This window comes from Curtobacterium sp. PhB146, assembly GCF_004342995.1.
Lineage (GTDB): Bacteria > Actinomycetota > Actinomycetes > Actinomycetales > Microbacteriaceae > Curtobacterium.
The window spans coordinates 111,301-168,971 of sequence record NZ_SMBN01000001.1; the positions used below are offsets into that span (position 1 = coordinate 111,301).

Annotated in this window: 51 protein-coding genes, 1 tRNA gene and 1 riboswitch (2 of these 53 only partly in view); of the genes, 27 read left to right on the plus strand and 25 right to left on the minus strand. The window is 70.2% G+C overall.

Annotated elements, in window-relative coordinates:
- Together ugpC and EDF33_RS00560 are read left to right on the plus strand one after the other, a co-directional pair.
- Positions 1-241, plus strand: partial view of a sn-glycerol-3-phosphate ABC transporter ATP-binding protein UgpC gene (gene ugpC / locus EDF33_RS00555; protein ID WP_123293301.1) — the 3' end only. The gene continues 860 nt to the left of window position 1, outside the view; only the last 241 of its 1,101 coding nucleotides appear in the window; its start codon lies beyond the left edge, outside the window; it ends in the stop codon at positions 239-241.
- An 88-nt stretch (positions 242-329) separates the two neighbouring features.
- Positions 330-1,640 carry a DUF4032 domain-containing protein gene (locus tag EDF33_RS00560; protein WP_132099060.1) on the plus strand — a complete coding sequence of 437 codons (1,311 nt, stop codon included), beginning with the start codon at positions 330-332 and terminating at the stop codon, positions 1,638-1,640.
- 439 nt (positions 1,641-2,079) lie between these two features.
- Here EDF33_RS00560 and rlmB read toward each other — a convergent pair whose 3' ends face one another.
- From rlmB to EDF33_RS00580, 4 genes are read right to left on the minus strand one after another with little or no spacing between them, the layout of a single operon-like run.
- Positions 2,080-3,090, minus strand: coding sequence for a 23S rRNA (guanosine(2251)-2'-O)-methyltransferase RlmB (gene rlmB, locus EDF33_RS00565; protein ID WP_123936859.1), 1,011 nt, complete (start codon positions 3,088-3,090; stop codon positions 2,080-2,082).
- 28 nt (positions 3,091-3,118) lie between these two features.
- Positions 3,119-4,528, minus strand: a complete 1,410-nt coding sequence (gene cysS / locus EDF33_RS00570) for a cysteine--tRNA ligase (protein WP_132099061.1) — start codon at positions 4,526-4,528, stop codon at positions 3,119-3,121.
- An 18-nt stretch (positions 4,529-4,546) separates the two neighbouring features.
- Complete coding sequence (gene ispD / locus EDF33_RS00575; protein WP_132099062.1) at positions 4,547-5,737, minus strand: 2-C-methyl-D-erythritol 4-phosphate cytidylyltransferase; 1,191 nt, start codon at positions 5,735-5,737, stop codon at positions 4,547-4,549.
- Positions 5,738-5,778: 41 nt separating this feature from the next.
- Positions 5,779-6,261 carry a CarD family transcriptional regulator gene (locus EDF33_RS00580; RefSeq protein WP_017888066.1) on the minus strand — a complete coding sequence of 161 codons (483 nt, stop codon included), beginning with the start codon at positions 6,259-6,261 and terminating at the stop codon, positions 5,779-5,781.
- Positions 6,262-6,416: 155 nt separating this feature from the next.
- On the opposite strand from EDF33_RS00580, the gene EDF33_RS00585 reads away from it, so the two are divergent.
- Positions 6,417-6,935: a DNA modification methylase gene (locus EDF33_RS00585; RefSeq protein ID WP_123293297.1), complete on the plus strand. Its 519-nt coding sequence runs from the start codon at positions 6,417-6,419 to the stop codon at positions 6,933-6,935.
- A gap of 84 nt (positions 6,936-7,019) precedes the next feature.
- Here the strand turns inward: EDF33_RS00585 and EDF33_RS00590 are convergent, their stop codons facing one another.
- Together EDF33_RS00590 and EDF33_RS00595 are read right to left on the minus strand one after the other, a co-directional pair.
- Positions 7,020-7,700, minus strand: a complete 681-nt coding sequence (locus EDF33_RS00590; RefSeq protein ID WP_111085241.1) for a response regulator transcription factor — start codon at positions 7,698-7,700, stop codon at positions 7,020-7,022.
- The gene (locus tag EDF33_RS00595; protein ID WP_111085243.1) at positions 7,697-8,863 is read right to left on the minus strand and encodes an ATP-binding protein; all 1,167 of its coding nucleotides are present in this window, start codon (positions 8,861-8,863) and stop codon (positions 7,697-7,699) included. The genes EDF33_RS00590 and EDF33_RS00595 overlap by 4 nt, the downstream gene beginning before the upstream one ends.
- Before the next feature lie 146 nt (positions 8,864-9,009).
- Between EDF33_RS00595 and phoU the strand changes: the two genes are divergently transcribed.
- Complete coding sequence (gene phoU, locus EDF33_RS00600; RefSeq protein ID WP_123293296.1) at positions 9,010-9,678, plus strand: phosphate signaling complex protein PhoU; 669 nt, start codon at positions 9,010-9,012, stop codon at positions 9,676-9,678.
- 45 nt (positions 9,679-9,723) lie between these two features.
- Positions 9,724-10,272, plus strand: a complete 549-nt coding sequence (locus EDF33_RS00605) for an AAA family ATPase (protein ID WP_131921923.1) — start codon at positions 9,724-9,726, stop codon at positions 10,270-10,272.
- A 188-nt stretch (positions 10,273-10,460) separates the two neighbouring features.
- Here the strand turns inward: EDF33_RS00605 and EDF33_RS00610 are convergent, their stop codons facing one another.
- On the minus strand, positions 10,461-11,207 hold the full coding sequence (locus tag EDF33_RS00610) for a phosphoglyceromutase (RefSeq protein ID WP_132099063.1): 747 nt from the start codon (positions 11,205-11,207) through the stop codon (positions 10,461-10,463).
- Between the two features lie 45 nt (positions 11,208-11,252).
- Between EDF33_RS00610 and EDF33_RS00615 the strand changes: the two genes are divergently transcribed.
- On the plus strand, positions 11,253-12,026 hold the full coding sequence (locus EDF33_RS00615; RefSeq protein WP_132099064.1) for a class I SAM-dependent methyltransferase: 774 nt from the start codon (positions 11,253-11,255) through the stop codon (positions 12,024-12,026).
- A gap of 205 nt (positions 12,027-12,231) precedes the next feature.
- Here the strand turns inward: EDF33_RS00615 and EDF33_RS00620 are convergent, their stop codons facing one another.
- The 3 genes from EDF33_RS00620 to EDF33_RS00630 all read right to left on the minus strand — a co-directional run bounded on the left by EDF33_RS00620 (position 12,232) and on the right by EDF33_RS00630 (position 14,347).
- Positions 12,232-13,326 carry a folate-binding protein YgfZ gene (locus EDF33_RS00620; protein WP_132099065.1) on the minus strand — a complete coding sequence of 365 codons (1,095 nt, stop codon included), beginning with the start codon at positions 13,324-13,326 and terminating at the stop codon, positions 12,232-12,234.
- A complete protein-coding gene (locus tag EDF33_RS00625; RefSeq protein ID WP_123293291.1) occupies positions 13,326-13,928 on the minus strand; it encodes an FABP family protein in 603 nt (200 codons plus the stop codon). The genes EDF33_RS00620 and EDF33_RS00625 overlap by 1 nt, the downstream gene beginning before the upstream one ends.
- Before the next feature lie 137 nt (positions 13,929-14,065).
- Positions 14,066-14,347 (minus strand): hypothetical protein, encoded by a 282-nt coding sequence (locus EDF33_RS00630; RefSeq protein ID WP_123936868.1) that lies wholly within the window; start codon positions 14,345-14,347, stop codon positions 14,066-14,068.
- A gap of 178 nt (positions 14,348-14,525) precedes the next feature.
- Between EDF33_RS00630 and EDF33_RS00635 the strand changes: the two genes are divergently transcribed.
- The 3 genes from EDF33_RS00635 to EDF33_RS00645 are packed head-to-tail and all read left to right on the plus strand — an operon-like array spanning position 14,526 to position 18,096.
- Positions 14,526-15,209, plus strand: coding sequence for a response regulator transcription factor (locus EDF33_RS00635; RefSeq protein ID WP_123293289.1), 684 nt, complete (start codon positions 14,526-14,528; stop codon positions 15,207-15,209).
- Complete coding sequence (gene mshD, locus EDF33_RS00640) at positions 15,209-16,036, plus strand: mycothiol synthase (RefSeq protein ID WP_132099066.1); 828 nt, start codon at positions 15,209-15,211, stop codon at positions 16,034-16,036. Before EDF33_RS00635 ends, mshD begins: the two co-directional genes overlap by 1 nt.
- A 56-nt stretch (positions 16,037-16,092) precedes the next feature.
- Positions 16,093-18,096 carry a serine/threonine-protein kinase gene (locus tag EDF33_RS00645; protein ID WP_132099067.1) on the plus strand — a complete coding sequence of 668 codons (2,004 nt, stop codon included), beginning with the start codon at positions 16,093-16,095 and terminating at the stop codon, positions 18,094-18,096.
- An 88-nt stretch (positions 18,097-18,184) separates the two neighbouring features.
- Here EDF33_RS00645 and EDF33_RS00650 read toward each other — a convergent pair whose 3' ends face one another.
- The 3 genes from EDF33_RS00650 to EDF33_RS00660 are packed head-to-tail and all read right to left on the minus strand — an operon-like array spanning position 18,185 to position 26,610.
- A complete protein-coding gene (locus EDF33_RS00650; protein ID WP_132099068.1) occupies positions 18,185-22,402 on the minus strand; it encodes an FtsK/SpoIIIE domain-containing protein in 4,218 nt (1,405 codons plus the stop codon).
- A gap of 36 nt (positions 22,403-22,438) precedes the next feature.
- Entirely contained in the window at positions 22,439-23,857 is a 1,419-nt protein-coding gene (locus tag EDF33_RS20015) for a hypothetical protein (RefSeq protein WP_165918685.1), read from the minus strand.
- Complete coding sequence (locus EDF33_RS00660) at positions 23,854-26,610, minus strand: hypothetical protein (RefSeq protein WP_132099069.1); 2,757 nt, start codon at positions 26,608-26,610, stop codon at positions 23,854-23,856. The genes EDF33_RS20015 and EDF33_RS00660 overlap by 4 nt, the downstream gene beginning before the upstream one ends.
- A gap of 252 nt (positions 26,611-26,862) precedes the next feature.
- Here EDF33_RS00660 and EDF33_RS00665 point away from each other — a divergent pair, with 252 nt between their 5' ends.
- Together EDF33_RS00665 and EDF33_RS00670 are read left to right on the plus strand one after the other, a co-directional pair.
- Positions 26,863-27,456 carry a hypothetical protein gene (locus EDF33_RS00665; protein ID WP_132099070.1) on the plus strand — a complete coding sequence of 198 codons (594 nt, stop codon included), beginning with the start codon at positions 26,863-26,865 and terminating at the stop codon, positions 27,454-27,456.
- 20 nt (positions 27,457-27,476) lie between these two features.
- Positions 27,477-27,938, plus strand: coding sequence for a hypothetical protein (locus tag EDF33_RS00670; protein WP_132099071.1), 462 nt, complete (start codon positions 27,477-27,479; stop codon positions 27,936-27,938).
- Between the two features lie 84 nt (positions 27,939-28,022).
- Here EDF33_RS00670 and EDF33_RS00675 read toward each other — a convergent pair whose 3' ends face one another.
- The gene (locus EDF33_RS00675) at positions 28,023-28,463 is read right to left on the minus strand and encodes a hypothetical protein (RefSeq protein ID WP_132099072.1); all 441 of its coding nucleotides are present in this window, start codon (positions 28,461-28,463) and stop codon (positions 28,023-28,025) included.
- A 959-nt stretch (positions 28,464-29,422) separates the two neighbouring features.
- Entirely contained in the window at positions 29,423-29,965 is a 543-nt protein-coding gene (locus EDF33_RS00680; protein ID WP_132099073.1) for an RHS repeat protein, read from the minus strand.
- A gap of 19 nt (positions 29,966-29,984) precedes the next feature.
- Here EDF33_RS00680 and EDF33_RS00685 point away from each other — a divergent pair, with 19 nt between their 5' ends.
- A complete protein-coding gene (locus EDF33_RS00685) occupies positions 29,985-30,395 on the plus strand; it encodes a hypothetical protein (RefSeq protein ID WP_132099074.1) in 411 nt (136 codons plus the stop codon).
- A 459-nt stretch (positions 30,396-30,854) separates the two neighbouring features.
- On the opposite strand, the gene EDF33_RS00690 is transcribed toward EDF33_RS00685, so the two are convergent.
- On the minus strand, positions 30,855-36,248 hold the full coding sequence (locus EDF33_RS00690; protein WP_132099075.1) for a DUF6531 domain-containing protein: 5,394 nt from the start codon (positions 36,246-36,248) through the stop codon (positions 30,855-30,857).
- Positions 36,249-36,354: 106 nt separating this feature from the next.
- Entirely contained in the window at positions 36,355-36,636 is a 282-nt protein-coding gene (locus tag EDF33_RS00695; protein ID WP_027466625.1) for a hypothetical protein, read from the minus strand.
- 207 nt (positions 36,637-36,843) lie between these two features.
- Here EDF33_RS00695 and EDF33_RS00700 point away from each other — a divergent pair, with 207 nt between their 5' ends.
- The 6 genes from EDF33_RS00700 to pstB all read left to right on the plus strand — a co-directional run bounded on the left by EDF33_RS00700 (position 36,844) and on the right by pstB (position 44,303).
- Positions 36,844-39,009, plus strand: a complete 2,166-nt coding sequence (locus tag EDF33_RS00700) for an RNA degradosome polyphosphate kinase (RefSeq protein WP_123293277.1) — start codon at positions 36,844-36,846, stop codon at positions 39,007-39,009.
- Positions 39,006-39,953, plus strand: coding sequence for an NUDIX domain-containing protein (locus tag EDF33_RS00705; RefSeq protein WP_132099076.1), 948 nt, complete (start codon positions 39,006-39,008; stop codon positions 39,951-39,953). Before EDF33_RS00700 ends, EDF33_RS00705 begins: the two co-directional genes overlap by 4 nt.
- A gap of 210 nt (positions 39,954-40,163) precedes the next feature.
- The gene (pstS, locus tag EDF33_RS00710) at positions 40,164-41,267 is read left to right on the plus strand and encodes a phosphate ABC transporter substrate-binding protein PstS (RefSeq protein ID WP_123293275.1); all 1,104 of its coding nucleotides are present in this window, start codon (positions 40,164-40,166) and stop codon (positions 41,265-41,267) included.
- A 172-nt stretch (positions 41,268-41,439) separates the two neighbouring features.
- Positions 41,440-42,390, plus strand: coding sequence for a phosphate ABC transporter permease subunit PstC (pstC, locus tag EDF33_RS00715; protein WP_111085280.1), 951 nt, complete (start codon positions 41,440-41,442; stop codon positions 42,388-42,390).
- Between the two features lie 13 nt (positions 42,391-42,403).
- On the plus strand, positions 42,404-43,489 hold the full coding sequence (gene pstA / locus EDF33_RS00720) for a phosphate ABC transporter permease PstA (RefSeq protein WP_131877513.1): 1,086 nt from the start codon (positions 42,404-42,406) through the stop codon (positions 43,487-43,489).
- Positions 43,490-43,523: 34 nt separating this feature from the next.
- A complete protein-coding gene (pstB, locus tag EDF33_RS00725; RefSeq protein WP_111085283.1) occupies positions 43,524-44,303 on the plus strand; it encodes a phosphate ABC transporter ATP-binding protein PstB in 780 nt (259 codons plus the stop codon).
- A 277-nt stretch (positions 44,304-44,580) separates the two neighbouring features.
- Here pstB and EDF33_RS00730 read toward each other — a convergent pair whose 3' ends face one another.
- The 3 genes from EDF33_RS00730 to EDF33_RS00740 all read right to left on the minus strand — a co-directional run bounded on the left by EDF33_RS00730 (position 44,581) and on the right by EDF33_RS00740 (position 47,337).
- On the minus strand, positions 44,581-45,450 hold the full coding sequence (locus EDF33_RS00730) for an anti-sigma factor (protein WP_132099077.1): 870 nt from the start codon (positions 45,448-45,450) through the stop codon (positions 44,581-44,583).
- Positions 45,447-46,046 carry an ECF RNA polymerase sigma factor SigK gene (gene sigK / locus EDF33_RS00735; protein WP_123340923.1) on the minus strand — a complete coding sequence of 200 codons (600 nt, stop codon included), beginning with the start codon at positions 46,044-46,046 and terminating at the stop codon, positions 45,447-45,449. The genes EDF33_RS00730 and sigK overlap by 4 nt, the downstream gene beginning before the upstream one ends.
- 661 nt (positions 46,047-46,707) lie before the next feature.
- Positions 46,708-47,337, minus strand: coding sequence for a DNA-directed RNA polymerase subunit beta (locus EDF33_RS00740; RefSeq protein WP_131877517.1), 630 nt, complete (start codon positions 47,335-47,337; stop codon positions 46,708-46,710).
- 126 nt (positions 47,338-47,463) lie between these two features.
- Here EDF33_RS00740 and EDF33_RS20020 point away from each other — a divergent pair, with 126 nt between their 5' ends.
- From EDF33_RS20020 to EDF33_RS00755, 4 genes are all read left to right on the plus strand, one after another.
- Positions 47,464-47,625 (plus strand): DUF2207 domain-containing protein, encoded by a 162-nt coding sequence (locus tag EDF33_RS20020; protein WP_146249745.1) that lies wholly within the window; start codon positions 47,464-47,466, stop codon positions 47,623-47,625.
- A 53-nt stretch (positions 47,626-47,678) separates the two neighbouring features.
- Positions 47,679-47,751 (plus strand) — tRNA-Lys (locus tag EDF33_RS00745).
- 29 nt (positions 47,752-47,780) lie between these two features.
- Complete coding sequence (locus EDF33_RS00750) at positions 47,781-48,530, plus strand: SGNH/GDSL hydrolase family protein (RefSeq protein ID WP_165918686.1); 750 nt, start codon at positions 47,781-47,783, stop codon at positions 48,528-48,530.
- A 170-nt stretch (positions 48,531-48,700) separates the two neighbouring features.
- Positions 48,701-49,021, plus strand: coding sequence for a hypothetical protein (locus EDF33_RS00755; protein ID WP_111085292.1), 321 nt, complete (start codon positions 48,701-48,703; stop codon positions 49,019-49,021).
- A 189-nt stretch (positions 49,022-49,210) separates the two neighbouring features.
- On the opposite strand, the gene EDF33_RS00760 is transcribed toward EDF33_RS00755, so the two are convergent.
- Together EDF33_RS00760 and EDF33_RS00765 are read right to left on the minus strand one after the other, a co-directional pair.
- A complete protein-coding gene (locus tag EDF33_RS00760; protein WP_131877521.1) occupies positions 49,211-50,143 on the minus strand; it encodes an aldose 1-epimerase family protein in 933 nt (310 codons plus the stop codon).
- Entirely contained in the window at positions 50,140-50,985 is an 846-nt protein-coding gene (locus EDF33_RS00765; protein ID WP_173168871.1) for a DeoR/GlpR family DNA-binding transcription regulator, read from the minus strand. Before EDF33_RS00765 ends, EDF33_RS00760 begins: the two co-directional genes overlap by 4 nt.
- 64 nt (positions 50,986-51,049) lie before the next feature.
- On the opposite strand from EDF33_RS00765, the gene galT reads away from it, so the two are divergent.
- Together galT and galK are read left to right on the plus strand one after the other, a co-directional pair.
- A complete protein-coding gene (gene galT / locus EDF33_RS00770; RefSeq protein WP_131877523.1) occupies positions 51,050-52,147 on the plus strand; it encodes a galactose-1-phosphate uridylyltransferase in 1,098 nt (365 codons plus the stop codon).
- Positions 52,144-53,280, plus strand: a complete 1,137-nt coding sequence (gene galK, locus EDF33_RS00775; protein ID WP_131877525.1) for a galactokinase — start codon at positions 52,144-52,146, stop codon at positions 53,278-53,280. Before galT ends, galK begins: the two co-directional genes overlap by 4 nt.
- A 105-nt stretch (positions 53,281-53,385) precedes the next feature.
- Here galK and EDF33_RS00780 read toward each other — a convergent pair whose 3' ends face one another.
- The 3 genes from EDF33_RS00780 to glyA all read right to left on the minus strand — a co-directional run bounded on the left by EDF33_RS00780 (position 53,386) and on the right by glyA (position 56,281).
- A complete protein-coding gene (locus tag EDF33_RS00780; protein ID WP_132099078.1) occupies positions 53,386-53,889 on the minus strand; it encodes a hypothetical protein in 504 nt (167 codons plus the stop codon).
- A 173-nt stretch (positions 53,890-54,062) separates the two neighbouring features.
- Positions 54,063-54,995 carry a tetrahydrofolate dehydrogenase/cyclohydrolase catalytic domain-containing protein gene (locus EDF33_RS00785; RefSeq protein WP_243692319.1) on the minus strand — a complete coding sequence of 311 codons (933 nt, stop codon included), beginning with the start codon at positions 54,993-54,995 and terminating at the stop codon, positions 54,063-54,065.
- Positions 54,992-56,281, minus strand: coding sequence for a serine hydroxymethyltransferase (gene glyA / locus EDF33_RS00790; protein WP_123937599.1), 1,290 nt, complete (start codon positions 56,279-56,281; stop codon positions 54,992-54,994). The genes EDF33_RS00785 and glyA overlap by 4 nt, the downstream gene beginning before the upstream one ends.
- A gap of 68 nt (positions 56,282-56,349) precedes the next feature.
- A riboswitch (ZMP/ZTP riboswitch) is annotated at positions 56,350-56,435 on the minus strand.
- A gap of 37 nt (positions 56,436-56,472) precedes the next feature.
- Here glyA and clpS point away from each other — a divergent pair.
- The 3 genes in view from clpS to EDF33_RS00805 are tightly spaced (each overlapping or abutting the next) and all read left to right on the plus strand, a layout consistent with a single transcriptional unit that may run on beyond the window.
- The gene (clpS, locus tag EDF33_RS00795) at positions 56,473-56,778 is read left to right on the plus strand and encodes an ATP-dependent Clp protease adapter ClpS (RefSeq protein WP_185003162.1); all 306 of its coding nucleotides are present in this window, start codon (positions 56,473-56,475) and stop codon (positions 56,776-56,778) included.
- Positions 56,775-57,251: a DUF2017 family protein gene (locus tag EDF33_RS00800; protein ID WP_132099079.1), complete on the plus strand. Its 477-nt coding sequence runs from the start codon at positions 56,775-56,777 to the stop codon at positions 57,249-57,251. The genes clpS and EDF33_RS00800 overlap by 4 nt, the downstream gene beginning before the upstream one ends.
- On the plus strand, positions 57,248-57,671 hold the beginning of the coding sequence (locus EDF33_RS00805; RefSeq protein WP_132099080.1) for a GNAT family N-acetyltransferase. 503 nt of this gene lie beyond the right edge of the window; 424 of the gene's 927 nt are visible here — the first part of the coding sequence; it begins with the start codon at positions 57,248-57,250; the stop codon falls past the right edge of the window. The genes EDF33_RS00800 and EDF33_RS00805 overlap by 4 nt, the downstream gene beginning before the upstream one ends.

Here is a 57,671-nt window from a genome sequence, read left to right on the forward strand (position 1 = left end):
GCAGTCGGGCGAGGGCCTGCCGGTCACGGTCGACGTGGTCGAGGAACTCGGCGCCGACGGCTACCTCTACGGTCACGCCGACGTCAAGGGCACGCGCGTCGACATCGTCGCCCGCGTGGACGGCCGTTCGCACCCGTCGATCGGCGACACCATCGTGGTGACGCCGAAGTCGGGCCACGTGCACGCCTTCGACACCGAGTCGGGCGAGCGCCTGGACGACAAGGCCGTCGTCAGCGCGTAACCGAAGCGCACTCCCCGAGAGCCCGCGCCGCCTCACAAGGGCGGGTCGCGGGCTCTCGGCTGTCCCCCACGACACCGAAGGATCCACCGTGCCCGACTCGATGTCCATCACCGCAGCCACCGTCGACCCCGGCCTGCTCGACCTGCCGTGGGACCTGCCGCTGGCGGACTGGCCGGACGAGACCATCGTGGCCCTGCCGAAGGGCATCTCACGGCACCTCGTGCGCTTCGTGCACCTGAGTGGGTACGTCGCCGCCGTGAAGGAGACCGGCGAGGAGATCGCGCGCTCCGAGTACGAGATGCTCCGCACGCTGCAGCGCATGGACGTGCCGTGCGTCGACCCCGTCGCCGTCATCACCGGTCGGGTCGACGCAGACGGTGAGCAGCTGCACCCCGTGCTCGTGACCCGGCACCTGCGCTTCTCGCTGCCGTACCGCGCGCTGTACTCGCAGACCCTGCGCCCGGAGACCGCGACCCGTCTCGTCGACGCCCTCGCGCTGCTGCTCGTCCGACTGCACGTCATCGGCTTCTACTGGGGCGACGTGTCGCTCTCGAACACGCTGTTCCGTCGCGACGCGGGCTCGTTCGCCGCGTACCTGGTCGACGCCGAGACCGGCAAGCTCTACCCCGGCGGGCTGTCGAACGGGCAGCGCGAGAACGACCTCGAGGTCGCGCGCGTGAACATCGCCGGCGAGCTCCTCGACCTCGAGGCCGGCGGGCGTCTCGACGAGAACGCCGACCCGGTGGACGTCTCCAACCGGATCGTGGCGCAGTACCGGATGCTCTGGACCGAGCTCACGGGCACCGAGCAGTTCGACATCAAGGAACGCTGGCGCATCAACGACCGCGTCGAGCGGCTCAACGAGCTCGGCTTCGACATCGAGGAGCTCTCGATCCACACGACCGAGGGCGGTTCGCAGGTGCGGATCCAGCCGAAGGTCGTCGACGCCGGACACCACCAGCGACGCCTGCTGCGGCTGACCGGCCTGGACGCCGGCGAGAACCAAGCCCGACGCCTGCTCAACGACCTCGACTCGTACCGGGCACGCAACGGCCGCGACGAACTCGACGAGGAGATGGTGGCGCACGAGTGGGTCTCGCGGGTCTTCGAACCCGTGGTCCGCTCGATCCCCCGTGACCTGCGCGGTCGCCTCGAACCCGCGGAGGTCTTCCACGAACTGCTCGAGCACCGCTGGTTCATGTCGCAGGAAGAGGAGCGGTCGGTCTCGCTGCCCGAGGCCACCACGGCGTACATCAACGACGTGCTGCGCCACCGCCGCGACGAGCGCCTGCTCATCAACCCGCCGACGTCGTCGATGACGCTGCCGATCCCCGTGGTCGACGACGCCGAAGCCGCAGACGACGAGTCCGACGTCCAGGACTGGCGCACCACCGTCTGACGCGGTCCCCGGTCGGTCACGACACCCCGCCGGGTGGGTGCCGACTGGTCACAGACCGTCGCCGGCGGCGTCGCGCAGCGACGACACGCGACCACCCGGAGGACACCGGCCGACATGTCGTGACCGTTCGGGGTCCGTGAACGCGACCGCCTGGAGGCCCGGCGCGCGTCCCGGAGACCGGCGCCGGCCCTCCAGACCGTCACGCCTGCACCGCCGGTGGTGCCGTTGGACGTCGAGCGGTCGCCCGACACCCCGCCAGGTGCACGTCGGCCGGTCACGGACGGTCGCCTACGGCGTCGCGCGGCGACGACTCGTGACCACACGGCGGGCATCATCCGACGTGTCCTGACCCGTCGGGCCTGACCCGGCCGGCACCGCACGCAGGAACGGCCGCCTCCCACGAGGGGAGGCGACCGTTCCTGCGGACGAAGCGCCGCGGCTACTCGGCGCGACGGCGCCGGGCGACCTCCCACAGGGTGACGCTCGCGGCGATGCCGGCGTTGAGGGACTCGGTCGCACTCGAGATCGGGATCGACACGATCGCGTCGCATGTCTCGGTGACCAGGCGCGACAGCCCCTTGCCCTCGGAACCGACGACGATCACGATCGGGCGGTCGGCGAGCGCGAGGCCGTCGAGCTCCACGTCGCCGTCGCCGTCCAGACCGAGGACGAACAGGCCCATCGACTTGAGGGACTTCAGCGTCTGGGTGAGGTTCGGGGCCATCGCGACGGGCGTGCGGGCCGCGGCGCCGGCTGAGGTCTTCCACGCCGACGCGGTGACGCCGACCGAACGACGCTGCGGCACGATGACGCCGTGTCCGCCGAACGCGGCGGTCGAGCGGATGATCGCACCGAGGTTGCGGGGGTCGGTGATGCCGTCGAGCGCGACGAGCAGCGGGACCTGGTCGCGCGAGAAGGCCTGCTCGACGATGTCCTCGGACACGGCGTACTGGTACGCGGGCACCTTGAGCGCGACGCCCTGGTGCACGCTGTCGTGGCCGGTGATGCGGTCGAGCTCGGGGCGCATGAGCTCGATGATCGGCACGCTGCGGTGGTTCGCGAGCGTCAGGATCTCCTTGACGCGGTCGTCGACCTCGATGCGCGACGCGATGTAGAGCGTCGTCGACGGGGTCTTCGTGCGCAGCGCCTCGAGCACGGAGTTGCGGCCGGTCACGAGCTCGGAGTCATCGGTCTTCCGGGCCGGCGGACGACCGGTGCGGCCCTGCGGGGTGCTCGAGGAACCGTGGCGGCCCTTGGCTGCCTCGAAGCGGTCCTTCGCCGCCTTGCGCTTGCCGGCGGGGTGGTACGGCCGGTCCTCGGCCTTCGGGGTCGGCTTGCGACCCTCGAGCGCCTGGGCACCCTGACCACCGGAACCCACCTGCTTGTTGCCCTTGCGACCGGTGCGGACGGCGCCGGGCCGACCCTTCTTGCTTCCCGAGACGTTCTTCATGCGTAGCTCCTGTTCGGCACTGCCGTGTTCAGGCGATGCTCCAGCGTGTTCCGGACGGCGTGTCCTCGATCGTGATGCCCGCGGCGGCGAGGTCGTCGCGCACGCGGTCGGCCGCAGCGAAGTCCCGTGCTGCCCTGGCGTCCGCGCGCTCCTGCACGAGGCGTTCGACGAGAGCGGCGAGCGGGCCTGCCGAGGTGTCCTGACCGCCCCCCGACCAGTGGGCGGCTCGCGGGTCGATGCCGAGGACCTCTACCATGGCGGCCACCTGATGGTACGCGACCCCGAGCGTTTCCGCATCGTCGGCGTCCAGGGCAGCGTTGCCGGTGCGCACGGTCTCGTGCAGGACGGCCAGCGCCTGGGGCACCGCGAGGTCGTCGTCCATCGCGGCGGCGAAGACGTCCGGCACGGCGGGGGCGTCGGCGAGGTGCACGCCTTCGAGCCGCACCTCGGCCCGCTGCAGGAACCCGTCGACGCGGTCGTACGCGGCCTCGGCCTCGGCCAACGAGCCGTCGTGGTGGTCGATCGAGGAGCGGTAGTGCGCGGCGCCCAGGAAGTACCGCACCACGACCGGACGGGCAGCGGCCAGGAAGTCGGCGGCGAAGATCGAGTTGCCGAGCGACTTCGACATCTTCTGGCCCTCGACCGTGACGAGCCCGTTGTGCAACCAGTACGACGCGAACGGGTCGCCCGCTGCGGTGGACTGCGCGAGCTCGTTCTCGTGGTGCGGGAACCGCAGGTCGAGTCCGCCGCCGTGGATGTCGAACGCCGGACCGAGGTACCGCCGCGACATGGCGGAGCACTCGATGTGCCAGCCCGGACGACCGGGGCCCCACGGGGAGTCCCACGACGCGGTCGACGGCTCGCCGGGCTTCGCACCTTTCCAGAGCGCGAAGTCGCGGGCGTCGCGCTTGCCACGGGGGTCGGCGTCGGCGGCCTCGACCATGTCCTCGCGACGCTGCCGGGTGAGCGCCCCGTAGGACTCCCAGCTGCCGGTGTCGAAGTAGACGTCGCCCGAGTCGTCGGCGGCGACGTAGGCGTGACCGCGGTCGACGAGCTTCGTGATGATGTCGTGCATCTGCGGCACGCTCGCTGTTGCCCGCGGCTCGTAGGTCGGGGGCAGGATGCCGAGGGCGTTGTACGCGGCGGTGAACTCGAGCTCGACGCGGTAGGCGCGGGCGAACCACGCTTCGTCGGTGCCGGCGGCCAGGTCGAGCACCTTGTCGTCGATGTCGGTGACGTTCCGCACGAGAGTGACGCGCAGACCGCGGTACGTCAGCCAGCGGCGCCAGATGTCGTACACCAGGGCCGAGCGCAGGTGTCCGATGTGCGGCGACGACTGCACCGTCGGACCGCAGACGTAGACGCTGACCTGTCCGTCGACCAGGGGGACGAGGTCGACGACGGCTGCGGCGCGGGAGTCGTAGAGGCGAACGGTCACGATCCCAAGCCTAGGACGTCAGGCCGGTCGGGTGACGGCCGTGGCGATCGCGGCGAGCCCCTCGCCCCGGCCGGTGAACCCGAGGCCGTCGGTCGTCGTGCCGGACACCGCGACGGGGGCACCGACGACGGCGGACAGGGCGTCCTGCATCTCCGCACGACGGGCCCCGATGCGCGGCCGGTTCCCGATGACCTGCACCGTGACCGACACGGGTACGAGGCCGGCGTCGGCGAGCAGCCCGACTGCACCGCGGATGAAGACGTCCCCGGCGGCTCCGGCGTAGGCGGGGTCCGCGGTGCCGAACGTCCCACCGATGTCACCGAGGCCACCCGCGGAGAGCAGGGCATCGCACACCGCGTGCGCCACGGCGTCACCGTCGCTGTGCCCGGAGAGGCCGGGTTCGCCGGGGAAGTCGAGCAGGCCGACGCGGCACGGCGACTCGACGTCGAACGCGTGCACGTCGACCCCGAGCCCGAGCCGGACCGCCGAGGCACCGGGGTCGCCCGGGACCGTGGCGCGCGACCGGACGATCGACTCTGCTCGTCCGAGGTCCCACGGCGTCGTGATCTTGAAGGCATCGGCGTCACCCGGCACGAAGCGCACCGTGCCACCGGCCGCCTGGAACACGCCGGCGTCATCGGTCTCGGACTGCGTCGACACCGCGTACGCCCGTCGGAGTGCGTCGAGCGGGAAGCCCTGCGGCGTCTGGACCCCGACGAGCGCGGACCGGTCGACGGTCTCGACGACCACGTCGCCGGACACCCGCTTGACCGTGTCGGTGACGGGGAGCGCGGGGACGACGCCGTCACCGGTGTCGGTCGCGACCGAACCCTCGACCGCGTCGAACACCCGGTCGAACTGCGCGGCCGGCGTGAGGCACCGCGCCGCATCGTGCACCAGCACCGCGGTGACGGAGTCCGGCAGCACGCCCAGGCCGGCCTGGACCGAGCCGTGGCGATCCGTGCCTCCCGGAACCACCGCCGTGTACGCGACCGCAGCGCCCGCGACCGAGGCGACCACCTGACGGCAGTCCTCGAGCAGGGTCGACGGCGCGACCACGACGACCAGCGTCGGAGCCGACAACGTGAACAGCGGCTCGAGCGCCCGCGCGAGCATGAGCTGCCCCGCGACGGGCACGAACGCCTTCGCGGTGCCGATGCCGAGCCGGGTTCCGGACCCGGCTGCAACGACGACGACCGCCCGGTCCACCCCTTCGGGGAACCGTGCGGTCGTCGTGGTGTGCAGTGCGCTCAGGACGCGAGGACTTCGTCGAGGACGGTCGATGCCTTGTCCTCGTCGGTCTTCTCGGCCAGGGCCAACTCGGAGATCAGGATCTGCCGCGCCTTGGCCAGCATCCGCTTCTCACCCGCGGACAGGCCGCGGTCCTGATCGCGTCGCCAGAGGTCGCGGACGACCTCGGAGACCTTGATGACGTCCCCGGAAGCGAGCTTCTCGAGGTTCGCCTTGTACCGGCGCGACCAGTTGGTGGGCTCTTCGGTGAACGGCGCCCGGAGGACCTCGAACACCTTGTCGAGCCCTTCCTTGCCGATCACGTCGCGGACTCCGACCAGGTCGACGTTGTCCGCCGGTACCTCGATCGTCAGGTCACCCTGCGTGACCCGCAGTTTCAGGTAGACCTTTTCCTCGCCCTTGATGACGCGCGTCTTGACTTCAGAGATGGTTGCCGCCCCGTGGTGGGGGTAGACGACGGTCTCGCCGACCTCGAATTGCATGTATCAGGCTCCGTTCCCAGACTTCCAGTTTACCACAAGGGGTGTTCGGGTAAGGGGACCCTCAGCACTGGGCCTTCCCGGTGATCGCTAAGATGGAGCGGGACCGTCTGGTCCTCATCGACTTACGGAGGAATCTCTTGCGAGCTCGGGTACTCGTGTCCGTCGCCGTTGCGGCAACCATCGCGCTGGGCGCCACCGGGTGCGAGTTCATGTCGCCCGCGCACACCGTCGACATCAAGCAGATCACCGACGGCGTCAACGTCTCGACCGGCAAGGTCGACGTGCGGAACGCCATCCTCATCTCGGACGACGGCGAGGGCGCGCGGTTCATCGGCACGCTGGTGAACAACTCCGACACCGACGGCATCACCGTTTCGGTCGAGATCGGTGGCGACACCGAGACCGTGCTGGTGCCGGCGAACTCGCACGTCGACCTGGCGAACGACTCGCAGCACGACACCCTCGACTTCGACAGCGCGGACGCGAAGCCCGGCTCGCTCGTCAAGGTGTACTTCTCGTACCCCGACGCCGAAGGCGTCTCGGCCAACGTGCCGGTGCTGACCACCTCGCAAGAGGAGTACGCCACCCTCGCGCCGACCTCGACCCCCGAGCCGTCCGGCCAGATCACGCTGCCGGTCGAGACCCCGTCGGCCACGCCGACGGACGGCGAGTAGCCGCACCGCGCAAGCGCCACCGCGTCAGACAGGAGGCCCGGTGCGAGTCCCAGGGACTCGCGCCGGGCCTCCTGTCCGTCCGTCTCAGGCCTCGATGCGGTACCCGAGACCGCGGACCGTCACCAGGATCTCCGGGGTGGACGGCACGCGCTCGATCTTCGAGCGGATGCGCTTGATGTGCACGTCGAGCGTCTTGGTGTCGCCGAAGTAGTCGGAGCCCCACACCCGGTCGATGAGCTGCCCACGGGTGAGCACCCGGCCGGCGTTCCGGAGCAGCAGCTCGAGCAGCTCGAACTCCTTGAGCGGCATCGCCGTCTCCGACCCGTCCACCGACACCGTGTGCCGCTCGACGTCCATCCGGATGCCCCCGACCTGCAGGATCCCGCTGTCCGCCGGGTCGTCCTCGGTGCGTCGGCGCAGGACCGCACGGATGCGGGCCAGCAGCTCGCGCGTCGAGTACGGCTTCGTCACGTAGTCGTCCGCGCCGAGCTCGAGCCCGACGACGATGTCGACCTCGGAGTCCTTCGCCGTCAGCATGATGATCGGCGCGTTCGACCGGGTCCGGATCTGGCGGCAGACCTCGGTGCCGGAGAGCCCCGGCAGCATGAGGTCGAGGAGCACCAGGTCCGGGTTCTCCGAGTCGAACTTCGACAGCGCGGTCACGCCGTCGGCCGCGACGGAGGTCTCGTACCCCTCACGCTGCAGCAGGAACTCCAGGGGCTCGCTCAGGGCCGGCTCGTCGTCGACGATGAGGATCTTGGTCACGATGGCTGCTCTTCCAGTTGCTCTTCGAGTGCGGTGGTCAGTTCGGTGTCCGCCTCGGGCAGGCGGATGGTGAAGGTCGAGCCCTTGCCGGGCTGCGACCAGACACGGACGTCGCCGCCATGGTTGCCGACGACGTGCTTGACGATGGCGAGCCCCAGGCCGGTGCCGCCGGTGGCCCGTGACCGTGCCGGGTCGACACGGTAGAACCGCTCGAACACGCGGTCCAGGTCGGCCTCGGGGATGCCGACGCCCTGGTCGGTGATCGCGATCTCGACGAAGCCCTTCGCGGACCGGACGCCCACGCCGACGCGGGTGCCGTCGGGCGAGTACTTCACCGCGTTGGCGATGAGGTTCGAGACGGCGACCTGCAGCAGGCCCGGGTCGCCCATCACCCGGAGCTTCGACTTCTTCGCCCGGATGATCTCGATCGAGCGGGCGCGCGCGACGACCTCGTTCGCGTCGACCGCGGCCTGCACGATCTTGTCGACACCGGTCTCCTCACTGTTCTCCAACGCGTCGACCGACTGCAGCCGGGACAGCTCGATGATGTCCTTCGTCAGGGCGCCGAGCCGCTCGGACTCGGTGATGAGCTGCGCCGCGAACTTCTTGACGTGCTCCGGGTCGTCGGCCGCGATCACGAGGGTCTCGGACAGCAGGCCGATGGCGCCGATCGGGGTCTTCAGCTCGTGCGAGATGTTGGCGACGAAGTCACGGCGGACCTCGTCGATGCGCCGGCTCTCGGTCAGGTCGTCGGCCGTGATGAGGACGTACCGGTTGCCGAGCTGCGCGGCCCGGAAGCTGAGGTAGCCGATGAGCTCCCCGTGCCGTCCGCGCGGGAGCTCGAGGTCCTCCGCCCCCATCTCGCCGCTCTTGCGCACCCGGTCGACCAGGTCGAGGAGTTCCTGGTGCACGAGCCGGCGCCGCACGACGAGCCCGACGGTCAGCGCCTGGGGCGATGCGGCCACGACCGTGTTCGACGGGTCGATGACCACCGCCGGGTTGTGCATCGTCGCGATCACCGCTGCGACACCGTCCGGCAGGGTGCGTTCCGCCACGTCTGCTGCACGAGCCGTGCGCTCGGCGGTGATGATCAGCACCACGACGCCCGCGCCGAAGACCCCGCCGAGGAGCATCGACAGTGGCACGAGCCACGCGTTGTCCATGCCGCCAGTGTAGGGATGGTCATGCGGGGTTCCGGTACCGTTCACCCGTCCCGGAAGGCCGGATCGCGAAGCGTTCAGCCCCACGTCACCGTTCGTTCACCTGGGCTGACGACACTCGTCCGGTACGCAGAGAGAGGTACTCCCCCATGCGCGAAGTCTTCCAGCAGGAACTCCAGGACGTCCAGGAGCGACTGACCGAGATCGCAGGACTCGTCGAGTCCGCCATCACCCGGGCCACCCAGGCCTTCAGCGACTCCGACGTCGCCCTCGCCGAGGAGGTGATCGCGGACGACCAGAAGATCGACGAGGCCGCCAACAGCCTCGACGAGATCGCCATCGACATCCTGGCCCGCCAGGCTCCGGTCGCCCGCGACCTGCGCGTCGTCGTCACCGCCCTGCGCGTGAGCTCCTCGCTCGAGCGCATGGGCGACATGGCCGAGCACATCGCGCAGCTCGCCCGCCAGCGCTTCCCCGAGAAGGTCGTGCCGAAGGGACTCCGCGGCACCTTCAAGGAGATGGGCAAGCACGACGTCGCGATGTCGCAGAAGCTCACGCGGCTGCTCGCGACCGAGGACATCGCGCTGGCCGCGGAGATCCGCGACGAGGACGACGCCGTCGACGAACTGCACGCGAGCGTGTTCGACTTCGTGCTCGGCGAGGCGTGGAAGGGCGGGCCGATCGACACCGTCGACGCCACCCTGGCCTCCCGCTACCACGAGCGCTTCGCGGACCACGCGGTATCGATCGCCAAGAAGGTCGAGTACCTGGCGACCGGCGACTGGACCGGCGCCTCGAGTTCGACCGCCGCGGTCTGAGCGCCGTGGTCTGACCGCGGTTGCGCGGTCTGCGAGGATCGAGGCATGGCTCAGGTCGCGATCATCGTCAACGGCATGCCCGGTTCCGGCAAGAGCACGATCGGCGCTGCGCTGGCCGAGGTGCTCGGCTGCCCGTTCCTGTCGAAGGACCGGATCAAGGAGCCCCTCGCCGACATCGTCGGGCCGATGATCGCGTCGCGTCCGCTCGGTGGCATCGCGATGGAGACCATGTGGTCGATGACGCGGGCCGTGGAGAACGGGGTCGTCCTCGACGCCGTCTGGCTCCCGTCACGCGATCGCGACCTCCTGGAGGCTGGGCTCGCGTCCGCCGGGTCGCCTCGCGCCGTCGAGGTGTGGTGCGACACGGACCGCGCCGCCGCCGAAGATCGGCTGCACGACCGGTACGACCCGGGCACCGTCCCGGTGCGGCACGAGGTGCATGGGGACCTGGCCGGCGTGCTGGCCTTCTGGGACGAGCACGGCGACGACGCGCAGCCGGTCGGGCTGCCGGGCGTCCCGGTAGTCCGCGTCGACACGACGAAGCCCTACGACGTCGGTGCCCTCGTGCAGGAGATCGCGTCGCACTTCGTCTGACCAGCCGAGGCTCGAGGAGCCGACCGCCCCGCCGAAGCGACACGTCGTCGGCGCGGTGATCCGTTCCTCCCGGCAGAGCGACAGGAGTCGGCGGAACGTTCGCGGCACACTGTCGCTTTCGCGGCCACACCAGGCAGAACGACGAACGCCCCGCCCGGAGACCGGACGGGGCGTTCATGCGTGCGGTGCTACTTCTTGGCGCCCTGGGCAGCCACGGCGGCAGCGCCGGCGGCAGCGGCCTCGGGGTCGAGGTAGTACGCCGGCTTCGTCGGACGGAAGTCGTCGTCGAGCTCGTACACCAGCGGGATGCCCGTCGGGATGTTCAGCCCGGCGATGTCGTCGTCGGAGATGTCGTCGAGGTGCTTGACGAGCGCGCGGAGCGAGTTGCCGTGGGCGGTGACCAGCACGGTCTTGCCCTCGCCCAGGTCCTTCGTGATGTCCGACTCCCAGTAGGGCAGCAGCCGGTCGATCACGAGCTTGAGCGACTCGGTGCGCGGCAGCTCGTCGCCGAGGTCGGCGTAGCGGCGGTCACCGGCCTGCGACCACTCGGCGCTGTCGGCGATGGGGGGCGGCGGGACGTCGAACGACCGGCGCCACTCCATGAACTGCTGCTCGCCGTACTCGGCCAGCGTCTGGGCCTTGTCCTTGCCCTGCAGGTCGCCGTAGTGGCGTTCGTTGAGGCGCCAGTCGCGCTTGACCGGCAGCCAGGCGAGGTCGGCCTGGAGCAGCGCGATGTCGGCCGTCTGGATCGCGCGGGTGAGGAGCGAGGTGTACAGGACGTCGGGGACGATGCCCGATTCGGCGATGAGGTCGCCGGCGCGCTTCGCCTCCTTCTCGCCCAGCTCGCTGAGCCGGACGTCGACCCAACCGGTGAACAGGTTCTTCTGGTTCCAGTCACTGTTTCCGTGACGGAGCAGGACGAGCGTGGAGGTCATGCTCCCGAGTCTACCGAGCGTCGGCAGGCCCGTACCCTTGACGTCATGCCCATCGGGAACGTGACGCGCGGGACGACCGGGTACAACCGGCTCCGCCGTGTCGACCGGTGGATCGCGTCGCTGCCGGCGCTCCGCAAGGCCGACGACCCGCTGGTCGCCGACGTCGGGTACGGGGCCTCGCCGACGACGACGCTCGAGCTGCGCGACCGTCTGGCCCTGGTGCGTCCGGACGTCGAGGTCACCGGCATCGAGATCGAGCCGGCACGCGTGGCGTTCGCGAACGCGGGCACCCGCGACGGTGTGACGTTCCGGCTCGGGGGCTTCGAGACCCCCACCCCCGGGCAGCGCCGACCGGCCGTGATCCGGGCGTTCAACGTGCTGCGGCAGTACGACGAGTCCGCCGTGGTGGGGTCGTGGCGGATCATGCAGGACCGGCTGCAGCCCGGCGGCGCGCTGGTCGAGGGGACGTGCAACGAGGTCGGGCGGGTGGCCTCGTGGGTGACGCTCGACGAGCACGCACCGGTGTCGTTCACGGTGTCGCTGCGGCTCGCCGGACTCGACGTGCCGTCGATCGTCGCCGAACGGCTGCCGAAGGCGCTCATCCACCGGAACGTGCCGGGTGAGCGGGTGCACGCGTTCCTGCGAGACCTCGACCTGTCGTGGGCGGTGGCGGCGCCGCTCGGCACGTACGGGCCCCGGCAGCGGTGGATCGCCACCGTGCGGGGCATGCGCGACCGCGGGTGGCCGGTGCTGCACGGGCCGACGAGGTGGCGGCTCGGCGAGCTCAGTGTGCCGTGGGCCGCGGTCGAGCCCGCCTGACGGGGGCGGCGGCGGCGCGGCGGCGGGACTGCGCCATGGCGGCGGCGCATTCGCGACGATCCACGAGTCGATCACCGCGTGCACTGTCGGAAGATGCACACGCACACGATACGTGCGCATCACCCGACGGAACACCAGTCGATCAACGCGTGGACTGTCGGAAACCTGCGCACACACCAGGCGACCGACGACCGGCGGACGGAGCCTACGAGCGCTTGACGGCTCCGAGCCGGGGCAGCCGCGGGACGTTCGCCGTGGCGCCGGCCTCCGGCGGGACGATGGTCTCCTGCGCCGCCGTCACCACGACGTCGTCGGCGATGAGCGTCAGCGTCGCGGTGGGGTCGAGGGAACGCTTGACCACGGCCAGTCCGATCGGGCCGAGCTCGTGGTGGACCGCCGAGGCCGACAGTCGCCCGACTTCCTTGTCGCCGAGCATCACGGGCGTGCCCGGAGCCGGCAGCACGGCGTCGGAGCCGTCGAGGTGCAGCTGCACGACCCGACGCGGCGGGTGGCCCAGGTTGTGCACCTTCGCGACGGTCTCCTGCCCGCGGTAGCAGCCCTTCGTCAGGTGCACGGCGGAGCGGAGCCAGTCGAGCTCGTGCGGGATGGTGCGCTCGTCGGCGTCGGACAGCGTCGGACGCCAGGCGGCGATCCGCAGTGCCTCGTACGCGAGCAGCCCCGCGACGGGTTCGTCCGACGCAGCGATCGCGGCCGAGGTGCCGGGCGTGACCACGGCGACGCGGAGGGTCCAGTCGGAGCCGGGGTGGGCCTCCTGGGCGGCGTAGCTCCACCCACCGGGCGTGACGGCTGCCCACGGGTCGACCCACTCGACGACGGGCGGGTCCGGCAGGACGGTCGACGCGAACGGGGCGGCCTCGCCGAACCAGCCGAGGGTCGCGAAGTCGGCCGAACGGTCGGCGACCTCGACCCGGAGCATGAAGCGCATCGAGTCGAGCCAGGCGGCGAGCGGTGCGGCGTCCTGCGACTCGGTGAGGAGCCACACGACCGCACCGTCGTCGACCACGCGGGCGGCGTGCTCGACCCGGCCGGACTGGTCGAGGACGAGGGTCTCGGTGCTGACGCCGGTCGGCAGGCCGGTCAGCTGCTGCGAGGTGATCGAGTTGAGCCACGACAGGCGGTCCGGGCCGGAGACGGTGACCACGCCGAGACCGAGCTCGACGACCGCGCGGCCACGGGCCAGCAGCCGTTGCTCGCCCAGGGGGTTGCCGAAGTGGGCTGCGGGCGCGCCGGGCGCATCAGATGCCGCGACGAAGCCGTCGCGCACCGCGAACGCCGACATCAGTCGACCTTCGCGAGCTGCCCCGAGGCGTGCGAGGTGAGTTCGCGACCGAGGGCGGCGATGTCCCACGCCCAGAACAACTTGCCCTCGACCAGGCCGTACAGGCGGGTCGCGGCGGAGTAGTCCTTCGCGTTCGGCGAGCGCATCACGGCGTCGGTGGCCAGGTCGATCCGGCCCTTGAGGACGCGGCCGACGTAGAGCTCGTTGACGCCCGTCGGGTGCACGATCGCGGCCTCGACGTCGAAGCCGTCGGTGGTGTTGCGCAGCGCCTCGACGCTCTCGACGGTGGTGAACGGCGTCGGTCCCTCGCCCAGGAGCATCGCGGGTCCGCGGTCGCCGGGTTCGGTCGGACGGTCGATCCGCCAGTAGCCCATCTCGGCGGCGAGCGGGGTGTGGTCGTCGTCGAGCAGCCAGGTCGTGGACGAGTAGTTGAGGTACGGCAGGCCGTCGTGGCTGAAGCTCACGCGCTGGCCGAACTCGTAGGTGCGTGGTGCCTCTTCGTCACCGACGGGGTACTCCACGACGCCGGTGCCCTCCCAGACGCCGACGAGCCACGACAACGGGACCAGTTCGGGCGCCAGGCCCTCGGGGAGCTCGATCAACGCTGACCCTTGAACAGCTTCACGACGACGACGACCGAGATGAACGCGATCGCGAGCGACGCCAGGCCGAGGAGGCCCACGTAGAACAGCTCGAGCGCAAGCAGCGAATCCATGCCCCGGAGTCTACGCGGCTCGGCTCAACGCGCCAGGAGCACCACCGCGGTGACGAGCACCACGACGAAGGCACCGGACGATGCGATGCTGATCCGTTCGACCAGCCCGTCCTTCGTCGCGGTGATGAGCTGGAGCACGAAGCTCACCATCACGCAGGCGACGAACACGAGCAGCAGCCAGGCGAAGGCGTCGCGCTCGGCGAGCGTCAGGACGAGCACCGCCCCGACGACGGCCAGGATCCAGACCGGCAGGACGGACGTCAGCTTGAGGCGCCGCTGGTCGGTGGGCTGCACTGGCTGGGTCACGCGTTCCATCATGACAGGGGTCACGCCCGGCGCGCAGGCACAGCGGCTCCGCGCCCGGCGCGCGGGCGCAGCCCCGCGCCCGGCGCTTGCGGCTTCACGCGCAAACCGTCCGGCCGGATGAGGACTTCCCGAGCATCACTAGGATGTGTCCACGACGTCATCCACCTGCGGAGGTCCTGTGGCACAGCTCCTGGTACTCACCTCGACCGCGCCCGGCGACGTCCTGCCGAGCCTCGGTCTCCTGAGCCACAGGATCCGTCACGTGCCGGCCGAGGCCGCACAGCTGGTCAACGCGCCGCAGAGCGACCTGATGTTCGTGGACGCCCGCACCGACCTGGTCAGCGCGAAGGCCCTGTGCAAGATCCTCGCCTCGTCCGGCTCGACGACGCCCATCGTGCTCGTCGTGACCGAGGGTGGCCTGACCGCTGTCAACAGCGAGTGGAACGTCGACGACGTGGTGCTCGAGAGCGCGGGCCCGGCCGAGATCGACGCCCGCATCCGGCTGTCCGCAGGCCGTGCGGCCAAGGGGCAGTCCAGCTCGAAGATCCAGGCGTCGGGTGTCGTCATCGACGAAGCCAGCTACTCGGCGAAGGTCCGCGGCCGGCCGCTCGACCTGACGTTCAAGGAGTTCGAGCTCCTGCGCTTCTTCGCCACGCACCCGTCCCGCGTCTTCACGCGCGAGCAGCTGCTCAGCGAGGTCTGGGGCTACGACTACTTCGGTGGCACCCGAACGGTCGACGTGCACGTCCGACGTCTCCGCGCCAAGCTCGGCGACCTCGAGTCGCTCATCGGCACCGTCCGCAACGTCGGGTACCGCTTCAACGTCTACGACGACGAGGCCGAGCGCCTGATGGGCCAGTAGTGCCGGACCTCGCACGGTTCGTCGTGCCCGGTGAAGCACCGCCGTTCTCGGACCAGACCCTGGTCGACGTCCGCGCCGGGCGCGCGACCGTCCTCGCCGTCGACGACGGGGTCGCCGTGGTCCGTGACGGCGAGCTGGAACTCGTGGTCGACCGGGAGGCCCGTGGTCGCGGCACCGGCACCGCCCTCGTCACGCAGGCGCTCGCGCTGGGCGGCGGGGCCGCTCCCGTGCTCGCGTGGGCGCACGGGGACCACCCCGCAGCGCGGGCCCTGGCCGATCGGTTCGGCTGGCGCGCGGTCCGCACCCTGCTGCAGCTCCGGGCGCCGATCGACGGTACCGACGCCCCGTCCGTCGACGTGCCGGCTGGGTACAGCCTGTCCGCCTTCAGCCCCGGGTCCGAGGACGAGGCCGACTGGCTCGCCCTCAACGCCGCGGCCTTCGCGCACCACCCCGAGCAGGGCCGGATGACGCTCGACGACCTGCACGCCCGCGAATCGGACGCCTGGTTCTCGGGCGAGGACCTGTTGCTGCTCCGCGACGCCTCGGGGCAGCTCGCCGGCTCGTGCTGGCTCAAGGTCGAGGACGGCATCGGCGAGTTCTACGCCGTCGCCGTCCGACCCGACCTGCAGGGGCAGCGGCTCGGCGGGGTGCTCATGCGTGCGGGGACTGCTCGGTTGACCGGGCGTGGGCTGACCGCCGCTGCACTGTACGTCGAGGGGGACAACGAACCCGCGCTGGCGCTGTACCGGCGATCCGGGTTCGAGCAGCACGCGATCGACGTGCAGTACGCCGCGCCGGAGCAGGCGGAGGCGCCGACCGGCCGGTAACATTGCGTGGTCGGCGAGGGGTCGGCCAGCGGGGGAATCGGGAAGTCGGGGACGCAGTGGCGCAGTACGGTCAGGGTGAGCCACTCGGTGCGTCGTACCGGTTGGTCGAGCTGCTCGGGACCGGTGCCACCGGCGAGGTCTGGCGCACCGAGCACACCGCGACCGGCGAGCACTTTGCTGCGAAGCTGCTCCGCGCCGAGCTCGCCGCCGACCCGCAGATCGTCGAACGCTTCGTCCGCGAGCGCTCGGTGCTCCTCGCGCTGCAGCACCCCTCGATCGTGCGGGTGCGGGACCTGGTCGTCGAGGGCGACCGGCTCGCGATCGTCATGGACCTGGTGCCCGGTGGGTCCGCGCGCGATCTGCTCGCATCGAACGGTCCGCTGACCCCGCGGGACGCTCTGACCATCACCGCCGAGGCGCTCGACGCCCTCGCCGCGGCACACGAACGCGACGTGACCCACCGCGACGTCAAGCCCGACAACGTGCTGCTCCAGACCGCCTGGACACCCGGTGCGACCGGCGACGTCCGGGTCACCGACTTCGGCATCGCGTCGGTCGTCGCCGAACGCGAGCGCACGACCACCGGGCTCCTCGGCACACCGCAGTACATGGCCCCCGAGTCGATCAGCCACGGCCGCGCCGGTCCCGCTGCGGACGTCTACGGCGCCGGGGTCATGCTCTACGAGCTGCTGTCCGGCCGCACGCCCTTCGCCGGGCCCGGCACGGACTTCGCCGTGGCGTACCGGCACGTCACCTCGAACCCACCGCCGCTCGACGTGCCCGATGCGCTGTGGTCCGCGGTGTCCGCCCTGCTGACGAAGGACCCGAACAGCCGTCCGGCAGCAGCGGACGCCGCGGCGACCCTGCGGCGGCTCGCCCGGTCCCTCGCCTCGGCCCCTGCGCTGGCCGCGACGAGCGACCCGGACGCGTTCGACGAGGTCGAGCGGCCCGCCACCGTGGTCCGCGGGGTCCGTCCCGAGCGCGACGCTGATCGGGATGACACCGGGACACCAGAGGACGAAGCCCTGGCCGGGCCGGCCCCGGAACTCGGCCCCGCCGGGTCGCAGACCGTCATCCGGCCGATGGCACGACAGCCGCTGCCGGCCGCCCCCGCTGCCGAGCCCGCACCGACGCGTCGGTTCGCCCGTCCCGAGTGGCTGACGAACCGTGCGCTCCTGTTCGGCGGTGTCGGCGTGGTGCTCGTGGCCGCGCTCGTCGTCGGCGGGGTCGTCTGGCTGCCCGGTGCCGTGCGGAAGACGCCCGGCGCCGGCACCGCGACCGCACAGGCCGCCAACGCCTACCAGCAGGACCGCCCACTGCCCACCGGCCTCGCGACCACCCGCCGCGCGACCATCGACCCGGCGAAGGGAACCGTCGACCTGCGCGTCACGTACGCGGCGCAGGCATCAGCCCTGACCGGTCCGTTCCTCGAGGTCGTCCCCGGAGCCCGCTCGGGTGCCGCATGCCCCGCCGTCACCTGGACCGGCGAGGGCATCGCCGCGAAGCGCAACCAGCCCTCGCTGACGGGTGTCGACACCGCGTGCGCCTGGAGCCTGTCCGGGGTCGAGGTCCCCTCCGGCGGGGACGTCACGGTCGAGGCCTCCGTGCCGCTCGCCTCCGTCACGGACGGCGCGGCGCTGCAGACGTGGCTCGACGGCGTCGGCGAGGCGACCACTGCTGCCGTGACCGACGACTCCGTGCGCGGGACCGCCTACCCGGTCCAGCGACTGCAGGGCGTCGAGGTCCGCACGCCCGACCGCACGGTGAGCCAGACGGCCCTGCCGGTGACGCTCGTACCGGTGTGGCCGAACGGTGCCGACGAGCTCAACCCGCTCTACCGCAGTCCCGCCACGGGGCGCCCGTCGCAGATGCTCGTCGACGTGGCCGGCGGGGAGTCCGGCGTGCGGTTCGCCGACGGCTGCTCGGGGGCTCTGGCCGTGTCCTCCGACGGGCTGGTCGTCACGGCTCTGTCGGTCGCGCCGTCGTGCACGGTGCGGGCCACGGTGGGGAACTTCACGAACCTCGAGAGCTCGCCCTTCGGGATCACGACGCGCGACTGAGCGCGCTCTGGTCGTGACCACGGGTCGACCCTCCCGTCCGTGGCGGACGCGGCCACGGGCCTCCCGGCCGACGGTCTCGGCGTCTCGGTCAGCTGCCAGCAGACGCGGTCTGCACGAGACGGACGGTCCCGCCTGAAGCGGCGTAGCCGCGGCCGACGGTCAACGCGACCGGTGCGCGACGCGGCAGCGTGACGCCGAGGAGCTCGCCGTCGTAGTCGACGTCCGGCTGCAGCAGGACGCCACACCGGGACTTCCGGACCGCTCGGGTCCAGTGGCTGTACAGCGACCGGAGGTCAGCTGACCGGCCGGCCGCCACGACGCACAGTCCGGGGCGCTCGGTCGTGAGCAGCGTCGCGATGGCCTGGTCGCCGTCCTCGAACCGCTCCGCGTCGTCGATCAACAGCAGCACCGGTCCACGCTCGAGCCGCAGCCCGGCCAACAGGGCCGGGACCTCGTCCGGGCCGACGGCGATGCGGTCGAACGAACCCGAGGCGAGCGGCGACCGGCGGTCGCAGATCGCCCAGACCGCTGGACGGACACCCTCGGCTGTCCGTGCGAGCTCGGCGACGGCGAGGAGCACGCTCGACTTGCCGGACCGCGCCGGGCCGGCGACGAGCACGTGTTCGCCGTCGTAGACCTCGACGGACGCCGGCTGCAGGTCGTCCTCGGCGATGCCGATCGGGATCCGCCAGGGCTCACCCGCGAACACCGCTCCGGCACCGAGCTCGTCCACGAGCACAGCGTCGGGCAGCCGGCCGACCGCACTGGCCTTCTTCGTACCGTCCGACCGGATCTCCGCGATCCGTGCGACCGCCTGCGCGAGCGGGACGTCCGGCGTCGCGACGTGCGACTGTAGCCGCCTGGTCGAGTCGATGAAGCGGCCGGGCACCGGCGGCGGGACGTCCTTGGGGCGGACCCCGATGGACGCGTAGTCGTAGGGATCCGCGAGGCGGAACATCCACTTCTGCGTGGTGACCTCGTCCATCGCCGACGGCACCGCCTTCGCGCGCGTCGTGGAGACCGCGAACGAGATGCCGAGCGCCGGACCCTCGGCGTACACCCGGTAGAGCGCGTCGAGCAGCTGCTGCCCCTCGAAGTCCTGGTACTCGTCGCGCAGGGCGGCGAGGCCGTCGATGAGCACCACGGCACGGCGCGCACCGGGTGCCGCACGGCGACGCTCGAGCTCGACGCGGAGGTGCCGCAGGAACCGCGTCTGCAGCTCCCCCGCACCCGCACCGGAGCCGACGTAGGCCGTCGTGTGCGGTAGCTCTGCGAGCGGAGCGAGGTCCCCCGGACCCATGTCGAGCACGAGGAGGTCGAGCTCGTCGGGGCTCGACGCGGCGGCGAGCTGCAAGGCGATCGTGGCGAGGGCGGTGCTCGTCCCGCTGCCGGGGATGCCCATGAGCATGAGGTTGCCCTCGTCGAGGTCCCATCCGGTGGTGACCTGGCGCTGGTGGTCCGGGTCGTCGGCGAGCGCGACGGGCACCGTCGTGGGTCGCCCGTCGGTCAGGGCGGCGAGCTCGACGCGGTCGCCGAGCGCCTCGGGCCAGATCGGACGCGGCGGGAGGTACCCGGCAGCCTCGTTCGCCTGCCCGATCGCCTCGATCAGCTGGTCGAGGTCGGTGACGTCCGACGCGGTCGGAGCCGGTGCCGGCATCGGCGCGGGGACACCGAACACATCCGTCGGACGGACCGAGACCGGCTGCTCGGCACGCTCGTCACGGGCTCGGCCCGTGACCAGAGCGGTCTGCACCGGGGTGATGTCGTCCTGCCCGAGCTTCACGTAGGCGCGGCCGGTCTGCTGTCGACCGATCCCGGCTGCGGCGGGGACACCGATGACGTTCGTCGAGTCCTCGCGGCTCTGCACCCGCAGGGCGACCCGCATGTTCGTGTTCGCGAGGATGTCCTCGCTCACCACACCGGCCGGCCGCTGGGTGGCGAGGATCATGTGGACGCCGAGCGTTCGGCCGACGGCCGCGATGCTGACGAGCGACGTCAGGACGTCCGGGAAGTCCTTCGCGAGCATCGCGAACTCGTCGACGACCAGCAGCAGCCGCGGCATCGGCTCGACCGGCTTCGTCGCCAGGTAGGCATCGAGGTTGTCGATGTCGGCTCCGGCTGCCGCGAACACCCGCTGACGTCGTTCGAGTTCGGCTTCGAGTGCCCGGATCGCACGGTCGGCGAGCTGTTCGTCGAGGTTGCTGATCGTGCCGATGGTGTGCGGGAGGCGCTCACACGCCGCGAAGGCCGCACCACCCTTGAAGTCGACGAGCAGGAAGTTGAGTCGGGTGGGGTCGTTCCGGGCGGCGAGCCCGGCCACGAGGGACCGGAGGAACTCGCTCTTGCCGGAACCCGTCGTGCCGCCGACCAGGCCGTGCGGACCGTCGCGCACCAGGTCGATCTCGAGCACACCGCTCTCGGACGAGCCGATCGGGGTCGAGAAGCCCGTGCGGGCGTCCCACGCCGCGCGGATCCCCTCGCTCGACAACAGCTGGGGCAGGCGGACGAGCGAGGGCAAGGACGCCCCCGGCACCAGCAGTTCAGGATCGTCGAAGTGCGCCACGCTGCGCGCGCTGCGCTCAGCGGTCTCGACGCTGAGGCCGGCGAGCACGACGTCCTCGACACGGGTCCGGTCCTCCGGTCGGTACACGATGGCTGCAGCGTCCGCACCCACGGTGATGATCGACGTGCACGCGGCGGGCAGCTGCTGCTCGTTCGTCGCGATGACGATCCCGCTCACCCGGCGTGGTCGCTCCCCCGGGCGCAGGGATTGCCCGGGCACCGAGCGGCCCTGGCCGAGCAGGTTGCGGGCAGGGGCATCCCGTCCCTCGGTGAGCACCTCGGAGTCGACCACGACGAGCAGGTTCGGCGTCGGCAGCTCGTCGAGCGACTCCCGCAGGCCACGGAGCATCGCCGCGCTCTGGTCGCGCTGCGCCGACATCCAGCGGGCGCCGGTGCTGCTCCCCGCCACACGCGCGTGCGGCAGCCAGGAGGCCCACCCCCAGTCCTCCGCGCGGCCCGCGTCGCAGAAGACGCCCACCGTCAGGTCCGCGGGACCGCAGTGCACGGTGGCCTGCGTGAGCAGGCTGCGCGCCAGGGCGAGGGCGCCCTGACGGTCGCCGACGATCCCGACGACGCCGGCGTCGGACAGGTCGGCAACCACCGGCGCGGCCGTCAGACGACTGTCGGCGATCGCGGCCTTCGCCTCGTCCTCGAGCTTCGCGGACGCTGCACGCTGGTCGACCTCGGGCCGCCAGGGAGCATCTCCGGTGCCGGCGTGCAGACTCAGGAAGTCCTCGTCATCCGAGCGGCGCTGCCACAGCAGGGTGGTCGGCAGCTCGGCTCGCCGCACCACGGTCGCCGGATCGGGCACGAGCTCCTGGCGGCGGGCGGCCTCGACGGCCGCGGCTTCGGAGATCTCACCGCGGAAGGACTCCACGGCCTCGTCGAAGCGGGTGTCCTCCTCCTTCAGGTTCTTCGCGCGGCGGTGCTTCTGCTCGAACCACATGCCGATCGCGGTGACCGGGGAGAGCAGGGCGAAGAGCGCGAACCGTGCGTCGCCGAGCAGGAGCACCATCGCCCCGGCGAGCACCAGGGGCGCGGCGACGGTGATCCAGCTGAACTTCGACGCCGGTGGCACGTCCTTGCGACCGGGCGGCACGACCGTCTCGGCGTCGGAGGTCCGTCCGGCGCGCGGTGGACGGTTGAACGGCGCCGTCGCCGCCGGGGTCAGGTTCGCCATCGAGCCGGCCGCCGGCACGGGCACCTCGTCGAGCGCCGGCCGGACGAGCAGCACGGCCCCGCCCACGATGACGCTCGTCGTCCCGCTGAGCAGGACGCCCTCGGCGTCGATGCGCTCCCCGGCGATGACGGTGCCGTTCGTCGATCCCGCATCACGCACCCGGACGCCGTCGTCCTCGCGCTCGACGGTGCAGTGCTCCCACGACGCGCTCTCGGTGGGGAGCACGACGTCGGCCTGCGGCGCCCGTCCGACCACGAGCTTCCGCCCGCGCGGGACCGGCACCACGAGCCCGGCTTCGAGCCCGCCGGCGAGCGTGACGGTCCAGCCGTCGGTGCCGAGCGGACGGTCCTCGGGGGTGCGGCCGATACGGGAGCCCTCGAGCAGCACGAGGTCACGGAGCGGGGTGTCGACGCTGGTGCGGTGCCCGTCGACCGCCAGCGTGGTGCCGGGTTCGAATGTGAGGCCGACGGCCGCGGACACGAGTTCCCCGAGCGAGGATGCGCCGGACCACCCGTCGACCTCGACCGCTTCACGTCGGTCGTCGAGCTCGATCAACAGGCGCATGCTCGCGTTCCTCTTCCGGGTCGGTGCGTGGGTGGGTCAGTCCGTGCTGGAGTCGTCGAACCAGACGAGCGACGCGGTCCGGGCAGCGTCGGTTCCGCTCCCGGTGCCGTCGCCGGACGCGGTGCTGGCCGGGCGGAGACCGAGCTGCTGTGCCGACGCCGCGAGCACCGTCGCCTGTGCGCCGAGTGCCTGCTGCCGCGTGAAGTCGAGCGCCGGACCGGCGATGCCCGCATCGGCGTCGAGGTCGAGCACGGCGAGGGCGTCGGTGACGTCCGTCGGCTCGACGCTCCGCGCCGTGCCGACGGCGCGGACCAGGGCGATGACGGCGTCGTGGCTACGCGAGTCCGCTGCGCCCGCTACCGCCGAGAACGGCTGGTCACCGGTCAGGTTCTCGGCGTCCTGGTCGCCGGCGAGCACCCGGACACCGCCGAGGAAGGCGGACATCGCGCGGCCCCCGGCGTCGGAGGCGAGCGCGCGGGCGTCGTCGGTGGCGACACCCACGGCCCGGAAGGAACCGCTCAGGCTGCCGCCGGCCTCGACGAGTGCGGCGCCGAACGCCGGGCTCGTCGCATCCGGCGTGAGGACGACCGGCACCGTGACGTTCTCGGCCTGGAGCGCGGCGACGAAGGCACCCTGGCGTTCTGCGGAGCCGCTGACGACGACGGCGTCGGAGTCCGGCGTCGGGGTCTTCGCGTCGGCATCGGCATCGGCATCTGCGTCCGCGTCTTGCTCGTTGCTCGTTGCGCCGGTGCGCTCGGCGACGGTCGTGGCGAGCGCTGCGGTGTCCGCGGTGTCGTCACCGTCCAGGACGTGCGCCACCCGCAGGCCCGCCGGAGCACCGCCGCCCAGGTCGACCAGCAGTGGAGCGTCGGCGTCACCGAGTGCCGTCGTCATCGCCGTGCTGATCGAGTCAGCGGCCGGCGCCGTCGACCAGGAGTCCTTCTCCGCCGGAGCGTAGGGCAGGACGACCGGGATGCCCTTCGCCGCAGCAGCAGTGAGGGCGCCGGACACGTGGCTGCCCGACGAGGCGACGACAATGCCCGCGACCCCGCTCTTCGCGAGGGCCTCGACCGCGGCCGTGCCCCCGGCAGCGGTCCCGCCGTCGTTCTTCGTGACGAGCGCGACGTCGGTGCCACCGAGTGCGAGCCGACGCTCCGCCACCAGCGCGCCCTGCGCCGCTTCGTTCCACTCGGACCCCTCGCCGTCTCCGAGCGTGACGATGATGCCGATCTTCGTCTTCGCCGGGACGTGTGCCACCTTGACCTTCACCGGCACGGTCGCCGACACCGCTTCGGCCGGGGTGCTGCTGCCGAACGCCCGGAACGTCAGGACGGCGGCGACGACCGCGGCCACGAGGAGCACCGCAATGCCGACGAAGAGCAGCGGACGGCGGCTGCTCGGACGCGTTCCGTCAGCGCCCTCGGTCGCCGTGGCTTCGGTCGTCTGGTCACTCATCGGTCAGCCCCGATCCGGAAGGTGTACAGCGTGGTCGACGTCGCGCTGGCGGGGACCTTCAGCTGGAACGCCGGCAGCGTCGTCGCCGCATCGAGCGATGCACGGAACTGCTCCTGCTGGAGCAGGATGCCGGCGACGTCCTCGGCCCGGACGTTCGCGTAGCCCGCTGCGTTCTGCGACGCCAGGGCGAGCTGGTAATCGGCGGAGTCGGACTTCGCCGCGCTCGTGGCCATGGCGCCGAGGATGCCGGAGCCGTTCACCTTGCGGTCGCCGAGGTCGAGCATCACCCGGTTGAGGTCGCCGGTCAGGAGCGTCGAAGCACCCTGGACGTCACGCGTCGAGGCGCTCGTGCTGGCCGCGATGCGCTCGAGGCTGGACGCCGTCTGCCGGTCGACCGCGGAGGAGAGCTCCGAACCCTCTTGCTCGAGCGTGCTCTTCTGCTCGTCGATCGTGCCCTTCGAGTCCTTCGTGACCTCGTCAGCGGTGGACCGCAGGCCCGAGATCGACTTGTCGAAGGCGTCGCGGACGGCCTGGTTGCTCTCGGACGCCGTGGTCGAGACCTTCCGGACCTGCGCGTCGATGGCCTTCTTGAAGGTCTCCGACGACTGGTCGGAAGCGTCCTTGAAGGTCTTCTCGACCTCGGCCGCGAGGTCGATCTGCGTCTGGCGGACCGTCCCGAGCTGCGTCGCGATGACCGCCTGCGAACGGTCGGCGTCCGCGACTGCTGCGCGAAGGCGTTCGATCGTGGAACCCACGTCGTCGCTCCCACCACGGACGGCGTCACGGACAGCGCGGATGCTGTCGTCGAGCGCGTCCAGATCGGTCCGCAGGCCGGCGATCGCGCTGCCGATGGTGCCCTCGGTCGTCGCGTCGGCGCTGGTCGAGTCGACGACGTCCTGCCAGCGCGCCGTCTGGTCGTCCAGTCGTTCGTCCATCGGGTCGGTGAACCCGAGACCGGGCTGGAGCACGGTCCCCTCAGGCGCACCGGCGCAGGGCTCGGCCGTCAGGTAGCCGCGGAGGCGATCAGCGTCGGCCTGGTCGAGCTGTCCGAGCGTCGCGAGGGTGCAGAGTTGGTCCGCGACCGCCGAGTTCTGACGCTGCATCGACAGCGGGAACCCTGCGCCGTCGACCAGGTCACGTGCCGCCTCGGCACGGTCGTGCGTTGTCTGCACGGCCGTCGCCAGTGCGTCGAACCGCGTGCCGATCTGGTCCGCACTCGTCGACAGTGCGCGGAGGGCGTCCCCGGTGCCACCGTCCCCGCCGTTCTCGTATTCGTCGAGTGTGGTCGAGATGGTCGTGAGCTGCTCGTCCAGGTCGGCGGCGCTCGCGATGGCGTCGTCGACCGTCTCCGGCTGCAACCGCGCGGCGAGCGCCTGCCCGGTGCTCACCAGTCCGATCAGCGAACCGTTGATCGCGGTGGACGACTCGTAGAGCGTGCAGGTCAGTGAGTCTCGCGCGTCCGTCGCGGCGCAGGTCGTCGCGTCCGGGGCCTTCGGGCCGACGGCAGCGGACAGCTGCGCACTGACCTGCTGCTTGCACGCCTCGCTCGCGTCGGCGTAGCCCTTGAGCTGGGACGAGACGCGGAGCAGGTTGCCGTAGACGCTGCCGCCCGCGGTCGAGGTCTTCGGCGTCGCCGCGCACCCGTTGCCGTCGAGCACCGTGGCCGGTGCCGTCGCCGAGGTGTCGCCGAGCAGGCTGTCGAGACTCGTGGTGGTCTGCTGGAGCTGCTGCAGCACCGTGGACTGTGTCGCCTTGACGGTCGTGCCGAGGTCGCCGTTCAGGGAGCCGAGCTCGCCGGACAGGGACCGCATGGTGCCCGCCAGGGACGAGCTGCTCTCCTTGAGCCGCTCGGCCGTCCTGACTCCGAGGGTCTTCGACGTGGTCTCGAGGTTGGACCGGACCTCGGTGATCGTGCCGCCCGCTCGTGCGAGCACCTCGTTCACCTGCGAGATGAGGTCGATGGTGCGGCGCTGGAGCGCGAGTTCGGAGTCACTATCGGACCCGAACGCCGCGTTCACCACGCCGGTCGAGGACAAGTCCGTGGACAGTCCGGGCTGCGCGGCGACGTCGAACGTCGGCGCCGTGAAGTCCTTGACGTCGGCGACGAGGTGCAGCGTGCTGCTCGCGCCGGATGTCGGCGGTGCCAGCAGGCGGCCCCACTGGACGACCGCGTCCCCGTCCTCGTTCGTGCTGACGACGCCGTCGGTGGACGACCCTGCGTCAGCGGCATCGGTGACGATCCGGTCGGCCGCGGTGCCGGTGAGGACGGTCGAAGCGGCGAGGCTGAAGGGCGCACCCACGAGCGCCGGCGTCGAGCGTGAGGTGCCGGCGACGTCGTAGGTCAGGTTCTTCGACGTGACCGTGAGGTTCTCGATCGTCAGGTCGATCGCGATCCGGCCCGAGTACCCGTCGAGGTCGGCAAGGTCGGTACCGGTCTTCTTCGACGTCGAGTACTGCGTCGTGATGCGGAGCGGGAGGTCTCCAGCCGCCTTCGCGGGGTCGTGGTCGGTCGTCGCTGACGAGGAGTCCTTGCCCGCGACGGAGATCGCGGTGTCGGAGATCGACGTGATCGAGCCGTCCGCGGCCAGACGCGTGTCGACCGTCTGAAGGATCCGTGACGGGTCAGCCACCGGCTTGTCGTCGGACGTGCACCCGGCGAGCACCAGCGCGGCGATGCCGGTGACGGCGACCGCCCCCACGAGCCGGCGAGTGGTGCTTCGTGCTCCGGTGTTCCCGGCACGCTGGTTGATCACGGTCTTCCCCCCAAGAGAATCGTCGAGCACATCGATGTTAGTTGCTCGATGGCGTCGGGTCCGCGTCGATCGGCCGACCTGGCCGCCCCCGTTCGGGCCACACGCCCCAACTGGCATACAACGTATCGCATCCGGCGAGTTGCGCGTTCGCCGTCCACAACCACGCTGATACTCTGCACGCATGATCCAGGGGGACCAGGGCTTCGGGCCCATCGAACGACGACGTCCGCACGCACGACCGGGGGCAGATCGGTGACACTCAACCTCTCGCCGGTCCTCATCGCGCTGCTCGCGATGATCGCGATCCCGGCCGCCGTCAGCGCGCTCGTCCGCCGCAGCGATCGCAAGCGACCACCGTCCACCGTCGTCGGCGACGAGGCGTACGGCGTGCTCTTCACCGTCCGCGCACGCCGGTGGAACTACCTGCTGCTCCGGATCATCGGGATCGTGTTCATCGCCGTCGGCGGGTTCTTCTTCCTGGCCACACTCAGCATGCTTGACGACCCCGACGCGATCGGGATGCTCATTGCCGGCGTCGGCATGGTGCTGTTCGGGCTGTTGTTCGTCTACCTCGGCGTCGGCCAGAAGCGCCGTCGCGTCGAGGCGTACGACTCGCAGCTGGTGGTCACCCCGATGTTCCGCGCCCCGCGGACCGTCGACCCGGCGGCGATCAAGCACATCCGGCCCACCACCAACCGGTTCGGCGGCCTGGACATCAAGGTGAACGGGCAGCGCGGCGTCATCAGCGTCATCTCCATCGATGCGGCCTACCCCGAACTGTGTGGATGGCTCGAGCAGCGTGCGCCGGCGCAGTGGAACGAATTCGTGCAGGTCTTCGGGCGATGACACACAAGGAGCACAAGACGATGAACACCCGCCGTTCGACCAGCGCCCTCGCCTTCGGAGCAGCGATTCTGGTGGCGATCACCGGCTGCAGCGGGGGCAACATCGACCCCGCCCCTGCACAGAAGACGGAACCAGACATGTCGCAGGCACAACGGAAGGCGACCTTGCCAGGGCTCACGTCCGATGCCGAGGCCGCCGCCAACTCCATGCTCGAGTCCATCGCAGCAGGCGAGCTGGATGCGGACAGCGAGGACTACTTGCAAGCGAACCCGCTCGGCGAGCACCACCGTCTCGGGACGTGGGAGATCACGAAGAGGTCGACCTCCATCAGCGGAACAGTCTGCGTGGAGTACCGCCCGAGCAAGGACGCGGACCCAGTCGCGATGTCGACCTACAACGTGACGTACATCCCGGCCCAGGGACGGATACCAGCGAGCAAGAACTCGAGCCCGGTGGGAACCGGGCTCAACACCGGCTGCTGAGCGCCGCCCTTCGACCGGGTGACATCAGCACCCGGGGAACGCCGTCCGATCCCCGATCACCGGCGCCGGAAGCGCGCGGAGAGGTCAAGCGGGTTCGAAGCTCTTCACGTAGACGGCTTGGCGGATTCCGTTCAGGAATCCCCGCATGTTGTAGGACCCCTCTCCCACGTCGAATCTGTATCGCCCGCCCTCGTCGACACCTCGGGCGATGTCGTCCTCGTTGTCGCGCGTGACACCCCTCTGCAGCACGAGCGTTCCACAGTCAGACGTCTCGAACACGACTTGAGATATCGACGACCCAACGCCCTTCAACGAACGAGACGAATCGATGCTGCTGTGCGCCGAGCTGACTGTGCAGATCGGCTCGACACGATGTCCGGCGTCGTACGCCTTCAAAGTTATCGGTCCGATGAAGAAGCCGAGCAGCGGAACCAAGACAACGAACGCCAGCACGATGGAAGCAAGAATCCGCCTCCTGCGCACGAGCCTTCTCTGCGCTGTGCGTTCGAGCGTCGATCTCGTCAACTGCAACTCCGATGTTCGTTGTTCCGCATCAGCGGCTGTGGAGACCAACCGTAGGCCCGCCGGCACCTGACACGGCACCGTTGATGGCATCCTTCAATCCGCTGTTCCTGCCTGGCGTGGAGTGGACGTTTTTACAGACTGGACGATGCTTCCATTGGGATTCGGCCCTGGGTCGCAGCCCGTTGTCCGCATCAGGTCCGCCGCCGGCATGGCCGCACTGCGCTCGAAGAACTGCGCGCTGTCCCGAGCGGCCGGCACGGGATCGCGGAGTCGCTCTCGTCGCCCGAGGCCTACCTTTTCCTCCCAGGGAGCGCTGCCCGTTCCTCCGCGGCGGGTTCGGCGACGGCAGGTGTTCCCGATGATGCGCTCGCGCTACTCGTCGGCGACCTGCCACACCCGGTCATGGTGCTCCACGGCGCTGAACCGAAATCGTCCCGGAGATGGATGGACGGTCTGCCATCAGACTGAGCCGCCGGGAACTCCTGATCCGGCACGATCAGCGCCACCAGGGTCTCTGTACCTGTCACAAGCTGTGCCCACCGAACAGGCACCTCGAATTCGCCTAAGCTCGCTGACGTCGCACACCTCCGGGTCCAGCCGCAGCCACGGCGCGTGCTCCCTCGCCCAGAACGAACCTGCGCCGACGGCGATTACGTACGGCCCGAGGGCAGGGTTGTAGCGGTGAAAGCGTCTCGATTATCGAACGAGATTGTCCTCGAGTAGGTCAGACGGCCGCAATCAGAGGTGTCGAATCCAACACCCGCGTAGAACGCGCCGATGCCCTTTAAGAACCGACCAGCTTCATCCGCCTTTGGCTTGCCGTGCTCAGCGAGTCAAACTCCACGGTTGGACAGCCGGACTTCCCAAAGGAACGCGGCCTCGAAGTGAAACTCGACCGCCGATCAATCGGCACGAGGGAGCTCGCCTGGCGCAATGGTTGGCAATGAATGCTGCAAGCTCTAGGTGTAGTTCCCCGTGAGGTTGTGAACGCGATCTGATGGGGATTGTCGCCAGGCGCCCGCGCTCGTCGCACTCGAACGAGGTGCCCCGTCGAGACCGTTGACGAGGATCGTCTCGGCCGTCGCGACATCGCGAGAAAAACTCCCGGCGGACGCCCGTCGGGTCGACGGTCGCCGCGACGTCGCGCCAGCGGGGTCGGTGACGCCCTGGAGGCGCGACAACGCGTCGTGCGCGAACGTCCGGACCGCGCCGCCAAGCACCGCGAGCTCCGCCAGGTTCCCCTGGTCGTCGAACGTCCGCGAGATGCGGCGGCCCAATTGATCGGTCGCAAGGGTCGTCCGACGCCAGAAAGGACGATCCTCAGCAGGATGGCCCGCGAGATCAGGTCTGAGGCGGGTCAGTCCGCCCGCGCCGTCGTCGGCTTCAAGGGGACGGTCGTCGGCGCCGAGGGTGATGGAGCCGTCTCCGTTGGACGTCGATCTGACCGGTTCATCGGGGTCTGCGAGGGCCTTCCTGCTCGCGGGCGGCCCGCCCAGCAGCACACGTCAGTAGCATTTCGGCATGTTCGAAAAACGTGCCTCCAAGGCGGAAGCGATCCAGATGCCGTCACCGTGGACGTCGGATTCCGGCGGTCTTCGGATCACAGCTTCCGCCGAACCCCGCGGCTTGACTCGTCGCCTCCAGCTCATCGTGACAATGAAGATTGCCAGCGACGTCGCCGTCTTTCGTGGCGAAGAACTCTCGAGCCTTGTCAACGGTCGGGTGCAGCAGATCGAGTCTGATTCGACTCCGATCGCATTCCTGTTCTTCGGCGGAGAACAGGGCACAGGTGCACCCATCGATGTGGCGCGACAGAACGTTCCGGCCGACGCAATCGCTCTCGTCATCACGCCGAACGTCGAGTCCGTCGTACACACGCTCACGGCGGCCGAAGTTGAGCGACTGCGTTCTTGGTTACGAGACTGCGCGTGATAACCCGCTACCCAGCGGGACTGCGCGCCGAACAGAACTTGTCTGCACCTAGCAGCTCAAACGGGATAGATCAACGTTCGATATTCGGTTGCGCAGTTCCCCGGAACCGCACGCTCACGCGATCGCCGACCGCCGCGCCACTGATCAGACCGGCGAACGTGGTGAGAAGCCACAACCATTGAAGGCCCGCAATCGGGGGAGCAGCGCCGACGAGGCCGATGAAGACCAAGATCACAACCACCATAAGCGAGGCCAGTACCACCGGACGGCGATCGTTCAGCTTCGACCAGCATCCGACGGCACCCCCGTAGCCAAGAGCAACGGCGCCGACAATGATCGCCGCGGGGACGTCGATGTCTTGGGGACTACTCCGCAAGCGCCACCAGGCGATTCCAAGGCAAGCGACGGCTGCAACTGCGTCTACGAACCAAGGTCTCAATCGACGGCCTGATCGACCTGTCATCCGAAGAGACCTCCCACGACCGAACCGCCGACGGCCGATCCCCACAAGGTGCTCGTGTTCTTCTGGAAGAAGTTGAACGCGCCGGAGGGGGTTCGCGGGTGGAAGTAGGGCATCTGCGCAAGGGTATCCACTCCGTGCTGACCCGGGAGGATCCTCCCGCTGACGTACGTGCCCGCCATACCCGTGGCTCCGTTCTGCGCCACAGTGCCGAGATCCACTCCGTCCCCGCTGATCACCTGACTGACTGCCGTCCCGGCCGCCGTTGATGCGCCACTCAGCACCAAGGACGTCCCCTGAGCGAGCGCTCCGGACGCTGAGTACCCGATTTCCTTAGCGATCGTGCCCCCGGCCGGACCAGCCATTCCTCCGGCAGCACCGGACACACCACCGCCGACGACGTCCCCCGCAAACTCCCACCCGTTGCGGATCTGCCAGCCGTTCTTCTGAAGGTTGGTCACACCACCACTCACAGCACCGACCCCTCCGTTGACACCCATGTTGACCGCGACGGCTCGCGCCGCTTGGCCTGCAGGTGCGCCTGCCATGGCAGCCTTGCCGAACATCATTGCTCCGCCACCGGCTGCACCGAGCACGCCGCCCACAGCAGTGTCGACTCCGACTCTGCCCCAATCTACTTTTCCGGTCTGTGCTTTCTGCGACGCCACCGAGACGCCCCCGCTGAGCAACGCCCCAGACGCAGCCATGAGCGCGATTCCAGCAGGGCCGCCGACCCCGGTGAACATGAGCGCGACACCCAGTCCAATCGCAGCACCTGCGGCGACGTACTCCCAGTTGTCGTTCCACCAGCTCCCGGCAGCCGCGATCGCCCCCTGGTGCGCATCCCGGTACGCCTGCAAGTCCTTGTCCGTCGCCGGCCGCAACCCGAGCGGGTCGACGGCGTGCAACGGATCGTTGCCGGCGTACGAGTAGGGGTTCCCCGACCACGCCGCACCCAGGATCGGCGCGAGTGGGTCGACCGACAGGAAGCCCCGCGCCGCCGGGTCGTACACACGGGCGCCGAGCCACTCCAGCCCGGCGATGGACACCCCGCCGGAACCGGTCAGTGCCACCCCCGCGGGCAGTCCGACGTCGGTGACGGCAGCGAGCGCGGCCCACGGATCCGCAGCATCGGTGGCGCGAGCACTGCGCCACGCGGGCCGCGTGACGACATCGCCGATCGCGGTGACACCCCCCGGCAGGTCGAGCAGCGACGTGTCGGCGATGCTGATGAGTGACGGCACGACCGCGGCGGAGTCCCACCACGCCGCGACCCCGGCCACCTCGGCGAGTTCACCCAGGGCATTGACCCAGACGTCGAGCCGACCGGTCTCGGCGTACGCGGCGTCGCGGTCGACGACGGCAGCGAGGTACCCCAGGTCGGACCACGCGTACTCGGTGGTCGAACCGTCGGCGGCGGTCCGTCGGATGCGTCGGCCGAGACCGTCGTGGATGTACTCGGTCCGGCCATCCTTGGTGATCGTCGCGATGATCTGTCCGGCGGCGTCGTACTCGTGGCGCGTCTCGACATTGTCGACGGTCTCGGCGACGAGCCGCCCACGGTCGTCGTAGGCCCACGTCGAGTCCCCGGCGCGGACGAGCTGGCCGGCAGCGTCGTACTCGTACGACACCACTCCGGACGGTCCGTCGATCGCGGTGATCCGCGCGTCGGCATCGCGCTCGATGCGCGTGGTGGTGGCACCGTCGAGCGTCGTCGAGGTGTGCGCGACGAGTGCGCCACCCTCGTACGACCACGACTGCACCAGTTCGCCCGTGGCCGCCTGGACGATGCGACCCGAGGCGTCGTAGGAGAACGTGCCGGCAGGGGCGCCGTCCCGTTCCACCCCGACCACCCGGCCGACGGCATCGCGACGGTAGGTGGTGCGGGTGCCGTTCGGGTCGACCCGAGCCGTGCGGTTGCCGTCGGCGTCGTACTCCCACGCGACGGACTGGTCGCCTCGGGCACGGCGGACGAGCAGGCCACGGCGGTCGTGCTGGAGCTCGTGCTCGATCGTCCGACCGGCACCACGGGTGTGGTCCGTCACGACGACCGTGCGGTGGACGGCGTCACGGGAGATCTCCGACTGCACCGCACCGTCGACGAGCACGGCCCGCGGTCGGCCTGCCGCGTCGTGGGTCCACTCCGTCGTGCGGCCGTCGGGATCCGTCTGGCGGATCTGGCGCCCGGCCGGGTCGTAGGCCGCAGTGGTGGTGCGGTCGAGCGGGTCGGTGACGGCGACCACACGGTCGGCGGCGTCGTACTCGCGTCGAGTGGTCCCGCCGGCAGGATCGGTGATCGTCGCCAGGCGCCCACGCTCGTCGTACTCGAACGAGGCGACCCCGTCGAGACCGTTGACGACCTCGATCAGCTGCCCCGCGGGGTCGTAGCGGAACCGACGACGGCCGAAGCGTGCGTCGTGGCTGGAGACGAGCCTCCCGGCCTGGTCGTACCGGAACCGCGCGGTGCCGGAACCCGGAGTCGTCTGCGTGACCACACGTCCGACGGCGTCGTACGTGACCTCCTCGACCTCGCCGGTGGGCAGGGTCCGGGCCACGACGCGGGAGTCCGCGTCGTAGGCGAGCGTCGTCCGCGCCCCGGCGGCGTCAGTCGCCGCGGTGGGTCGACCGCAGGCGTCGTACTCGTAGGTCGAGCGCGCCCCCGAGGGGGCGACCAAGGCGACGACACGGCCGGCGAGGTCGCGCTCGAGTCGGGTCAGTCCGCCTTCGCCGTCGACGAGTTCGACGGGTCGGCCGGCGGCGTCGTAGGTGATGAGTTCGGAACCGGTCTCGTCAGACGTGGACTCGACGGGTCGGCCGTACTCGTCGAACCGGACGGTCGCGGTGTCGAAGGCGTCGCGCAGGATCGCGACGCCCGTCGCGACGTCGGCCGAGAACTCCTGGCGGACGCCCGTCGGGTCGACGGTCGCCGTCAGCTCGCCGACGACGTCGTACTCACGACGCCAGGTCGCGCCCGCGGAGTCGGTGACGGACTGGAGGCGCGACAACGCGTCGTGCGCGAACGTCCAGACCGCGTCGCCCGGCAATGCGAGCTCCGCCAGGTTCCCCTGGTCGTCGAACGTCCGCGAGACACGCCGACCCAGCGGGTCGGTGGTCGTCGCGAGCTCGCCGTTCGGGGCGTAGTCGAACGTCGTCCGAGCGCCGAGCGGGTCGACGACCGCTGCGATGCGTGAGCCGGCGCCGTACTCGAAGCGCCAGGCCGCGCCGTCGGCGTCACGTCGTTCGACGAGGAGCCCGGCGGCGTCGTAGCGGTACTCGCTCCGTGCGCCGGAGGGGCTGATCGCGGCGACAGGGTGACCGGCGGCGTCGCGCTCGATCCGAGCGGTGTCGCCGACGGCGTTGGTGGTCGAGACGAGCTCACCGAACGCGTCGTGGGAAAGTGTCAGGACCACGCCGGTCGGGTCGACGACGTGGGTGAGGGAGCCGTCCTGCCAGGTCAGCTCCGTCCGGCCGCCGACCGGGTCGACGATGACCGACGGGTCGCGGTCGTCGCCTGAGTACTCGTAGCTCACGACGGCAGCGGCCTCGGTGACGACCGTCGTCACGCGGTCCTGGTCGTCGTACCCGTAGGTCAGGTCACCGCCGGACGGCGTGACGGTGCGGGTCTTCCGGCCGCGGTCGTCGTAGGCGTGGACGGTCACCGAGCCGTCGCGCTCGGTCGCCGACACGAGGTTGCCGTACCGGTCGTAGCTCATCGACTGGCGGCGGTCGTCGGAGTCGATGACCCCGACCAGGCGCCCCTTGGCATCGGCGATGTAGGAGTTCGACCGCGAGCCGTCGTGGTCGGACACCACCGTGACACGACCGGGCAGGTACGCGAACCGCACTGTTCGGCCGTGCGGACTGACCTGCTCGACGACGCGGCGCTGGTCGTCGTAGGTGTTGTCGACCTCGACGACACCGGCCGCGCTGGTGACCGTGGTGATCAGGTCGTCGTCGTTCCAGCCGTAGGTCCGGGTACCGACGGCATCGGTCGCCGTGACGAGGCGGCCCCGGTCGTCGTACCCGTACTCGACCCGGCGGCCGTCGGACGCGCGGAGCACCGCCACCCGGCCGTCAACGTGGTCGATGTCGATCGAGCGACCGCGCTCGTGCACCAGACGCACGACGACGTCGTCACTGTCCCGTTCGACGCGGACCGCGGTACCGGCCCCACCGCGCTGTCCGAGCCACTGCCCGGACGGCGAGAACTCGATGCGCTCGCCCTGGTTGTCGCGGACGACGAGCCGGTCGCCCTCGGCCGCGAGCCAGCGGTTCTCGCCGACGCTTCGGGCCCAGCCCTCACCGTCGCGCGGGAACCGGACCTGGCGGCCGTCGGCGCCGACGAACGACGCGCCTTCGTCGTCGATGAGCAGCCGGGTCTCGAGGATCGACGCCCACCCCGGACCGAAGAGCCCGACGTGCTGGTCGAGGGAGTTGTACATGCGGGTGACCTGCAGTGCTGCAGACGCACCGGTGAACCCGAGATCGAGCTCCGGTTCGAGGAAGTTGCCCGTCGTGGTGTTGACCGGGTCCATCGAGTAGCCGGTCGTCGGCTGGGCCCCGTAGGCCGACGGCGGATCGAACTGCAGGTCGGTGCGGGACTGCGAGACGCCCGCGGCAGCCAGGGCTGCGGCGAGCGCGGCGTCCGAGACCGTGGAGACGGCGCCTTCACCGCCGGCGGCCGCGAATGCATCGGCGATGGTGTTCGCCCAGGTGACGTCCTGGCCGTTGGCGGTGATCCACTGCTCGAAGGCGTTCACCAGGCTCGTCGCGTCGATGTGCCCCCAGGAGCACTTCGACGCGAAGTCGGTGAGCTTGCCGCGCAGACCGGCCGGCTTGCCGTCGAGGGACTGGTTCAGCGTCGACGACCCGGTGGCGAACGAGCGGAGGTCGGCGGGCTTGGCGGACGACGTCCCACCGCCGCCCCCGCCACCGGAGCCGGGGTTCGGCGTCTGGCGCGGAGTGCTCGGTCCGGTCGCCTGGTCGAAGGTCGGTGCGTCCTCGTGGTGGACGGTGGGCGGCACGGGAGCCCCGGCGACCTTGTCGTGCACCCACTCGAAGAAGTTCCGGTCGCCGTACTCCGCTTCCCAGTCGCGGGCTTCCTTGCGACGAGCGTTCTCCCGCTCGGCAGCGGCCTTCATCTTGTCGACCCACCCCGCGACGGTGCGGAGGTTCGCGGCGATCGTCGAACCGTCGGACGCTGCCGTCGACGCGTTCTGCGCGAAGAGCTCGGAGAAGTGCCCGCGGAACTCTTGCGACGCGGTGGTGACGTAGGACTGCCGTGAGCCGGCCTGCCCCTCGATCGACTCGGCCGCGCCGTTCAGCGCCGTGCTGAGTGCGTCAGCCGTGCCGTTGTCGAACTTGACCGGATCGTTGCCGTGCAGGTCAGCCATGGTTCATCCCCCGAAGTCGTACTGGTCGTGCTGGTCACGCGGCCCCACCGACCGCGAACGCCCGGACCGCCGCGAGCGCGACGGTCCGGGCGGAACGAGCGGCTGCTTACGCGCCGCCACCCGCGGTGAAGATGTCCTGCGAGATCTTGTCGAGCTGCGTGCGGAGCTGCTCCAGCTCGGTCTTCGCCTTGTCGAGGGCGGCCTTGGTCTCGGGCCAGGTCGACCCACGGAAGGTCGCCGCGAGCGGGCCGTCCCAGACGTTGGAGTCGGACAGGATCCGGCCCTGGGCGTCGAGCTGCGAGATCTGGTCGGTGAACCCACCGTTGATGATCGACTGCACCTGACGGATGGCGGTCTTGGCCTGCTCGGTCGAAAGGACACGCGACATGATGAACCTCTTTCATTCGTAGCTGCACCCCCGCGCAGTGGAATCCCCCCGGAGGCTCTGACGGAACCCACCATACCCACAATCCGGCGCAGATGTCACCGTTCGTATATCGTGATCGTTCCTCCACAAACAGTCCGTTCACCGCGGGTTTCCACAGCGTCCACCGGAGCCCCTCCGGCCTTGGTGCCCGGGTGGCAGGATGTGGACATGGACACCGAACCGCAGCTCGACGGCGAATCCGTCGCACCCGACCTCGACGACTTCGACGAGGTCGTCGAGATCGAGCACGAGTCGCTGCCGTCGGACCGCTACTTCGACCGCGAGCTGAGCTGGCTCCGCTTCAACCAGCGCGTGCTCGAGCTGGGCGAGGACCGCACGCAGCCCCTGCTCGAGCGGGCGAACTTCCTGGCGATCTTCGCGTCCAACCTCGACGAGTTCTTCATGGTCCGGGTCGCGGGCCTGAAGCGCCGCATCGACACCGGCATCGCCGTGCCCACCAACGTCGGCCGCGCCCCGAGCGACGTCCTGCGCGACATCGCGAAGAAGGCACACGAGCTGCAGGACCGGCACGCCCAGGCGTTCATCGGGTCGCTCAAGCCCGACCTCGACGCCGCCGGCATCCACGTCGAGCACTGGTCCGACCTGGACGAGGCCGACCGGCTCCGGATGCGCGAGTACTTCAACGAGCAGATCTTCCCGGTGCTCATGCCCCTGGCGGTCGACCCGGCGCACCCGTTCCCCTACATCTCGGGGCTCTCGCTCAACCTGGCCGTCCGGGTCCGCAACCCGAAGTCGCAGCGCCAGGAGTTCGCGCGCCTCAAGGTGCCGCAGAACTTCTCCCGCTTCATCAAGCTGCCGGACGACAACTCCGGCCGGATGCGCTTCATCCCCCTCGAAGACCTCATCGCGAACCACCTCGACGACCTGTTCCCGGGGATGGAGGTGCTCGAGCACCACGTGTTCCGGGTCACCCGCAACGAGGACGTCGAGATCGAGGAGGACGAGGCCGAGAACCTCATCCAGGCCCTCGAGCGCGAGCTGCTGCGTCGCCGGTTCGGTCCGCCCATCCGTCTCGAGATCACCGAGGACATGGACCCGGTGACCCTCGACCTGCTCGTGCGCGAACTCGACATCACCGAGCAGGAGGTCTTCCGGCTGCCGTCGCCGCTCGACCTCGGTGGCCTGTTCGAGCTCTCGAAGATCAACCGCCCGGACCTGCACTACCCGAAGCACGTGCCGACGACCCCGGTGCAGTTCCAGCCCGGTGAGCCGAACACGAAGCCCGACCTGTTCCGTGCGATCAAGGCGAACGACGTCCTCGTGCACCACCCGTACGAGTCCTTCGCGACGAGCGTGCAGGCGTTCCTCGAGCAGGCCGCGGCCGACCCGCACGTGCTCGCGATCAAGCAGACGCTGTACCGCACCTCGGGTGACAGCCCCATCGTCGAGGCCCTGATCGACGCGGCCGCCGCGGGCAAGCAGGTCCTGGCGCTCGTCGAGATCAAGGCGCGCTTCGACGAGCAGAACAACATCACGTGGGCCCGCAAGCTCGAGAAGGCCGGCGTGCACGTCGTCTACGGCCTGGTCGGGCTGAAGACGCACTCGAAGCTCGTGCTCGTCATCCGGCAAGAGGGCGGCACGCTCAAGCACTACAGCCACATCGGCACGGGCAACTACAACCCGAAGACCTCGCGCATCTACGAGGACATGGGCCTGTTCACCGCGGACGACACCGTGGGCAAGGACCTGACCCGCCTGTTCAACGAGCTGTCCGGCTACGCGATCGAGAAGAAGTTCAAGCGGCTGCTCGTCGCGCCGTTGCACCTGCGCAAGGGGCTACTCAAGCGGATCCAGACCGAGTCCGACAACGCGCGTGCCGGCAAGCCGTCCGGCATCCGGATCAAGGTCAACTCGATGGTCGACGAGCAGATCATCGACGCCCTGTACCTGGCCAGCCAGGCCGGCGTGCCGGTGGACGTCTGGGTGCGCGGCATCTGCTCCCTCAAGCCGGGGATGGAGGGCGTGAGCGACACCATCCGGGTGCGGAGCATCGTCGGGCGGTACCTCGAGCACTCCCGTGCGTTCGCGTTCCACAACGACGGCGACCCGGCGGTGTTCATCGGCAGCGCCGACATGATGCACCGCAACCTCGACCGCCGCGTCGAGGCCCTCGTCCGGCTGACGGCTCCGGACCACATCGACGAGGTGCTCGCGATGTTCGACCTGGCGATGGCCGACACCGCGAGCTCGTGGCACCTCGAGTCCGACGGTGAGTGGACGCGGCACTCGACCGACGATGACGGTCGCCCGCTCGAAGACGTGCAGAATGTGACGATGCGGAAGATCTCGGCTCGGAAGCGCTCCACTCGGTGAGCGGCGGTCCCTCGGGCCCCGTCCTCGCCGCCGGCGCAGTCGTCTGGCGCGAACAGGACGGCACGCCCCTCGTGCTGCTCATCCACCGCGACCACCACAAGGACGTCTCCCTGCCCAAGGGCAAGGTCGACCCGGGCGAGGCCGTCCCGACGACCGCCGTGCGCGAGATCGACGAGGAGACCGGGTACCGCGTGCACCTCGGCGCCCCGCTCGGCACTGCGGAGTACGTGCTGCCGAACGGCCGCGACAAGGTCGTGCACTACTGGGCCGCCCGCGTCTCGTCGAAGGAGTACGCCCGCGCGGGTGACTTCACCCCGAACCACGAGGTCGCCGCTCTCGAGTGGGTCACGATCGACGACGCCCGCAACCGTCTGACGTACGAGCGCGACGTGGCGATCCTCGACCGGTTCGCCGAGCGCGCCGCCGCGGGCCACCACCGCACGTTCGCCCTGATCGCGCTGCGACACGCGAAGACCGTGCCCGGCTCCGACTGGAACGGCCCGGACGCCACCCGTCCACTCCTGCCCGTCGGTCGTTCCCAGGCCAAGGCCGCCGCGTCGCCCGTCGCCGCGTTCGGCCCGAAGAAGATCGTGAGCAGCACGGCGGCCCGGTGCCTCGCCACCGTCGAACCGCTGTCCGCCACCACGAAGCTCGGCGTCTCGAGCACCCCCGACATCAGCCAGGACGCCCACGACCGCGGCGCCGCCGACGTCAAGGGCATCGTCCGCCGCCGGCTCGACAAGGGCAAGACCGCGGTGCTGTGCTCGCACGGGCCGGTGCTGCCGGACATCATCGCCCGGATCGCCACCGCGACCGCCGACGACTCCGGCCGGTTCGACCTCCGCCGCGCCGCGATGCTCTCGGTCGGCGACTTCTCGGTGATGCACATCGCCGGCGAGACCCTCGTCGCCGTCGAGACGCACCGCAACACGATCCCGGAGTAGCGACCGCACGCCCTGCACCCGGCCACGGACCGGGCGTCCGCCGCGCCCGGAACGCGATCCGCGCCTCCCGGTCGGCACAACCCCTCGTTCACCTTCCGTTCACCAACGCGCGTGATCCCCGTCACCTCGCGTCCCTACAGTCGCTCCCGGGTCGGCACCGGCCCAGGGACCGCAGTGGTCCCACTGCACCCCATCCCCGAAGGGACCCCTGTGAACATCAAGCGAATCGGTTCGATCGCAGCAATCGCGATCGCCGGCGCAGTCGTGCTCTCCTCGTGCGCGGCGAACGAGGACGCGGGCAGCACCGAGTCCTCCTCGAGCAACACCGGCTCCTCGAGCCTCACCGGCACCCTGACCGGCTCCGGCTCGTCCGCCCAGCAGACCGCGCAGGCCACCTGGGCCGCCGGTTTCCAGGACGTCGCCAAGGGCGTCACGGTGAACTACTCGCCCGACGGCTCGGGCGCCGGCCGCAAGAACTTCATCTCGGGCGCCGCGGACTTCGCCGGCTCCGACGCAGCACTGAACGACGAGGAGCTCTCGGGCTCCTTCGACCTGTGCAAGGCCGACACCAAGGCCATCGACATCCCGGTCTACATCTCCCCGATCGCGATCGCCTACAAGGTCGACGGCGTCAGCGACCTGACCCTCGACGCGAAGACCATCGCGGGCATCTTCTCGGGCAAGATCACCAAGTGGAACGACTCGCAGATCGCCGACCTGAACGACGGCGTCGACCTGCCGGACGCGAACATCACGGTCGTGCACCGCTCCGACGACTCGGGCACCACGCAGAACTTCTCGGAGTACGTCTCCGCGAACGCCGGCGACGTCTGGACCGAAGAGCCGAGCCAGACCTTCCCGTACTCGGTCGGTGACAGCGCGAAGGGCACCTCCGGTGTCGCCTCCGCGATGGGCAGCGCCTCCAACGCGATCACCTACATCGACGACTCCGGCGCGGGTGACCTCGACAAGGCGAAGCTGATGGTCGGCGACAAGGCCACCGAGATCTCGGCCGACGGCGCCGCGCAGGTCGTCGCCGACTCGAAGGTCGCCACCGGCCGCGAGGACAACGACCTCGCGATCGACATCGACCGCAAGGACACCGCTGACGGCGCCTGGCCGCTCGTCCTCGTCTCCTACGCCATCGCGTGCCAGGAGTACAAGGACTCGGACAAGGCCGACCTGGTCAAGGGCTTCCTGAACTACGTCGTCTCCGGCGACGCCCAGGACGCTGCGGCGAAGGAGGCCAAGTCGGCCGCCCTGTCGTCCGACCTGGCCGACAAGGCCGCTGCCGCGGTCGACTCCATCAAGTAAGACCCCCAAGCGCCCGGACGCCGGTCCCACCCACCTGACCGGCGTCCGGGCCCTTGCTCGTCGCGACGCGAGCAGCCCGGCTCCACCGCCAGCGCCCGTCCGACCAGCGCCACGCACCACGCACCATCCCCGAACCCGTCGCCTCCCCCGGCGTTCCTCCGACAGGAGTCCCATGACGACCGCACCGGCCCAGCCAGGGGCCACCGTCACCCCGACCAAGCCGAAGGCCGTCGTCCGCGTCGGTGACCGGGTGTTCTCCGCTGCCTCGGTGATCGCCGGCGGCCTCATCCTCTTCGTGCTCGTGCTCGTCGCGGCGTTCCTCGTCTGGCAGAGCATCCCGGCGTTCGCCGCCAAGGTCGGCGACCTGCCGAACAACGCCACGAACTTCTGGGACTACGTCGGCCCCTTGGTCTTCGGCACCGTCTGGTCCGCGCTCATCGCGCTCGTGATCGCGGTCCCGCTCGCACTCGGCATCGCCCTGTTCATCTCGCACTACGCACCGCGACGCCTCGCGCCGGTGCTCGGCTACGTCATCGACCTGCTCGCCGCGGTCCCGTCGGTCGTCTACGGCCTCTGGGGCATCGTGGTGCTGGCGCCGTTCGTGAAGCCGTTCTACGGCTTCCTGAACGAGTACCTCGGCTGGTTCCCGCTCTTCTCCGGCCAGGTGTCCGGCACCGGCCGTACCATCCTGACCGCGTCGATCGTCCTCGCCGTGATGGCGATCCCGATCATGACGGCCGTCATGCGCGAGATCTTCCTGCAGGCGCCCACGCTCAACGAGGAAGCCGCCCTGGCCCTCGGTGCGACGCGCTGGGAGATGATCCGCCTGTCCGTGCTGCCGTTCGCGAAGTCCGGCATCGTCTCCGCGATCATGCTCGGGCTCGGACGTGCCCTGGGCGAGACGATGGCGATCGCCCTGGTGCTGTCGGTCTCGACGAACGTCACCTTCCAGATGCTGACCTCGCAGAACCCCTCGACGATCGCCGCGAACATCGCGCTGCAGTTCGCCGAGGCATCGGGGACCGCCCTGAACGCCCTGATCGCGACGGGCCTGATCCTGTTCGTCATCACCCTGGTCATCAACATGCTCGCGCGGTACATCGTCCGCACGCGGGTCAGCTGAGAGGTCGCACCCGATGTCCCTCGCGCTCCGTCACACCGGCACCGCCGGCAACGTCTACGCCAACGGCAAGCTGCACCGCTCGGTGCCGTGGCTGCTGCTGGTCGGCAGCTGGGTCGCCCTGGTGGCCGTGTTCGCCCTGCTCAACGCCGGCGGTGCGGTCAAGGACTTCAACGTCGTCGCCGCCCTGTTCCTCGGCACCGTCCTGTTCGACGTCCTGATCGTGGTCGTCTCGCGCATCGTCGAGGGCGGTCGTCAGGCCGTCAACCGACTGGTCACGTCGCTCGTCATCACCGCCTTCGTCATCGCGGTCCTGCCGCTGGTGTCGCTGCTCTGGACCGTGATCGCCGACGGCCTGGCCCGCTTCGACGCGAACTTCTTCTCGTACTCGATGCGCGGCGTGATCTCCGAGGGCGGCGGCGCGATCCACGCGTTGGTCGGCACGCTCGAGATCACCCTGTTCGCGGCGCTCATCTCGGTGCCGATCGGGCTGCTCACCTCGATCTACCTGGTCGAGTACGGCCGCGGTGCACTGGCGAAGGGCATCACGTTCTTCGTCGACGTCATGACGGGCATCCCCTCGATCGTCGCCGGTCTGTTCGCGTACTCGCTGTTCGCGCTGTTCCTCGGCCCTGGTGCCCGCTTCGGCTTGGTCGGCTCCGTCGCCCTGTCGGTGCTGATGATCCCGATCGTCGTGCGCTCCACCGAAGAGGTGCTGAAGATCGTGCCGATGGAGCTCCGCGAAGCGTCCTACGCCCTCGGGGTGCCGAAGTACCTCACGATCCTCAAGGTCGTCCTCCCCACGTCGCTCGCCGGCATCACCACCGGCGTCATGCTCTCCATCGCCCGCGTCATCGGCGAGACGGCTCCGCTGCTCGTCACCGCCGGCTTCACCGCGAGCATGAACTACGACCTGTTCAAGGACCCGATGATGACCCTGCCGGTGTACGCGTACACGCAGTACTCGCAGCAGGGCGCCAACCCGCAGCCGTTCATCGACCGTGCCTGGACCGCCGCGCTGGTGCTCATCCTCATCGTGATGGCGCTCAACCTGCTCGCCCGGTTCGTCACCCGACTCTTCGCCCCCAAGCTCTCGCGCTAGCGAACCCACTTCCCCACCCACCAGAAGGATCAACGTGTCCAAGCGCATCGAGGTCGACGGCCTCAACGTCTACTACTCGAAGTTCAAGGCGGTCGAGGGTGTCGACATCACCATCGAGCCCCGCACCGTCACCGCCTTCATCGGCCCGTCCGGCTGCGGCAAGTCCACCTTCCTCCGCACCCTGAACCGCATGCACGAGGTCATCCCCGGCGCATGGGTCGAGGGCTCGGTCAAGATCGACGGCGACGACCTTTACGGCCCCGGGGTCGACCCGGTGCTCGTCCGTCGCCAGGTCGGCATGGTCTTCCAGCGTCCGAACCCGTTCCCGACGATGTCCATCAAGGACAACGTGCTCGCGGGCGTGAAGCTCAACAACAAGCGCGTCTCGAAGTCCGAGGCCGACGACATCGTCGAGCGCTCCCTGCAGGGCGCGAACCTGTGGAACGAGGTCAAGGACCGCCTCGACAAGCCCGGTATGGGCCTGTCCGGTGGGCAGCAGCAGCGTCTCTGCATCGCCCGCGCCATCGCGGTGCAGCCCGACGTCCTGCTGATGGACGAGCCCTGCTCGGCGCTCGACCCGATCTCCACCCTGGCCATCGAGGACCTGATCGAGGAGCTCAAGAAGGAGTTCACGATCGTCATCGTCACGCACAACATGCAGCAGGCCTCGCGCGTCAGCGACAAGACGGCGTTCTTCAACATCGCCGGCACCGGTGCGCCGGGCAAGCTCATCGAGTTCGACGACACCGCCACGATGTTCTCGAACCCGTCCGTCCAGGCCACCGAGGACTACGTCTCGGGTCGCTTCGGTTGATCGCTGTCCGTCCGTCGTGCTGACGGACGACCGGGAGGCCCGATGCACGTCCGCAACGGACGCGCACCGGGCCTTCGTGGTTGCGCTGGGTGCGGGGGCCGTGCGGGGTGCGTGCGTGCGCATGCTCCGACGATCCACGCGTCGATCGTCTCGTGGTTCGTCGCTCGATGCGCACGCAGACGGTGCGTGCGCATGTTCCGACGTTCCACGCGTCGATCGCCTCGTGGAACGACGAAAGGTGCCCACGCATCGATCGCGTGAGCACCTTCCGGGAGGGTCAGGCCGAGGTGGTCGGGACCGCCATGATCGGCGTCGTGGTCGGCTGCTCCGAACCACCGGCCGGCTCGACCGTCATGCCGATCGTCGCACCGTCGGACATCGAGCCCTTCAGCACGGCCGAGTGCACGCCGTCCGCGACACCGTCGACCAGGCCGGCCGACTTGATCGTGCCGCCCTCGTTCTCGGAGCCGATGTACCAGAGCTCGTACGTCTTGCCCTTCGGTGCCTGGGCGACACCGTCGAGGATCACCGCGGACTTGCCGAGGTCGCCCGACCACACGACCGTGGCCGTGCCGCCGCCCTCGACCTTGGTGGTACTGCGTTGGAAGTCCGACGCGGCGTAGATGCGGTCGAGGCCACTCGATGCCTGCGTGGTGCCGGTGCCCGGTCCGTCGGCCGGACCGTTCGCGACGCCGACCCCCAGGCCGACACCGAGGAAGACCACGGCGACCGCAGCAGCACTGGTGAGCATGGCTGCCGGACGCTGGAACCAGCGGCGGCGAGCCTCGGAGGTCGCCCGGCCACCGGCGGTGGAGCCGTCGGCGATCGAGGCGACGTGCCTGGCGGGCTCGGGACGGGCCTCCTGGACGGAGGTCGTGTCGACGGCAGGAGCCGTCTCGGCCAGCGGAGCAGCCTGCGGGGTCGTCGCGATCTGAGCCAGCAGCGACGCGCGGAGCGACGTCGGCGGCTCGATCGGAGCGGCGGCGAAAGCCAGCTGCAACGCGGTCTCGCGCAGCGAGTCGGCCTCGGCCTGGAGTTCGGGCGACGTCGTGAGGACGTCCTCGAGGAGCATGCGCTCATCGTCGGACAGCGCGTCGAGTGCGTAGGAACCCGTCAGCAGGGCGGGGTCGTCGTGTCGTTCGGTCATGAGGTCACCCCCATCTCGTCTCGGAGTCGGATCATCCCGTCACGGAGACGGGTCTTGACGGTGCCGATGGGGACACCGAGTTGTTCGGCCATCTCGCTGTGCGAGAAGCCTCCGTAGTACGCGAGCTGCACGGCCTGCCGCTGGAACTCGGTCAGCTTGGCCAGGGCCCTGCCGACACGTTCGTGTTCGATGCGGATCTCGACCGACTCGGAGACCTGGTCGAAACCGGACTCGAGGTCGCGGATACCGATCTTCGTGTCCCGGTCGTGCGAGGCCTGCGACGCCCGGACCCGGTCCACCGCTCGGCGGTGCGCCATGGTCAGGACCCAGCTGGAGGCGGTCCCGCGCTTCCGGTCGAACCGGGTGGCTTGTTGCCAGACTTCGAGGAAGACCTCTTGCGTGACCTCTTCGGACTGGGCGCGGTCCCGGAGGAGCCGCGTCACGAGTCCGAGGACCCGGCCGGAGAGGGCGTCGTAGAGGTCCGCGAAGGCGGCTTGGTCACCGGAGGCAACCCGCGCCAAGAGGTCGTCCGGCGATGCCTGGGCTGGCTCTGACGAGCTCCAGCGTTCGGTGTCGCTATCCACGAGGGCAAGCATTGCAGGTTTCCCTCCTCTCGGGTGCGTCGGCGACCGGTTGTGGCCGTTCTGTCAGGGGTGCTGCGTGATGCGGTGGTGCTGGTGGTGCTGTGCTGCGGTGGTGCTGTGCTGCGGTCGCGCCCCCGGTAGGACGAAGCCGCCGCGTCGTGCGGTCGAGACGAGAGGCCAGCGTGACCCACAGGGAATTGACCGGCGGATACCGGTCCGGGTCACGCCGGGCCTCTCGCGTTCGTGACGGTCATCAAGTCCGTCACGCTGATGATTCGGCGCGGTGCCCGTGGTGGATTGGATCGGATGCCGAGAAGTTGTCGGGACGCCGCGTCCGGGCCGTCTGCCGGGCACGCCCGGGTCCGGATCTGTCCACCGAGAGTGAACAGGGCAGCAGACTCAGCCGACGGGTCGTAGAGTTGGTGTTGCCGGGCCGCAGCAAGCCCCGGGCTCCAAAATTCGCCGCTTCGAGCGGCCTCGCGCCGAGAGGCGCTTCTGCGGCCCGGTTTTTCTCTGCCGTCTTGCGTCGTCTCGTCTTGCGTCGTCCGGTCTCGCTTCGTCCGGTCTCGCTTCGTGAGCAGAAATGGTCGCTTGCCTCGTTGCGACCCGACATCTTCTGCTCACCGTGCGCAGCCAGCCGGGAGGCCCGGTGCGGGTCCGGCGCGTTCGCTCGCTAGTCCAGGCTCTCGCGACGCCAGAGCGCCGCCGCCTCGGTCAGGTCGGCCGCCAGCTCCGTGAGACGGAGCGCCCGCCGCGTCAGTTCGCTCGCACGATCGGTCGCCGTCAGGTCGGAGTCGTCCGCCACCGCCGTCGCACCGGCCGCGGTCAGCCGGCAGAACGCCGCACCACGGTCGAGCGCCACGGCGAAGTCGCCCGTGTACAGCCCGTGCAGGATGCGGTCCGCCAGGGTGAGGATCTCGGCAGGACCGGTCGGCTGCTCCGCCCCCGCGACGGCCTGGTCGATCGTGCCGATGCGCTCGGTGCCGCGCTGGAAGAAGTACGCGATCTCATCCGGGTTCTGCCGGATCACGGTGCGGACGAGGTACACCCGCCACAGGGCGCCCGGCAGGGTGTGCGCACCCACCCGCGCCCAGAGTTCGGCGATCGCGTCGATGCCGTGCACGTCCGTGTAGGTGACGAGCCGCTCCACCACGGCGGGGTCCGGGTCCTGACGCACCCGGTGCAGCAGCGCGTTCGCGGTCTCGTGCGCGACACGGTTCACGACGGCGGGGTCCTCGCCGCCCTGGATCGCGGCGAACTCGGCATCGGTGAAGTGGACAGGACGGTGGTGATCGCGAGGCACCGCGTCAGTGTAGGCACGGCCGGTGACACGCCCGCCCTCCGTTCGCCCAGAACGCAACGGCAGCGCCGCGGGTACGGTGTCTCGTCGGGAGGCGCTCCTCCCGAACGTGAAGGAGAGGACTCCCCCATGAACCCGTTGCTCATCATCCTGGCCGTCATCGCGGTCATCCTGCTGTTCGTCGGTGGCTTCACCGCGAGCCTCAAGTTCCTGCTGTGGGTCGGCATCGTGCTGCTCATCGTGGCCGTCGTCCTGTGGCTGCTGCGAACGCTCACCGGGCGTCGCGGCTGACCATCGACACCAGGTTCTTCCCAGAGGCCCTCACCCGCTAGCCTTGCGGGTGAGGGCCTCTAGCTCAGTTGGTAGAGCACCGGACTTTTAATCCGAGGGTCGTGGGTTCGAGCCCCACGGGGCCCACACCAAGTGCGTTGTCTAAGATGTGGCGGATGGCACGACGACTCCTCCCCGGCATCGCGCTCGGAGCTATGGCTCTCGGCGTGAGCGGGCTGCTCGTCATCCTGCCGACCGTCTCGAGTGCCTGCCAGCCCGTCACGACGTCGTCGAGCGTCTCCTCCGCCGAGGTCTCCGACGCGATCGCCCCCGGCTCGCACGTGTTGATCGTCGGCGACTCGTACACCTCCGGCCGCGGCTCGACCAGCGGCATCGACGGGTGGGCGCAGGACCTCGCGGCCGACCGGGACTGGAAGGCCACGATCGACGGCTACCCGGGGACGGGCTACGTCGACACCGGCCGCACCGGGTCCTCGCACTACACGTTCGGCCCCCGCCTCGAACGGCACGCCGCGACCGTCGATCCCGAACTCGTCATCGTGCAGGGCAGCCAGAACGACTGGCTCGTCGACTCGTCGGTCCTTCAGGCCCGCGTCGAGAAGACCCTCCGCGACGCCGAGCAGACCTGGCCGGACGCCGTCATCGTCGCGCTCGGGCCGTCAGCGCCGTTGCCGTGGGCGAAGTCGACGGTCGGGGTCGCCTCCTCGGTCTCCGCGGGGGCGGCAGCAGCGGGCGTGCCGTACATCGACGCGCTCGCCGGGCAGTGGTTCACCGCGGCGAACAGCCCGGGCTACGCGGCGATCGACGGCGGACACCTCAACGACGCCGGCTACCAGTACCTGGCGGACCGGGTCTCGGACTCCCTCGACGCACTCGCTGCCTCCGACGACGAACGCTGCGCCTGACCTCGGGTTCGGATTCGGGGTACAAGTCGTCCCCAGCTGGCTCATGGCAGATCCCCTGCACACATCAGCCCGCGCACAGCCGACTGTTGGGCTGCCGCCGATAGTGTCGTTCCCGGATCCGATCACCGGATCCTGCAGCACCGCACCACCACGAACGAACGGGGTACACCGTGATCGAGCCCATCGAAGCCACGCAGACCAGCAGCACCGGGGACGCGCGCCGCATCGTCGAGCTCGCCGCAGCGACCAACACGACGATGAGCAACGAGCTCCTGCTCGACACGCTCCGTCGCAACGCGCAGGTCACGACCCGGCACATCCGCAAGGACTTCATCGAGGTCGCGACGGCCACCGCGGTGCTCGGCTACGTGTGCCGACAGCGCAAGGACTTCATCGCCCTGCGCGGGGACGACCCGGCCTGGGCGCACGAGGTCGGGCGCTACGCCAGCGAATCACTCGCGGTCGAGGCACTCCGCATGCGCCGCGGCTGACCAGCAGCTCCCCGCCACGAACGCCGTCCCCACACCGGGGCGGCGTTCGTGTGTCCAGTGGAGCAGTGAATCCCCGGCCGAAGCGACAGATCCACGGTCGCACCCGCGACAACCCCGCGAAAGCGACTCTGTGCCGCGAACCTTCGGCGGGACGGAGTCGCTTTGGCGGAGCCGGCAGCGTGGGGGCGATCAGGACCAGACGCGGCGGATGCCCCAGGTGCCCGTCCAGGTCTCGTCGGGCTCGAGCCACCGCAGGCCCTCGCCGGAGTTCAGGGCGTTGGCCGGAGCGGTCATCGGCTCGACCGCCACGGCCAGACCCTTCCCGTCGCCGCGGGGGTACTCCCGAGAGGTGAACACCTGCACGTACGGGAACGACGCGTCCTGCCAGAGCTGCACGCCGTCACCCTCGGGGCCGTGCAGCGTCGTGTGACGGACCCCGTCGGCGTCCGGGGTGATGTCGGAGTACGCGGTGTCGAGATCCGCGTCACCGGCACGCAGTCCCCGTCGCAGGTCGAACGAAGTGCCCTCCACCGACACGGACCCGTTCGGCACCTTCTGCTCGTCGACGGTGAAGGCGGTGGCGGCGTCGAGCGTGACGACGAGGTCATCGGCCGGGGCGTCACCGGCGCGCAGGTACGGGTGCGCCCCCACGGCGAAGGGTGCGCGGGCACCGGAACGGTTCGTGATCTCGTGCGTCACCCGGATGCCGTCGTCGACGAGCTCGTGGTGCACCCGGGTCTCGAGCGTGAACGGCCAGCCGTGCTGCGGGTGGATCGTGGCTTCCTGCACGATGCCCGTCTCGGTCTGCGACACCACGCGGTACGGCGCGAAGCGGAGCAGGCCGTGCGACGCGTTGCCGTACTTCGGCTCCGAGATGTCGAGCTGCTGCCGCTTGCCGTCGAGTTCCCAGACCCCGCCGGCGACGCGGTTCGGCCACGGTACGAGCACGATGCCGTTGGCGCCGGGCGGCTGCTCGGTGACGGGGAACGGCTCGGTCAGGTCGAAGCCGGCGACGCGGAGTTCTCGGATGCCGGCGGCGACCTCGGTCACGACGGCCTCGACGACGCCGTCCGGTCCGGCGTGGTGCAGGCGGTACTGGCCACCGGTGGGTGCTGCGGTCATGGGGTGTGGTTCCTTCCGGCTGTGTCCTCGCCGTCCGCGACGACGACCTCGACGCCGGCCGCCCGGATCGTGGCGACCGCGTCGGCTTCGGCCTCGGCGGTGACGACGACGTCGATGTCCTCGAGCGCGCGGACGACCCCGATGTGGGCCCGGCCGAACTTCGACCCGTCCGCGACGACGACGGTACGCCGAGCCGTGGCCGCGAGCACCCGCTTCGCCTCGGTCTCGGGCAGGTTGACGTTGGTCAGACCGTGCGCGACGTCGACACCGGTGCCACCGAGGAACACGACGTCAGCGGCGATCACCGGCAACAGGGTGTTGTTGAACGGTGCGACGAGCGAGTGTTGGAGCGGTCGGAGGGTGCCGCCCGTGACGATCACCGTGAACCGCGGCACGGCGCGCTCGAGGGCCAGCGCGGTCGTCAGCGAGTTCGTGACGACGGTGAGGTCGGACAGCTCCGTGCGGGCGACGAGCGCCTCGGCGACCGCTGCCGGGGTGGTGCCGACGTCGAGCACGACGCACTCGCCGGACCGCACGAGCGCTGCGGCCGCGCGGCCGATGGCGGCCTTGGCCACCTGGTGCTCGACGGCGGTCTCCTCGAAGGGGCGCTCGGTGGACCCGGCCCCGAGGCGGACCGCTCCGCCGTGCACCCGGCGGATCCGGGCCTCCTGGTCGAGGACCGCGAGGTCCTGCCGGACCGTCACCTCACTCGTGCCGAGCGACGCGGCCAGCGCGGCGGTCCGGACCATGCCGGGCGCGCCCTCGACGATGGAGACGATGCGGTCCTGCCGCAGCGGCGCGGGCAGCGATCCGGCCAGGAAGGAGAGGTCGTCATCGGTCACGGCCCTAGTTTCGCTTGCTTCCGAAGCCTTTCGCAACGCTTCGGATCGGCGATAGGCTGTTCCGGTGATCACCAAGCGCGTGACGAAGCTCGCGGACGGCCGCGACCTGTTCTACTTCGACGATGCGGACAGCACCCTGCCCGCGGAGCGTGCCATCGACGAGCGTGCGCTCGACCCTCGGCCCGAGACCGCGCGGATGCGCCAGGACGTCCTGACCGGCGAGTGGGTCTCCATCGCCGCGAGCCGGCAGAACCGTGCGTTCCTGCCGCCAGCCGACCAGGACCCGCTCGCGCCGCAGTCACCGCAGAACCCGTCCGAGATCCCGAGCACGTACGACGTCGCCGTGTTCGAGAACCGCTCGCCGTCGTTCGGCCCCGCGCTCGCGGCGGACGACGCTCCGTCGTCGCTCGACTCGCTCAGCGACGTCGGCCTGAACCGGCAGCTGCGCAGCGTCGGCCGGTGCGAGGTCGTGTGCTTCTCGCCCGCGACCGAGGGGTCCTTCGCGTCGATCTCCGAGTCGCGTGCCCGCACCGTGGTCGAGGCCTGGGCGGACCGCACCGCCGCGCTCTCCGCCATGCCCGGCATCCAGCAGGTGTTCCCGTTCGAGAACCGCGGCGAAGCGATCGGCGTCACGCTGCACCACCCGCACGGGCAGATCTACTCGTACCCGTACGTCACGCCCCGCACGCAGCGTCTGCTCGACTCCATCGAGCGCTTCGGACCGGACCTGTTCGAACAGCACCTGGCGAACGAGCGGGCCTCGGACCGGGTCGTCCTGCAGGGCGAGCACTTCACGGCCTTCGTGCCGTTCGCCGCACGCTGGCCCATCGAGATCCACATGCTGCCGCACCGCCACGTCCCCGACTTCGCCGGCCTGACCGAGGCCGAGAAGGACGAACTGGCCCACATGCACCTGCGCCTGACGCGGGGCATCGACGAGCTCTACGGCGACCCGACCCCGTACATCGCCGCGTGGCACCAGGCACCGGTGCACGTCGGGCGGGACACCGTGCGGCTCATGCTGCAGATCACGTCGCCGCGTCGGGCGGCGGACAAGTTGAAGTTCCTGGCCGGCAGCGAAGCCGCCATGGGCGCCTGGATCGGGGACCTCGTGCCCGAGAAGGCAGCCGAGTTCATCCGACAGGGAATCGAGCGAGCATGACGTTCCAGCAGGTCTACGGGTACGAGCCGGCGGTGCGGTACTCCGCCCCCGGCCGGGTCAACCTGATCGGTGAGCACACCGACTACAACGACGGGTACGTCCTGCCGTTCGCGATCGACCGGCGCACCACCGCGTCGATCGCCCCGCGGCCGGACCGTCTGCTGCGCGTCTCGTCCGCGTTCGACGCCGACACGGTGCTCGAACTGTCGCTCGACGACCTCGACCCGTCGAACATGACCGGCTGGTCGGCGTACGTCTTCGGCATCGCCTGGGCACTCCGCGAGCAGGCCGGCGCAGACCTGTCGGACAAGACCGGGTTCGACGTCTTCATCGAGTCCGACGTCCCCGTCGGGGCCGGCCTGTCGTCCAGCGCCGCGATCGAGTGCGGCGTCGCGCTCGCCTTCAACGACCTGTGGGAGCTCGGGCTCGACCGCAAGACCCTCGCCCGCGTGGGGCAGTACTCCGAGAACCACGCCGTCGGCGCACCGACGGGCATCATGGACCAGTCCGCGTCACTGCTCGGCGAGCAGGACGCCGTCGTGTTCCTGGACTGCCGCACGCTCGACACCGCCGTGGTCGACCTGGCGCTCGAGGCCAACGGGCTCGAGGTCCTGGTCATCGACACCCGGGTCGAGCACGCCCACGCCACCGGTGGGTACGCAGCTCGTCGGGCCTCGTGCGAGAAGGGTGCGCAGGTGCTCGGTGTCGAGGCCCTGCGTGACCTGAGCGTCGATGACCTGCCCCGTGCGCAGGAGCTGCTCGACGACGAGACCTTCCGCCGCGTGCGCCACGTCGTGACCGAGGACCAACGAGTCCTCGACACCGTCCGGACGCTGCGCGAACAGGGCCCGCGGGCGATCGGCTCGCTGCTCGTCGCGTCGCACGAGTCGATGCGCGACGACTTCGAGATCTCCGTGCCGGAGCTCGACCTGGCCGTCGCGACCGCCGTCGAGCACGGCGCCGTCGGTGCGCGGATGACCGGTGGTGGGTTCGGTGGTGCGGCGATCGCGCTGGTCGACCGGGAGGCCCGTGGCGCGATCACCGAGGCCGTCACCGCCGCCTTCGCAGCCGCCGGGTACCGCGAGCCGAACGTCTTCACGGTGCACGCCGCGCAGGGCGCCCGCCGCGACTGAGCCTGACCGGCGGAGTTTCGCGCTCACCGACACGTCACGCGGCGCACGGCCCGTGAGGTGTCGCTGACCGCGAAACTTCGGCGCAATCCAGCGCGAGGCCGTGCGTCAGCGGGTCATGTGACCCGTGGTGACGGTGAAGCCGCCCCACGGGAACCCGTGCGGGTGCAGCACCTCGTGCTGGAGCTGGTCCATCACGACGTGGCCCTGCCACACCGTGTAGACCAGCACGCCGACGACGATGCACACCGGGACCGCCAGGTACGCGGAGTACCGCACGATGTCGCCGAGGGTGCGGTGCCCGTAGCGCGCGAGCGTCGGCGGCAGGACGATCCCGACGACGACCACGAGCAGCAACAGTGCGAGTGCGGCCGGTGCGACGTGCGCTTCGACCTGCACCGTGATGGGCGCGGTCTCCAGGACCTTGCCGCCGTTGTCGATCCAGTTGTCGTCGGCGTCGACCCCGCCGTAGCCCGTCGACGTGCTCCAGAGCACCAGGTTCGGGGACAGCACCAGTGCGACGGTCCCGACGAGTACGAGTCCCCACGCACGCGGACGCAGCTTCCTGCCGGTGGCCGCCATCACGGGCGCGGTCTGGACGTTCTCCCCCATGCGGTGACCGTAGCACTGGGGGCGGCTCCGCACCCGTCCCCCGAACGCGCGGGGCGGGGGCGAGCCGCGCCTCCCGGCCGCATCTGGTGAGCAGAAATGGTCGAGTCCCACGACGGGACCCGACCATTTCTGCTCACGATGCCAACGCGCGCCTCGTGAGCCGACCGCCGCACCTACTTCAGGTGGCGCTCCGCCGCCTCGACCACGTTCTTCATGAGCATCGCGCGGGTCATCGGGCCGACGCCGCCGGGCACCGGCGACATGAACCCAGCGACGGACGCGACGGCGGGGTCGACGTCGCCGTGCAGCTTGGCCTTCCCCGTCTCGTCGTTCACCACGCGGGTGATGCCGACGTCGATCACGGCCGCACCGGGCTGGACCCAGTCCGGCTTGACGAGCCCGGCGACCCCGGCCGCCGCGATGACGATGTCGGCGCGACGGCACTCCGCGGCGACGTCCGCCGTCAGGGAGTGGGTCAGGGTGGCGGTGGCCTCGAGGCGGGTGAGCAGCAGACCGAGCGGCCGGCCGACCGTCAGGCCCTGCCCGATGATCGTGACGTGCGCGCCCCGGATCGGGATGTCGTACGCCTCGAGCATCGCGACGATGCCCCGCGGGGTGCAGGGCAGGGGCGCGTCGATGGTGCCGGCACCACCGGGCACGGCGAGTACGAGCTCACCGAGGTTCGTCGGGTGCAGGCCGTCGGCGTCCTTCGACGGGTCCATCAGCTCGAGCATCGGCGTCGGGTCGATGCCCTCCGGCAGCGGCAGCTGCACGATGAACGCGGTGACCCGGGGGTCGTCGTTCATCTGCAGGATCGCGGCTCGGATGTCTGCGGCGGATGCCGTCGCAGGCAGGTCGATGCGGTGCGAGTCGAGCCCGATCTGCGCCGAGTCGCGGTGCTTGCCCGCGACGTAGGACAGGGAACCGGGGTTCTCCCCGACCAGGATCGTGCCGAGCCCCGGACGGATGCCGTGCTCGTGCAACCGATCGATGCGGACCCGCAGTTCGTCGAGCGTCCGGGCAGCGAGGGCGGTGCCGTCGATGCGGACCGCCGACCCCTCCCCCGCCCATCGCTCGACGGGCAGGGGGGTCAGAGCGTCGCTCACGCGTAGAGGGGGAACGCGTCGGTCAGGGTCTTCACCCGGGCCGAGAGCGCTGCGATGTCCGGGTTCGGCATGAGGGTCAGCGCGATGATGTCCGCGACCTCGGTGAACTCGGCGTCGCCGAAGCCACGCGTGGCGAGCGCCGACGTGCCGATGCGGACACCCGAGGTGACCATCGGCGGACGCGGGTCGAACGGCACGGAGTTGCGGTTCACGGTGATGCCGACCTCGTGCAGCAGGTCTTCGGCCTGCTTGCCGTCGACCTCGGAGGTGCGCAGGTCGACGAGCACCAGGTGCACGTCGGTACCACCGGTGAGGACGTCGACGCCGGCCGCGCGGGCGTCCGGCTGCGTGAGCCGATCCGCGAGCAAGCGGGCACCGCGGATGGTGCGCTCCTGGCGGGCCTTGAACTCGGGGGTGCCGGCGAGCAGGAACGCGGTGGCCTTGGCGGCGATGACGTGCATGAGCGGGCCGCCCTGCTGGCCCGGGAAGACCGCGGAGTTCAGCTTCTTGAACAGGGTCTCGTCGTTGGACAGGATGATGCCCGAGCGGGGGCCGCCGAGGGTCTTGTGCACGGTCGACGAGACGACGTGGGCGTGCGGGACCGGGGACGGGTGCAGACCGGCGGCGACGAGGCCGGCGAAGTGCGCCATGTCGACCCAGAGCTTGGCGCCGACCTCGTCCGCGATCTCGCGGAACTTCGCGAAGTCGAGCTGGCGCGGGTAGGCGGACCAGCCGGCGATGAGGACCTTCGGCTGGTGCTCGATGGCCTTGGCGCGGATGTCGTCGTAGTCGACCTCGAACGTCTCGGGGTCGACGCCGTACGCGACGGCGTTGTAGATGCGGCCGGAGAAGTTGAGCTTCATGCCGTGGGTCAGGTGACCGCCGTGCGCGAGCTCGAGGCCGAGGATGGTGTCGCCGGCGCTGGCGATGGCGTGCAGGACCGCGGCGTTGGCCGTGGCGCCCGAGTGCGGCTGGACGTTCGCGTAGGCAGCACCGAAGAGCGCCTTGGCACGGTCGATGGCGAGCTGCTCGGCGACGTCGACGTACTCGCAGCCGCCGTAGTAGCGCTTGCCGGGGTAGCCCTCGGCGTACTTGTTGGTGAGGACGGAGCCCTGGGACTCGAGCACGGCGCGCGGCACGAAGTTCTCGGACGCGATCATCTCGAGGGTGTCGCGCTGACGGCCGAGCTCCTGCTGCAGGACGGCGGCGATCTCGGGGTCGACCTCGGTGAGCGGGGCGTTGAAGGCTGCGCGGTCGGTGTCGACGGAGCCGTCGACGGCGGGCAGATCGGTGATGGACACGGTTCTCCTACGTGGGTTGGCGACGACCGGTGGGTCGCGCACGGACGATCGGTCGGTGCAGCCCAGGCGTACGGCCGCGCACCGTGTCAGGTGTCGCTCCCCGATGGTGACCCATCCAACGCCAGTCGCGACGTGACGATCGTACCGAGCCGCCCGCCCTGTGTCACCCTGGTTGCATGACGCTGACCTCGCCCGACGTGGACGAACGGACCACCCCGGACGAACGCACCAGTGCGCGCGCGGACACCCCGTGGGTCACCGTCGTGTGGGACGACCCGGTGAACCTGATGTCGTACGTCACGTACGTCTTCCAGCGGCACTTCGGCTTCGGTCGCGCGCAGGCGGAGCGGCTCATGCACCAGGTGGACACGGAGGGTCGGGCCATCGTGGCGACGGGTCCGCGCGAGGCGATGGAGGCCCACGTCCAGTCGATGCACGGCTACGGCCTGCAGGCGACCGTCGACAAGGCCCCCGAAGCGTGATCCCCTTCGTCCGCCGCGCCGACGGCGTCCACCTCGGCATGTCCTCCGGCGAGCGCGGGCTGCTCACGTCCCTGACCGAGCAGCTGCGCCAGGTGCTCGACGGCGATCTGTCGGCGGACCCGGTCACCGAGCGGATGTTCCCGGACGCCTACCCGGACGACGACGACGCCAGCGCGGAGTTCCGGAGGTACACGCAGTCCGACCTGCTGGCGCAGAAGACCACGAACGCGACGACCGTGCACGAGTGGCTGACGGGCACCCGCGACGGCGCCCTCGCCCCCGAGGACGAGCAGGCCTGGCTCCGCACCCTGACCGACCTGCGGCTGACGATCGCCGACCGTCTCGGGATCGTCGACGCCGACGACGAGGAGCGTTCGGTCGAGGCCGACGCGGGCGTCGGCCTGCGCGACGTCTACGACTGGCTCGGGTACGTGCAGGAGCACCTGATCACGACGATGAACGCCCCGCGGTGACGGTCGCCTTCCGCGCTGCCACCGAGGACGACCAGGAGGCCCTGCTCGCGTTCTCGACGTCGGAACCGGTCGCGTGGATCGGTCCGGACCGGTACCGCGCCGAGTCGGGTACGGACAACTACCGCCCGGGGTGGTCGTGGCTGGCCGAGCGCGACGGCCGTCCGGTGGCACGGGCGCTCTGGTGGGGTGGCGCGGACGCCGAGGTGCCGTCGACCCTCGACGACCTGCTGGTGGCTCCGGACGTGCCCGAGGACGAGCAGGTGGCGATCGCCGCCGGGCTGATCACGGCGGCGACCGCTGCGTTCGGGGCGCGACCGGAGTGGATCGTCGACGTCGCGGTGGACTGGCACGACGACCCCGACGCCGTCGCCGCGGTGTCGTGGCGCACGGCGGCCGCCCGGTCGGCGGGGCTCGGACGGT

Coding starts and splice junctions, on each gene's coding strand:
- rlmB (WP_123936859.1), bottom strand. CDS start 3,090: ATGAAGAACGTCTCGGGAAGCAAGAAGGGTCGGCCCGGCGCCGTCCGC.
- EDF33_RS00580 (WP_017888066.1), bottom strand. CDS start 6,261: ATGCAATTCGAGGTCGGCGAGACCGTCGTCTACCCCCACCACGGGGCG.
- EDF33_RS00595 (WP_111085243.1), bottom strand. CDS start 8,863: ATGGACAACGCGTGGCTCGTGCCACTGTCGATGCTCCTCGGCGGGGTC.
- phoU (WP_123293296.1), top strand. CDS start 9,010: ATGCGCGAAGTCTTCCAGCAGGAACTCCAGGACGTCCAGGAGCGACTG.
- EDF33_RS00605 (WP_131921923.1), top strand. CDS start 9,724: ATGGCTCAGGTCGCGATCATCGTCAACGGCATGCCCGGTTCCGGCAAG.
- EDF33_RS00610 (WP_132099063.1), bottom strand. CDS start 11,207: ATGACCTCCACGCTCGTCCTGCTCCGTCACGGAAACAGTGACTGGAAC.
- EDF33_RS00615 (WP_132099064.1), top strand. CDS start 11,253: ATGCCCATCGGGAACGTGACGCGCGGGACGACCGGGTACAACCGGCTC.
- EDF33_RS00620 (WP_132099065.1), bottom strand. CDS start 13,326: ATGTCGGCGTTCGCGGTGCGCGACGGCTTCGTCGCGGCATCTGATGCG.
- EDF33_RS00650 (WP_132099068.1), bottom strand. CDS start 22,402: ATGCGCCTGTTGATCGAGCTCGACGACCGACGTGAAGCGGTCGAGGTC.
- EDF33_RS20015 (WP_165918685.1), bottom strand. CDS start 23,857: ATGAGTGACCAGACGACCGAAGCCACGGCGACCGAGGGCGCTGACGGA.
- EDF33_RS00670 (WP_132099071.1), top strand. CDS start 27,477: ATGAACACCCGCCGTTCGACCAGCGCCCTCGCCTTCGGAGCAGCGATT.
- EDF33_RS00685 (WP_132099074.1), top strand. CDS start 29,985: ATGTTCGAAAAACGTGCCTCCAAGGCGGAAGCGATCCAGATGCCGTCA.
- EDF33_RS00690 (WP_132099075.1), bottom strand. CDS start 36,248: ATGGCTGACCTGCACGGCAACGATCCGGTCAAGTTCGACAACGGCACG.
- EDF33_RS00695 (WP_027466625.1), bottom strand. CDS start 36,636: ATGTCGCGTGTCCTTTCGACCGAGCAGGCCAAGACCGCCATCCGTCAG.
- EDF33_RS00700 (WP_123293277.1), top strand. CDS start 36,844: ATGGACACCGAACCGCAGCTCGACGGCGAATCCGTCGCACCCGACCTC.
- pstC (WP_111085280.1), top strand. CDS start 41,440: ATGACGACCGCACCGGCCCAGCCAGGGGCCACCGTCACCCCGACCAAG.
- pstA (WP_131877513.1), top strand. CDS start 42,404: ATGTCCCTCGCGCTCCGTCACACCGGCACCGCCGGCAACGTCTACGCC.
- EDF33_RS00730 (WP_132099077.1), bottom strand. CDS start 45,450: ATGACCGAACGACACGACGACCCCGCCCTGCTGACGGGTTCCTACGCA.
- sigK (WP_123340923.1), bottom strand. CDS start 46,046: ATGCTTGCCCTCGTGGATAGCGACACCGAACGCTGGAGCTCGTCAGAG.
- EDF33_RS20020 (WP_146249745.1), top strand. CDS start 47,464: ATGAACCCGTTGCTCATCATCCTGGCCGTCATCGCGGTCATCCTGCTG.
- EDF33_RS00750 (WP_165918686.1), top strand. CDS start 47,781: ATGGCACGACGACTCCTCCCCGGCATCGCGCTCGGAGCTATGGCTCTC.
- EDF33_RS00760 (WP_131877521.1), bottom strand. CDS start 50,143: ATGACCGCAGCACCCACCGGTGGCCAGTACCGCCTGCACCACGCCGGA.
- galK (WP_131877525.1), top strand. CDS start 52,144: ATGACGTTCCAGCAGGTCTACGGGTACGAGCCGGCGGTGCGGTACTCC.
- EDF33_RS00780 (WP_132099078.1), bottom strand. CDS start 53,889: ATGGGGGAGAACGTCCAGACCGCGCCCGTGATGGCGGCCACCGGCAGG.
- clpS (WP_185003162.1), top strand. CDS start 56,473: ATGACGCTGACCTCGCCCGACGTGGACGAACGGACCACCCCGGACGAA.